Below are 50,112 nucleotides of genomic sequence, written 5' to 3'. Positions count from 1 at the left end.
GGTGTCAAGGCTCGGCCGCGGGCGGCCTCGCACCTCAACCACCGGGGAGTCCGGCGGAGCCGAGCCCAAGGCTTGCCGCCAGACGGGCTGTGCCACCTACCGGAGCCAACTGCGCGCGCGGCAGCGYGGCGCCCGCGCCGGAGGCGCGTCGGCGACAGGTGCGGGCCGAGCGCAGCGAGTGCCTGCGCGCCGTCGTCGACAGGCGACACGCTCGCGCAAGACCACAGGCCCGCCCCGGACGAACCGGGACGGGCCTGCGGGTGGAGCGGGATGGATCAGTCGTTGAGGGCGTAGCCCTCGCCGTGCAGGACCAGGTCGATACCGGCGACCTCGTCCTCCTCCTTGACGCGGAAGCCGATCGTCTTCTCGATCAGCGTGGCGAAGATGAAGGCCATCACGAAGGAGAACGCGATCATCGTGAGCGACGAGAGGAGCTGGGCCATGAACAGCTTGGCCTCGCCACCGAACAGCAGGCTGCCGCCGGTGAGGGCCTCGGCGCCGAAGATGCCGACCCAGAGGCAGCCGATGAAGCCGGCGACCAGGTGCAGGCCGACGACGTCGAGGGTGTCGTCGAAGCCGAGCTTGAACTTCAGGTCGACCGCGAAGCAGCAGATCGCGCCGGTGACCAGGCCGAGCACGAGGGCCCAGACCGGGGTGAGGAAGGCGCAGGCCGGGGTGATCGCGACCAGACCGGCGACGATGCCCGAGGCGGCGCCGACCGCGGTGGCCTTGCCGTCCTTGAGCGCCTCGATGGCGATGTAGCCGAGCAGGGCGGCGGCGGGGGTGATCACGGTGTTGAAGAAGATGAGCGAGGTCTGGCCCTCGTCGGCGCCGTAGACACCGGTGTTGAAGCCGTACCAGCCGAACCACAGGATCGCGGCGCCGATCAGGACGAGCGGGACGTTGTGGGCGACGGTCTCCTCCTTGGAGAAGCCGATCTTGCGCTTGCCGAGGACCAGGGCCAGGGCGAGGGCCGCAGCACCAGCGGACTGGTGGATCACGGTGCCACCGGCCCAGTCGAGGGCGCCGGTGCCGAGGCCGAGGACGTCGTTGGCGAGCCAGCCGTTGGGCGTGCCCTCGGAGTCGACGCCCCAGATCCAGCGGAAGCTCGGGAAGACGACGAAGGCGGTGAACAGCGCGGCGAACAGCATCCAGGGCCAGAAGCGGGCCCGGTCGGCCACCGCGCCCGAGACCAGCGCGACGGTGATGATGCAGAAGGCGACGAGGAAGGCGTGGCCACCGAAGGCGTTGGCGGCCTCACCGGCGCCGACGCCCTCCATCAGGTCGGACATGCCCACGTCGGCGAACGGGTTGCCGAAGAGCTTCCACCCGCCGGTGGAGCCGTCGGTGATGCCCGTGCCACCGATGAGCACGTAGAGCAGGGCCACGACGGCGATGGAGCCGAAGCTCAGCATCATCATCGACACGACGGACTTCTGCTTGACCAGACCGCCGTAGAAGAACGCCAGGCCTGGCGTCATGAACAGGACCAGGGCAGCGCAGATCAGCTGCCACGAGAGATCGACAGACATCCGGTTCCTCACAAGTCTCGGGTAGTGGTGCGGCGGTCTGGCAACGTTGCCTGCCGCGTCTGGACCCGATACTTGCGACGCCTCGTTTCGCCGGGAACCGGCTCACGTTTCGTGCGTGTTACTAGTTCTCCCAGCGTGTGACGTCCCGGTGACGCCGTCTGCGACCCTCCCGCCTCAGCGGCGGGGCTTGGTGAGCACGACCGCGTGCGGCGGCGCCGGCAGGTCGGTGCGGAGGCGGAAGCCGGCCTTCCTGTACATCCGCTGGTTGCGGGCGCTGCCCTCCCCCGTGAAGAGGAGGTACGACGTCGCCTGCTCCGGCGCGACGGCCTGGATGTGGTCGAGGAGGGCCCGGCCCAGGCCGCTGCCCTGCAGGTCGGGGGCGACCATGATCCGCCCGATGTCCCAGGCGTCGCCCTCCATCTTGCCGCGGACGGCGCCGACGAGGCGGCCCGCGCGGCGCACGACCCAGGTGTCCCACTCCTGCATCCACGCGACGATGTCGTCCAGCGACTCGTGCAGGGCGGGGATGTCGAGGGTGTCGTTGTCGAGCGCCTCCTGCACCCAGCAGGCCCGCTGCAGGGTGAGCAGCTCGCCGGCGTCGCCGGGGACGGCGCGCACGATCGGGGTGCCGTCCTCGAGGACGGAGGGGTGCAGCAGGTCCGGCCGCCGCTGCGCCGTACGACGCCGGGCCTGGTCCTCGCGCCACGTGGCGATCCGGCCGTGGTCGCCGCTGAGCAGCACGTCGGGGACCTCGCGACCCTGCCAGGTGCGGGGCTTGGTGTAGACGGGGTACTCCAGCAGCCCGGACGCGCCGTGGGACTCCTCGACGAGGGACTCGGCGTTGCCCATGAAGCCGGGCAGGAGGCGCACGACGGCCTCGGTGACCGCGAGGGCGGCGACCTCGCCGCCGTTGAGCACGTAGTCGCCGAGGCTGAGCTCGCGGACCTCGGCGACCTCGCGGGCGTGGTCGATGACGCGCTGGTCGATGCCCTCGTAGCGCCCGCAGGCGAAGACGATGCGCTCGCGGGTGGCGAGCTCCTCGGCGAGGCGCTGGTCGAAGCGCTCGCCGGAGGGGGTGGTGAACACGATCGTGTCGCCGGCGCCGATGCCGAGGGCCTCGAAGGCCTCGCCGAACGGCTCGGGCTTCATCACCATCCCGGCGCCGCCGCCGTACGGGGTGTCGTCGACGGTGCGGTGCCGGTCGTGGGTCCACGTCCGCAGGTCGTGGACGTGGACGTCGAGCAGGCCGCTGGCCGCCGCCTTGCCGGGCAGCGACAGCTCGAGCGGGCCGAAGAAGTCCGGGAAGATCGTGAGGTAGTCGAGCCTCACTCCCCCTCCTCCTCGGGGAACGGGCTGACCAGGCCGGGCCGGTCGGCGACGACGACGCGACCGCCGGCGACGTCCACCTCGGGCACCAGGGCGGCCACGAAGGGCACCAGCGCCTCGCGCCGGTCGAGGGTCTTGATCCGGAGCAGGTCCTGGGCGCCGTGCACCAGCCCGACGACCTCGCCGAGGTGGGTGCCGTCGACGTCGTGCACGGCGAGGCCGACCAGCTGGTGGTCGTAGAACTCCTCGGGGTCCTCCGGCGACTCGTCGGCGGGCACGGAGGCGCGGAGCACCACCCCGCGGGCGGTCTCGGCGGCGTTGCGGTCCGGCAGCTCCTCGAACGCTGCCAGCAGCACGCCCTGGTGCCAGCGGGTCCGGGCGACGGTGAGGGTGCGGTGCGCGAAGGCGGAGCCGCGGGGCGGCTCGACCTGGAGGACGGCGCCGACGGCGTACCGGCGCTCGGGCTCGTCCGAGCGGACGTCGACCGTCACCTCTCCGCGGATGCCGTGCGGCTTGCCGATGCGACCGACGACGACCTCGATGCTCTCCACCACGAGCCCGAGGTTAGGGCCAGCCGGCCGGGAACGGCGAACGGGCGCCTCCCCCGTGGGGGAGACGCCCGTCCGGACGGTTCGTGCCGTGGCTCAGCGGCGGTCGGTGTCGACGAAGTCGACCCGGGTGCTGCTGTTGCCGGCCAGGGCGCCGATCACGGTGCGGAAGGCGGTGGCCGTGCGGCCGCCGCGACCGATCACCTTGCCGAGGTCGTCGGGGTGCACCCGGACCTCGAGCACCGAGCCGCGCCGCAGCTGCTTGTCGCGGACGACCACGTCGTCGGGGTGGTCGACCACGCCGCGGACGAGGTGCTCCAGTGCGTCGGCGAGCATCTGCTCAGGCCTCCTCGGCGGGAGCCTCGGCGGGGGCCTCCTCGGCGGCGGCCTCGGCCGGCGCCTCCTCGGCCTTCTCGTCAGCCTTGTCCTCGGCCTTGTCGGCCTTCTTCTCGGACTTCTTGGCGGTCACCGCGGCGCCCTTGGGCTCGTTGGCGGCCTCCTTGAGGGCCTCGTTGAAGATCTCGAGCTTGTCGCGCTTCGGCTCCTTGACCTTCAGGGTGCCCTCGGCGCCCTCGATGCCCTTGAACTTCTGCCAGTCACCGGTGATCTTGAGGATCGCCTCGACGGCCGGGGTCGGCTGCGCGCCGACACCGAGCCAGTACTGCGCCCGCTCGGAGACGACGTCGATGAACGACGGCTCCTCCTTGGGGTGGTACTTGCCGATCTCCTCGATCACGGCGCCGTCGCGCTTCTTGCGCGAGTCGACGATCACGATGCGGTACTGCGGGACCCGGACCTTGCCCAGGCGCTTCAGACGGATCTTGACGGCCACGTTTGTGGTGTCTCCTTGAGAACTAGTGTGGGTGAGGCGCGGGCGACCAGGTGGGGAACACCGGGACCCGGGTCTCGATGGGCGCTGCACCCACCGGTTGAGAGGGTCCGGAAGGCGCAGAACTCAGCCGCCAAGTCTGCCAGATCACCCCCGCCCGGCACGAATCCACCCCTCACCCGCCGGCGAGGTGGTCCGCGATGGCGCCCGCGATGGCCCGGTCGGGCCCGTCGAAGGTGGAGTACGCCGGCGAGGTGTTCGCCTCCCAGCAGTACCACCGCCCGTCGGCGCCGAACCGCAGGTCGAGGCCGGCCAGCTCGAGGTCCAGCGCCCGGCACAGTGCCCGGCAGCGGTCCGCGACGGCGTCGGGCAGGTCGACCGGCTCGGCGGCGAACCCGCCGTAGCGGTAGTCGACGGCCTCAGAGCGGATCCGGTGGACGAACAACCGGTCCCCCACGACGTGCACCCGGTGCTCGACCCCGGCGACGAACCGCTGCAGCTGGGTCGGGCACCAGCGCACCGCGGACAGGTCGTCGTCGGGCCCCACGACCCGGACGATGCTGCGGATCCCGCTGACCGACTTGACCACCACCCGGCCGTGCCGGGCGACGAACGCGCGGGCAGCGGCCGGGTCGGTGGTCAGCAGCGTCTCCGGGACCGCGAAGCCGGCGTCGGCGACGGCCCGGGCCTGCCACGGCTTCGAGTGGTTGCTGAGGCCGGCGGAGGGCCGGTTGAGCACCCGCACGTGGGGCGGCGCCAGCTCGGCCCACTCCCGCAGGTCGGTCGCGAGCCGGGCCAGCCGCTCCTGCTCGACCGCGTCGACGGCGTCGCCGAGGTCGTAGGGCCGCAGGTAGGCGCCGGTCACCTCGTCGACCAGGACCGCGTCGCCGTCGACGACGAGCACGGGGTGGCCCCCGCGCCGCTCGACGGCGACGGTCCCACAGTCGGCCTGGTCGACGAGGAGGTACGGCGCCCCGCGGTCCTCGAGCACGCGCCGGACCGCCTCGAGGGGCGTGTCGGTGCGCAACCCGTGCAGGACGATCACGACGCCACCCGCTCCCGCGTGCGGGGGCGGCCCGAGGCGACGTACCGCCGGACCGCGGCGCGGGCCGCGGGGGTCGCCACGAGCGGGGCGGGCAGCACCGCCTCGAGGGCGAGCCCCTCCCCCGGGCCGCCGGGTGTGAGGACGGCCGAGAGCAGCGGAGCGTCGTGCGCGGCGGCCGCCGCGACCAGCCCGCGACGCTCCGCCGGGCCGGGCGCGGGGCCGTCGCCACCGACGACGACCCGTCGGCCGACGACGGTGACGACGACGTGGCTCCCGCTCCCCGACCGCTCGGCGACCGGGAGCCCGGCCGCAGCGGCCCACGCCGTGGTCGGCCGGGTCGGTCCGGCGAGGTCCCCGGGGGTCGGGCGGACGACGCAGCGGTCGCCGAGGCCGGCGAGCCAGTGACCGAGCAGCGCGGTCATCTCCGCGGCGACGTACCCGCGGTGCTCGTCCGCGATCCAGGTGAGCTCGGCGGGTCGGACCCGTGCCAGGAGGCAGACGACCCGCCCCACCCGGTCGACCTCGAACGGCTCGCCGTCCGCGACGCCCCGGCCGGGCGGGTCCCCGGGGCCGGTGGCCCCGGCCGGGAGGACCCAGCCCGGCAGGGACAGGTCGGCCGGGGTGAGCAGGCGGGCGCCCGCCCACCCCGCGACCAGGGCCGCGGCCCCGGGGTCCCGCTGGGAGGCGACGACGAGGATCACGACGGTCCGTCGCCGTTGACGGCCGCCTCGACGACCGGGGTCGAGACGTCGGGCCGGTCCTCGGTGCCGAGGAACGGGCTGCCGAGGCTGCCGACGCGCTTCTCGATGCGCTCGAGCCGCTTGACGACCTCGTCCAGGCCCTCGAGGCCCTTCAGCCCCTCGAGCCGGTCGCGCACCGGGTTGATCAGGTCCTCGAGGTCGATCAGGTCGTCCACCTCGCGGCCGGCGAGCTTGTAGATGTCGATCTCGCGGATCTCCTTGAACCTCTTCTCGAAGACGATGTTGTCGCGCAGGTGCTTGACCAGGTCGTCCTCGAAGTGCCACCGCTTGACCGGGGTCGCCCGCTGCAGCGCGGCGAGCACGTCGATGCGGCCGTAGCCCATCTGCTCGTTCCACGTCCCGTTCGGGTGGCCGGCGACGTTGGCGTAGGGAACCGTCCCCACCTTCGCCGCGGTCTGCTCGATGATCCGGCGGACGCCGACGTTGTTGAGGCTGGAGTTCCGCGAGCGGATCAGCGCGGCGAGGGCAGCGACGTGCGGCGTGGCGGCGGAGGTGCCGTTGAACCGCGGTGTGTAGTCGTTGGCCGTGTAGCCGTTGGCGCCGAGCCGGTCGGTGCTGGGGATCCGCACGCCCGGCGCGACCACCGAGATCTGCGGACCGTAGTTCGACCCCCACCCCTCGCCGTCCGGGCTGGAGGGCGACTTGCGGTTGTCGGCCTGGTCGGAGGCCCCGACCGCGATGACCAGCGGGTTGGTGGCCGGGTAGGTGATGCCGTTGGCGGTGTTGTGGTTGTGCGTGGCCACGCACATCACGAGGCCGGCGTTGAACGCCTCCTGGATGGCCGGGTCGATCACGGCCCGGTCCCAGGCGTTCCACCCGAAGCTCATCGAGATCACGTGGGCGCCCTGCATCCGGGCGTAGCGGATGCCCGCGGCGACCTCGGTGTCGGTCCACCGGGAGAAGGCGATCGGCAGGATCCGGCAACGACCGGCCAGGCCCGCGACGCCGGTGCCGTTGCCGGTGCGGGCCGCGACGATCCCGGCGCACGGGGTGCCGTGGTCGCCCGTCGGCGCTCCGGTGCCGGACATGGTGCCGAGGTTGATCCCGTTGTGCACGAACGCGCCGGCGAGGTCGGGGTGGCCGAGCTCGACGCCCTCGTCGAGGATCGCGACGACCACCGAGGCCGAGCCCATGGTGAGGTCCCAGCCGGTGGTGCCGGGACCGGCGGCGCCGATCTGGCGGAGGTTCCACTGGTCGGCGTACATCGGGTCGTTGGGCACGTGCGCGACCGGGACCCGCATCGGCACCCACTCCAGGCGGACCTCCACGTCGCGCCCGAGGGCCTCGGTGATCCGGTCGGCGAGGTCGTACGCCGGCGTGGCGGCCGGGTCGGCGACGGTGAAGTAGTCGTGGTCGCCCAGCAGCGCGGAGCGGACCTCGTCGCGCTCGAGGCCGAGGGCGACGACCCGGGCGAGGTCCTCGGGGTCGGCGACGTCGGCGTGCAGCAGCACCACGGCGTCGGCGGCCGGGGCCAGCTCCTCCTCGCCGGCACCGAAGTCGGCGGTGTAGACCGGCGCGGCCCACCCGACGGTCCCCTCGGCCTCGGCGCGGGCGATCGCGTCGCCGTCGACCTCGGAGCCGTCGGGGGTGCGGGCGAACACGAAGTCCGGGCCCTCATTGACGGGCTGCTTCGCGTCGGGCTGGACGTCGGCCGCGGCGAGCGGACCGTCGTCGGTCGCAGGCCCCTCGGCGACGAGGCCGAGGGTGGCGAGCACGTCGGCCTGCGCTGCCGCGGCGGCAGCGAACCCGGCGACGGCCGGGCCGGTGCGCGGCGCGAGCAGGACGCGGTCGGGCTTCGGGGTGAGCTCGACGCCGGAGGGGTGCGTCAGGTGGTCGGGGTAGCGGTGCATGGGGGGCTCCTTCTCGAGAGGACCAGCCGGAATGGCCGGTCACTGTGCGGAGCGACGCGCCGGTGCCGTTGATACACCGAGCTGCGCTGGCAGACTCTCCGGCCATGAGCTCCCCCCACGCCCCCGCACCGAAGCGCACGTCCCGCACCGGCATCTGGGTGGCCGTCGGCCTGCTCGTGGCCGCGGTCGTGGTCGCCGTGGCCGCCGGCGTCGTGGTCTGGCGGCTGCTCAGCGGCGAGGTCGTCGTGGTCGCCGCAGACGGGCAGGCGCACCAGGTCGACCTCCCGGCCGACGAGACCTACGGCGTGTTCGTCACCGACGGCCGGCCGGTGACCTGCGAGGCGGTGGCCGGCGACGGGACCGCGATCTCCTTCGGCCCGGTCAACGGGTCCTACGAGGTCAACGAGTGGGAGGCGGACCGGTCCTTCGACACCGCGGACGGCGACCTGGAGGTCACCTGCACGGCCCTCGCGGGCGACGGCGCCGAGGTGCGGCTCGGGCCGCTGCCGAGCATCCCCGGGCTCATCGGGACGATCTTCGGCGGCGCCTGCCTCGGCCTGTTCCTCGGCGCGGCCGGGCTCGCGGTGCTGGTGGTGACGCTGGTGCGGCGCAACCGGCCGCCGCAGCTGCCCCCGCCGCCGTACCAGCCGCCGTACCAGCCTCCGTACCAGGGGTGAGGCGGGAGCTCCGTCAGGCGACGACCCGGCCGCGCAGCACGACGCGGGCCGGCTCGGTGAGCACCGACAGGTCCTCGAGCGGGTTGCGCGGGTAGACGACGAAGTCCGCGGCGTCACCCTCGTCGAGCCCGGGGTTCCAGCCCAGCCACGCGCGGCCGCGCCAGGACGCGGCGCCGAGCACGTACTCGTTCGACAGGCCCATGTCGGCCATCGCACGGATCTCCTCGTGCAGCACGCCGTGGCGGGTCGAGCCGCCGCCGTCGCTGCCGACGTAGAGCGCGACGCCCGCGTCGTGGGCGGCCATCAGCACGTCGCGGCGGCGCTGGAAGAGCGTGTCCATCGTCGCGGAGTACGCCGGGAACTTGACGCGCCCCTGGGCGGAGAACTCCGGGAACTTCGAGGTCTGCAGCACGGTCGGCACGAGCGCGACGCCCTGCGCGACCATCCGCTCGAGGTGGGCCTCGGTGAGGCCGGTGCCGTGCTCGATGCAGTCGATGCCGGCGTCGAGCAGCGGGCCGAGGGAGTCCTCGCCGAAGCAGTGCGCGGTGACCTTGGCGCCCTGGGCGTGCGCGACCTCGATCGCGGCGGTGACGGCGTCCGCGGGGAAGGACGGTGCCAGGTCGCCCTCCTCGCGGGAGATCCAGTCGCCGACGAGCTTCACCCAGCCGTCGCCGGCCCGGGCCTGGGCGTCGACGGCGTCGACGAGGCCGTCGGGCTCGACCTCCTGGCCGTAGTTGCGGATGTAGCGGCGGGTGCGCGCGACGTGGCGGCCGCAGCGGATCAGCCGGGGCAGGTCCTCGCGCTCCTGCACCCAGCGGGTGTCGGCCGGGGAGCCGCAGTCGCGGGTCAGCAGCACGCCGCTGTCGCGGTCGGCGATCGCCTGGCGCTCGACCTCGTCGTCGGGGACCGCTCCCCCGTCCTCGAGGCCGAGGTGGTTGTGGGCGTCGACGAGGCCGGGGACGATCCACCCCTCGGCGGCCGTCTCCGCCCCCGCGGGCCGCTCGTAGGTGACCACCCCGTCGACCACGAAGAGCTCCCGCACCTCGCCGTCGGGCAGGACCGGACCGGAGAACCGCAGCGCACTCACGCGCCGCACGCTACCAACGCCGCTGCGGGCGCGGTCCCCCTCAAAGGTGGGACAGCAGCCAGGTCGGGCTCAGCGTCGTCGCGCCGACGCCGTGCACGCGGGCGTCGAGCGCCCGGTCGGCGGTGACCACGACGGTGCGGTGGCCCCGCCCGACAGCCTTCGCCGCCTCGGCGAGGATCGTGGCGTCGCCGTCCTTCGGGGCGTGCACCGTGCGGACGTGCGCGTCCTTGCCGGCGCGCACCCCGCCCTTGGCCTGGCCCTCGAGGACGAGCACCACGTCGTCGTACGGCACGTCGGCGACGAGCAGCTGCTCGTGCAGGCGGCGGGCGGCCCCGGCGCGGTCCTTCCACCAGCCGTCCGGGCGGGCACCGACGACGTTGGCGCCGTCGACGACGAGCGTGGTCCTCACCGGAGGATCACTTCAGGAACTTGGAGAAGTCCTTGGGCAGCTGCAGGTTCTCGGCGGCGGCCTCGTAGTCGATGTCCTCGCCGATGCCGAACGGGTTCGGCTTCGCCTCGGCGGCCTTCGCCTTCGCGGCCGCGGCCTCCTGGGCGGCCTTGGCCGGGTTGCCCGACTTGCGCGCGCCCTTGCCCTTGCCCTTCTTGGCCTTCTGCTTGGCGGTGGCGCGCTTGCCGCCGCCGGGGCCGCCCATGCCGGGGATGCCCGGCATGCCGGGCATGCCACCGCCGCGGGCCATCTGCATCATCATCTTCCGCGCCTCGAAGAAGCGGTCGACGAGGCCGTTGACGTCGGAGACCGAGCGGCCCGAGCCCTTGGCGATGCGCGCGCGGCGGGAGCCGTCGATGAGCTTCGGGTTGGCGCGCTCGGCCGGCGTCATCGAGCGGATGATCGCCTCGATCCGGTCGATCTCGCGCTCGTCGAAGTTCTCGATCTGGTCGCGGATCTGGCCCATGCCCGGGAGCATCTTGAGGATGCTCGACATCGAGCCCAGCTTCTTCAGCTGCTGCATCTGGGCGAGGAAGTCGTCGAGCGTGAAGTCACCGCCGGTGAGCTTCTCCGCCGCGCGCATCGCCTCCTCCTGGTCGAAAGCCTTCTCGGCCTGCTCGATCAGGGTCAGCACGTCGCCCATGTCCAGGATGCGCGACGCCATGCGGTCGGGGTGGAAGACGTCGAAGTCGGTCATCTTCTCGCCGGAGGAGGCGAACATGACCGGGCGGCCGGTGACGTGGCGGATCGACAGGGCGGCACCACCGCGGGCGTCACCGTCGAGCTTGGTGAGCACGACGCCGTCGTACCCGACGCCGTCGAGGAAGGCCTGCGCCGTGGTGAGCGCGTCCTGGCCGATCATGGCGTCGACGACGAAGAGGACCTCGTCGGGCTGCACGGCGTCGCGGATGCCGGCGGCCTGCGCCATCATCTCCGCGTCCACGCCGAGGCGGCCGGCGGTGTCGACGATGACCACGTCGTGGAGCTTGCGCTTCGCCTCCTCGACCGATGCCTTCGCGACCGAGACCGGGTCGCCGACACCGTTGCCGGGCTCCGGCGCGAAGACCGGGACGCCGACCTTCTCACCGTTGACCTGCAGCTGCTGGACCGCGTTGGGGCGCTGCAGGTCGCAGGCGACCAGGAGCGGGGTCTTGCCCTGCTCCTTGAGCCACAGCGCGAGCTTCGCGGCGAGCGTCGTCTTGCCGGCCCCCTGGAGGCCGGCGAGCATGATGACCGTCGGCCCGGTCTTGGCGTAGCGCAGGCGGCGGGTCTCGCCGCCGAGGATCTCGACGAGCTCCTCGTTGACGATCTTGACGACCTGCTGGGCCGGGTTCAGCGCCTGGCTGACCTCGACGCCGCGGGCGCGCTCCTTGACCGCAGCCACGAACTCCTTGACGACGGGCAGCGCCACGTCGGCCTCGAGCAGGGCGATCCGGATCTCCCGGGCGGTCGCGTCGATGTCGGCCTCGGAGAGCCGGCCCTTGCCGCGCAGGTTCTTGAAGGTCGCGGTCAGGCGGTCGGACAGTGTGGCGAACAAGAGAGTTGCGTCCTCGTCGGAGTCGTCGGTAGGAGTTGAGGTCTCGAACACCGATCGTAACCGGCACGGCCCGCGGGCCGGACGTCTGCGGTGGACGTTCGAGGGTACTGCGCGGGCGCTCGGAGCCCGCGCGGTGGTCGGGAGTGCCATCGGGGGCACCTCGGCCGGGTCGAGGAGGACCTCATGTCGACGACTACTCCTGTACGACGTCCTGATGGCCCGAAGCGCCGGATGACTCCGGCCGGCATCGCGATCTGGGGCGGGATCGCAGTGCTCGGGGCGGTCTGCTGGACGGTGCTCGCCCTCTCCCGCGGGGAGGAGGTGTCGGCGCTCTGGATCCTGTTCGCGGCGCTGGCGTCGTACGCCATCGCCTACCGGTTCTACGCCCGGTTCATCACCCACCGGGTGCTCGGGGCGGACGACACCCGGGCGACCCCGGCGGAGCGCCTCGAGAACGGCCAGGACTTCGACGTCACCGACCGCCGGGTGCTCTTCGGGCACCACTTCGCGGCGATCGCGGGCGCCGGGCCACTGGTCGGTCCGGTGCTGGCCGCCCAGATGGGCTACCTGCCCGGCACGATCTGGATCATCGTCGGGGTGATCCTCGCCGGGGCGGTGCAGGACATGATGGTCCTGTTCTTCTCGATGCGCCGCGACGGCAAGTCGCTGGGCCAGATGGTCCGCGACGAGATCGGGGTCGTGGGCGGCACCGCGGCCCTCGTCGCGGTCTTCGCCATCATGATCATCATCCTGGCGGTGCTCGCCCTGGTCGTGGTCAACGCGCTGGCCGAGTCGCCGTGGGGCGTGTTCTCGATCGGGCTGACCATCCCGATCGCGCTGTTCATGGGCTTCTACCTGCGCTACCTGCGCCCGGGCCGGGTCAGCGAGACCACCGCCATCGGCGTCGCGCTGCTCCTGCTGGCGATCATCGTCGGCGGGTGGATCGACGACACCGGCCTCGGCGACGCGCTCACCCTGTCCCACGAGACGCTGACCGTCTGCCTGATCGTCTACGGCTTCATCGCCTCGGTGCTGCCGGTGTGGATGCTGCTCACCCCGCGCGACTACCTGTCGACGTTCATGAAGGTCGGCGTGATCGTGCTGCTGGCCTTCGGGCTGCTGCTGGCCCGCCCGGTGCTGCAGAACGAGGACATCACCAGCTTCGCCCTCGACGGCGACGGCCCGGTGTTCTCGGGGAAGCTGTTCCCGTTCGTGTTCATCACCATCGCCTGCGGCGCCCTGTCCGGCTTCCACGCGCTGATCTCCTCCGGCACGACGCCGAAGATGATCGCCAAGGAGACCCAGGTCCGGATGATCGGCTACGGCGGCATGCTGATGGAGTCCTTCGTCGCCATCAGCGCCCTGATCGCGGCGTGCGTCATCGACCAGGGCCTCTACTTCGCGATGAACAGCCCCGCCGGCGCGACCGGCGGCGACCCCGGCAGTGCCGCGGAGTTCGTCGGCACGCTCGGCTTCTCGATCACCCCGGACGCGCTGGTGCAGGCCGCCGCCGCGGTCCAGGAGCCGACCCTCATCTCCCGCACCGGTGGCGCCCCGACCCTCGCGGTCGGCATCTCGTCGATCTTCACCGACGCGTTCGGCGGCGGCCTCGCGGCGTTCTGGTACCACTTCGCGATCATGTTCGAGGCGCTGTTCATCCTCACCGCCGTCGACGCCGGCACCCGCGTGGGCCGGTTCATGCTGCAGGACACGATCGGCAACTTCTGGCCCCGCTTCGGTGACACGTCGTGGCGGCCGGCCGCCTGGAGCGCCAGCGCCGTGGTCGTCGCCGCGTGGGGCTACATGCTCTGGGTCGGCGTGACCGACCCGCTCGGCGGGATCAACCAGCTCTTCCCGCTGTTCGGCATCAGCAACCAGCTGCTCGCCGCGATCGCGCTGTGCCTGTGCGTCACCCTCATGCTCAAGCACGGCAAGGCGCGCTGGGTGTGGGTGCCGCTCGTCCCGCTGGTGTGGGACCTGGTGGTCACGATGACCGCCAGCTGGCAGAAGGTGTTCTCCGACGACCCGGCCATCGGCTACTTCGCGCAGGCCGGCCGCTACCGCGACGCCCGCGACGCCGGCGAGGTGCTCGCCCCGGCCCAGGACGCGGGACAGATGGACCAGGTCATCACGAACTCCACGACCAACGGCGTCCTGCAGCTGACGTTCGCGGTGCTCGTCGTCGTCGTGGTGGCCAACGCGGTGGTGGTCTGGGTCAAGGCGCTGCGCGCCGGCGGTCTGCCGACCACCGAGGTCCCGGCGCAGTCGTCCGACCTCGTCGCGCCGTCCGACTTCTTCGCCACGAAGGAGGAGAAGGAGGCCGTGCGCGAGTGGGAGCAGTCGCGGCTCACCGGGAGCCCGAGGTGATGCCGCTGCAGCGCGCGTGGCGCGGCCTGCGCTGGTACGTCCGTGAGCTCACCGGCGAGGGCCGCTGGGACGAGTACGTCGCGCGCTGCGCGGCCGAGGGGCGCCGGCCGATGTCGCGCCGTGACTGGGAGCGGCACCGCGCCGACCAGCGGGAGCACGCCCCGCAGTCGCGCTGCTGCTGATCCTCAGGAGCCGGTGATCGCGGCCCGCACGCCGTGGGCGGCCTCGGCGGCACGGGTGTCCGACAGCGCCCCCGCCGACGCCTCCTGGACGTAGAACACGTCGACGGCCTGCGGGCCGAGGGTGGAGACGTGGGCGGAACGGACGGTCATGTCGAGGGCGGCCAGGGCGGCGCTGACCTGGTAGACCACGCCGATCCGGTCCGCGGCGCGGACCTCCACCACGGTCGCGTGGTCGCTCGCCTCCGGGCGTACGACGACCGTGGGTGCCAGCTCGCCCTCGGCGGCCGGGCGCGGGGCCAGCCGGGCGGCCGGGTCGACGCGGCGTGCGGTGATCGCGTCCAGCTGGTGCCGCAGGGCACCGGCGTCGAGGTACTCGTCGGCGACGTCCCACACGGACACGCCGAGGTCCCCCTGCGACCAGACCCGGGCGGCGCGGACCGGGACCCGGCGCAGGGCGAGGGTCGCGGCGACGTCGGCGAGCAGGCCGACCCGGTCGGGGGCGACGACGGTCACCCGCGCGCCGTCCTCGACCGGCTCCACCGCGATCGACGTGCCGTCGGCGCGGGCGGCCTCCGGCACCGCGATCTCCTCGACCCGGAAGGCCGGCGGCACGGTCCCCCGCTCCAGGGAGCTGCGGGCGCGGCGGGACAGGTCGAGGACCAGCCCGGCGCGCCACGAGGTCCACGCCTTCGGCGAGGCCGCCTTGGCGTCGGCCTCGGTGAGCGCGGTCAGCAGGGCCAGCGCCTCGGGGGTGCGGACGTGCTCGGTCAGGGCGTCGATGGTGGCCGGGTCGTCGGGGTCGCGGGTGGTGGCGAGGTCGGCGAGCAGCAGGTGGCGGCGCACCAGCTGGGCGATGAGGTCGACCTCGTCGGGCGCGAAACCCATCCGCTCGGCGATGGCGCGGGCGATCGGCTCCCCCGCGACGCTGTGCTCGGTCAGGCCGCCCTTGCCGATGTCGTGCAGCAGGGCGGCGACGACGAGGACGTCGGGCCGTGCGACGTCGCGGATCAGCGCCGAGGCCTCCACACAGGTCTCGACGACGTGGCGGTCGACGGTGAAGCGGTGGATCGCCGAGGCATGCGGCAGGAGCCGGATCCGCTCCCACTCGGGCAGGATCCGGGCGAGCGCACCGGTCTCCTCGAGCGTCTCCCAGACCCCGAGCAGGCCGCGACCGGCTGCGAGCAGGCGCACCATCTGCTGCCGGGCCTCGTCGGGCCAGGGCTCCGGCAGCGGCGCGCACTCGCGCACGAGGCGGGCGGCGGTCGGGGGCGCCAGGACGGCGTCACGCACGGCCGCCTCCGCGGCGGCCCGCAGCAGGAGCACCGGGTCGTCGGCGGGTCGGGCGCTCGCCTCCAGGACGACCTCGCCCTTGGAGAGCGCGACGCCGGGGGCGACCCGCTCGAGCTCGGGTCGGCGCGGCCTCGCCGCCGGGGCACGCCGGACGGCGTCGTCCGCACGGCGCCACGCCAGCCGGGACAGGTGGGTCACCCGGCGGCCGAGCTCGCGGACGTGGCGCTGCGCCGCGCCCTCGTCGGACAGCCCGAGGCCCGCCGCCAGCGCCTCCCAGTGCTCCGGCGCGATGCGGTCGGTGGCGCGCCCGGCGGCCTCGTGCAGCACGTCGCGGACGTCGAGCAGCTGGGTGCGGCAGCGCTCCAGGTCGGCGGCAGGGACGTCCACGAGCCACGTCGCAGTCAGTCCCTTGAGCACGGTGGCGTCGCGCAGCCCGCCCTCGGCCTCCTTGAGGTCGGGCATCGACAGGTGGGCCAGCTCGCCGACCCGCTGGTGGCGGGTGCGCACCATCTCGCGCAGCTCCGGCAGGCGCTCGCGGGCCTGGCGCCGCCACTGCGCGAGGATCGTGGTCCGCAGCCGCAGCGTGAGGTTGAAGTCCCCGGCGACGTGGCGCACGTCGAGCAGGCCCGCCCCGACGCGCACGTCCCCCTCGGCGGCGGTGAGCATCTCGGGCAGCGGGCGCACCGAGTGGTCGAGCTTCACCCCGGTGTCCCAGAGCGGGTACCAGACCCGCCCGGCGAGCTCGGCCCACTCGATCCCGTGCGCCTCAGCGACGCCCTCGTCGGAGACCAGGACCAGGTCCAGGTCGGAGAAGGGCGCCATGTCGCCGCGTCCGTAGCCGCCGACCGCCACGAGGGCCGCGCCGGTGTCGGGGCCGCCCGCGTCGTCGTACGCCTTGGCGCAGAGCGCGTCGGCGGCCGCGGTGCGGGCGGCGCGGTCGGCTGCGGTCATGGCGTGGCGGAGGGGTGGCTCAGATCGCCGCGGAGCCGGTGTCGCCGGTGCGCACGCGAACGACGGTCTCGACCGGGGTCACCCAGATCTTCCCGTCGCCGACCTTGCCGGTCTGCGCCGCGCGCGTGATGGTGTCCACGACCTGCTCCACGTCCTCGTCGTCGGCGACGATCTCTATGCGCACCTTCGGCACCATCGCGATGTCGTACTCCGCACCCCGGTAGATCTCGGTGTGGCCCTTCTGCCGTCCGTACCCGCTGACCTCGCTGACGGTCATGCCGTTGACACCGACCGCCTCGAGCGCCTGCCGGACGTCCTCCCACTTGTGCGGCTTCACGACCGCGCTGATCAGCTTCATGGGTGCAGGGTGCCAGTCCGGGGACCGGATCCGGGGCGACGCGCGGCCTCAGAGGGCCGCGGCGTCCTTGTCACCGGTGCGGACCCGGACGACGGTGTCGATCGGGCTGACCCAGACCTTCCCGTCGCCGATCCGCCCGGTGTGGGCCGTCTTGGTGATGATGCCGACGACGTCCTCGGTGTCCACGTCGTCGACGACGATCTCGATGCGGATCTTCGGCACCAGGGCGATGTCGTACTCCGCACCGCGGTAGACCTCGGTGTGGCCCTTCTGCCGCCCGTACCCGCTGACCTCGCTCACCGTCATGCCGGTGACACCGAAGGCCTCGAGCGCCTCGCGGACGTCCTCCCACTTGTGGGGCTTGATGACTGCCGTGACGAGCTTCATGACCCGAACGTTGCTCGGGCTTGGTTTCGGATCCGCAGGAGGCGTGTTTCAGCCGTGTAACGAGTTCCCCACAACCGTTACGTGCCGATGACGGCCCCGCGGGGCGGGGTCCGTCAGCCGAGCAGCGCGTCGACGAAGGCGGCCGGGTCGAAGGGCGCCAGGTCGTCCGGGCCCTCGCCCAGGCCGACGAGCTTGACCGGGACGCCGAGCTGGCGCTGCACGGCGACCACGATGCCGCCCTTGGCGGAGCCGTCGAGCTTGGTGAGCGCGATGCCGGTGACGTCGACGACCTCGGAGAAGACCTTGGCCTGGATCAGGCCGTTCTGGCCGGTGGTGGCGTCGAGGACGAGCAGCACCTCGGTGACCGGGGCCTGCTTCTCGATGACCCGCTTGACCTTGCCGAGCTCGTCCATCAGGCCCTGCTTGTTCTGCAGGCGGCCGGCGGTGTCGACGACCACGGTGTCGACGCCGCGCTCGACGCCCTGCTTGACCGCGTCGAAGGCGACGGAGGCGGGGTCGCCGCCCTCGGGCCCGCGCACGACCTCGACGCCGACCCGCTCGCCCCAGGTGGAGAGCTGGTCGGCCGCGGCGGCGCGGAAGGTGTCGGCGGCGGCGAGCAGCGCGGAGCGCTCGTCGGCGACGAGGATCCGGGCGATCTTGCCGACGGTCGTGGTCTTGCCGGTGCCGTTGACGCCGACGACGAGGACGACGCCGGGGGTCTCCCCCTCACCGCTGACGTTGAGGCTCCGGTCGAGGCTCGGGTCGACGAGCTCGATCAGCTCCTCACGGAGCACGGTGCGGACGTCGGGCGCCTGGCCACCCTCGACGCGCAGCCGGGTGCGGAGCTTCTCGACCAGCTCCTGGGTCGGGGCGACGCCGATGTCGGCGCCGATGAGGAGGTCCTCGATGGCCTCCCAGGTGTCCTCGTCCAGCTTCTCGCGGCTCAGCAGGCCGAGCAGGCCGCGGCCGAGCGCGTTGGAGCCGGCGAGCCGCTGGCGCAGCCGGACCAGGCGCGAGGCCGGCTTCTCCGGCTTCTCGAGGGCAGGTGCCCCGGGCTCGACGACGGGCTCGGCCGGTGCCTCCGGCTCGACCTCGACGGTCGGCGGGGCGGTCGGCGCCTCGACCGTGGGGGTCGGGGTGATCGCCTCGGTGGGCGGTTCCTGCGGCAGGCGGCGCGGGCGGCGCGCCCGCGTGGTGACGAGGCCGGCGATCGCGAGCACGCCGACGACGGCGATGCCGATGACCAGGTAGATCCACTCCATGGGGCCATCCAACCAGCCCGCCCCGGGCAGCCCGGAATCGCGCGGGCCGGTTCCCTACTGCATGCGCAGCAGGTCACGCTCCTCGTCGTCGATGACCGGTGCGGCACCGGCGGCCCTGGCCATCGCGTCGCCGAGCCACGGGACACCCGGGACCTGCTCCCCGCGGTGCGGGTAGGCCACGTAGAGCACCACGGCGGCGGAGACGACCAGGCTGAACAGGACGGCCAGCAGGACGAAGAGCACTCAGGTCCTCCGAGAGGGATCGGGGCGTGTCGGTCGGTCGTCCCCCATCCTGCCTCGCTGCCCCAACCGGGGCCGCATCGGCGCCAGCGCACGCGCCCGGCGTGCGGCAGAGGTCACACGACGAGCGGGGCGACGGCCTCGCGGACCACGTCCGGGACCGGGGTGACCGGGCGGGACGGGTCGGTGTTGTCGACGTAGACGTGCACGAAGCGGCCCTCGGCGCAGGCGACGTCGCCCTCGCCCTGGAAGAGGCCGACGCGGTAGACGACCGAGGACCGGCCGAGCCGCTCGACGGCGAGGCCCATCTCGATCGGGCGGGGGTAGCCCATCTCCGCGAAGTAGCGGCAGGACACCTCGGCGACGACGCCGATGGCGGGCAACGTGCGGATGTCGGTGCCGGTCGCCTCGTGCAGGTGCACGTTGACCGCGGTGTCGATGAGGTCGAAGTAGCGGGCGTTGTTGAGGTGGCCGTAGACGTCGTCGTCGGACCACCGGGTGGTCGCCGTGCGCCAGGCGCGGTACGACGACCGGGTGGGCCGGCTGCGGTCGGGCTCGCTCATGCCGGCTCGGTGTCCCGCAGCCGCTGGCTGATCACGGCCGACACGCCGTCGCCGCGCATGGTGACGCCGTAGAGCGCGTCGCCGACCTCCATCGTGCGCTTCTGGTGGGTGATCACGAGCAGCTGGGAGTTCTCGCGCAGCTCCTCGTAGATCTCCAGCAGGCGCCCCAGGTTGGTGTCGTCGAGGGCCGCTTCGACCTCGTCGAGGATGTAGAACGGCGAGGGACGGGCCTTGAACAGCGCGACCAGGAACGCGACCGCGACCAGCGAGCGCTCGCCGCCGGAGAGCAGGGAGAGCCGCTTGACCTTCTTGCCCGGCGGGCGGGCCTCGACCTCGACGCCGGTGGTGAGCATGTCGGAGGGGTCGGTGAGCACCAGCCGGCCCTCGCCACCCGGGAAGAGGCGGGCGAAGGTCTCGTCGAAGGCCCTGGTGACGTCGGCGTAGGCCTCGGTGAAGACCTGCTCCACGCGGGCGTCGACGTCCTTGACGATGTCGAGGAGGTCCTTGCGGGTCTGGCGCAGGTCCTCGAGCTGCTCGGAGAGGAACTGGTGGCGCTCCTCCATCGCCGAGAACTCCTCCAGCGCCAGCGGGTTGACCTTGCCGAGCATGCTCAGCGCCTTCTCGGCGGTGCGCAGCCGCTTGACCTGCTCCTCGCGGACGAACGGCACCGTGCGCGGCTCCGCCTCGCCACCGTCGCCCTCACCGTCGCCCTCACCCTCCGCTGCCGGGGGCTCGAGGACGGGCACCGGCTGGTCCGGGCCGTAGTCCGCGACGAGGGCCTCGGGCTCGAGGCCCAGCTCCTCGAGCGCCTTGGTCTCGATCTGCTCGATCTTCATCCGCTGCTGGGCGCGGGCCATCTCGTCGCGGTGGACCGAGCTGACCAGCTCCTCGAGCTCCTTGCCGAGGTCGCGCAGGGCCTGCCGCACGCCCATCAGCTCCTGCTCGCGGCCGCGGCGGGAGTCCTCGACGGCCTGGCGACGCTCGGCCGCGAGTGCCACGGAGGCCTCGAGCCGGGCGAGCACGTAGGTGGCGGCGCTGGCGACCGCCTCGCCGGCCCGGCCCTCGGCGAGCAGGCGGGCGCGCCGCTCGGCGGCGCGGGCCCGGGCGACGCGCTCGGCCTCGGCGGCCTTCCGCATCTGGTCGACCCGGCCGTGCAGGGCCCGGGCGCGCTCCTCGGAGGTGCGCAACGCCAGGCGCGCCTCCATCTCGGCCTGCCGGGCGGCGCGGGTGGCCTCGACGAGGCGCTCCTGCTCGGTCGTGTCCGGCTCCTCCTCGCCGCCGTCCTCCTCGGCGGCGGCCAGGCGCTGCTCGAGCTCGGCGAGGCCGACCAGCGCCTGCTCGCGGGCGTTCTCGGCCTGGCTGATCGCCTCGGTGAGGCGCTCGGCCTCGGCACGCGCGGCGCGGGCGAGCGAACCGTGCTGGCCCAGCTCCTCGGCCACGGCGGCGAGGGTGGCGTCGGACTCGTGGAGCTTCGCGAGGGCGACGTCGACGCGCTGCTGCGCCTCGGCGCGCTCCGCCTCCAGCCGGGAGAGGTCGAAGGCGAGGCGCTCCGAGGCGGCGACGGCCTCCGCGAGCGCCTCCGCGGCCTCGTCGACGGCGGCCTGCACCTCGATCAGGCTCTGGGTGGACTGGGAGCCGCCGGAGGCGAAGTGGGCGCCGAGCAGGTCGCCGTCGCGGGTGACCGCGACGACGTCGGGCAGGTCGGCGACGAGGGCCCGCGCGGCGGGCAGGTCGTCGACGACGGCGACCTTGCGCAGCAGGCGGTCCAGGGCGGGGCGCACCTGGGCGGGGCACTCGACGACCTGGCTGGCGTACGTCGTGCCGGGCGGCAGCGCGGGCCAGGCGGCGACGTCCTCGGTCGCTCCCCCGCCGAGCAGGAGCCCGGCCCGGCCCAGGTCGTCGGTCTTGAGGTGGTCGATGGCGGACACGGCTGCGTCGGCGTCGGTGACCGCGACCGCGTCCGCGGCGGCGCCGAGGGCGGCGGCGACCGCGCCCTCGTAGCCGGAGCGGACGGTGACCAGGGCGGCCACGGAGCCGAGCAGGCCGGAGACGGTGTCGGTGGCCGCGAGGAGGGCACCGGCGCCGTCCTTGCGGTTGAGGCCCAGCTCGAGGGCCTCCTTGCGCGCGCTCAGGCCGGCCTTGTCGCGGTCGGCCTGCTGGGCCTCCTCACGGACCTTGGCGAGCCGCTCGTCGAGGTCGTCGAGGGCGGCGACGGCCGCCTCGTGCTCGGCGTCCAGGCCCTCCTCGCCGGCGTCGAGGCCGGCGACCCGGGTCTCCAGGGCGGTGAAGTCGCGCTGCGCCTTCTCGGCGCGGGCGAGGGCGTCCTTGCGCGCGGCCTCGAGGCGGCCCATCTCCTCCTCGGCCGAGGTGGCCCGGGAGCGGAGCGTGTTGACCTGGCCGTGCAGGCGGGCGAGGCCCTCGCGACGGTCGGCAGCCGCGCGCAGCAGCGCGGCGACGCGGCGCTCCTCGGTGGCGGCGGCGTCCTCGGCGTCGCGGCGGTGCTGGACGGCGTCCTCCAGGGCGGTCTGCTGCTCGGCGACCAGGGCGGCGATCTCCGCCTCCTGGGCGGCGACCCGCTCCGCCTCGGCCTCGAGCTCGTCGGGGTCGCGGCCCTGCGACACCTCGGCGTCGGCGACGCCGGCGGCGTTGCGGACCCGCTCGGCGGCCAGGCCCTGGGTGCCGCGGAAGCGCTCGCGCAGCGCGTTGAGCGACGACAGCGTCTCCTGAGCCGCGGACAGCGCGGGCAGGTCCTCGCGCAGTGCGGCCTCGAGACGGGCCTCCTGCTCGCGGGCGGTCGCGATCGAGGCCTCGACCTCGGCGCGACGCGTGAGGAGCACGCTCTCGTCGGCGAGCTCCTGCTCCAGCGCGGTGCGGGCGGTGACCAGGTCGTCGGCGAGCAGGCGGGCCCGGGCGTCGCGGACGTCGGCCTGGACGGTGGCGGCACGGCGGGCGACCTCGGCCTGCCGGCCGAGCGGCTTGAGCTGGCGGCGGATCTCGCTCAGCAGGTCGTTGAGCCGGTTGAGGTTGCCCTCGGTCGAGTCCAGCTTCCGCAGCGCCTTCTCCTTGCGCTTGCGGTGCTTGAGGACGCCGGCGGCCTCCTCGATGAACCCGCGCCGGTCCTCCGGCGTCGCGTGCAGGATCGTGTCCAGCTGGCCCTGGCCGACGATGACGTGCATCTCGCGGCCGATGCCGGAGTCGCTGAGCAGCTCCTGGACGTCGAGCAGGCGGCAGGGAGTGCCGTTGATGGCGTACTCCGACCCGCCGGTGCGGAACATGGTCCGGCTGATCGTGACCTCGGAGTACTCGATCGGCAGGGCGCCGTCGGAGTTGTCGATCGTCAGCACCACCTCGGCGCGGCCGAGCGGCGGACGGCCCGAGGTGCCGGCGAAGATGACGTCGTCCATCTTGCCGCCGCGCAGGCTCTTGGCGCTGGCCTCGCCCATAACCCAGGCGAGCGCGTCGACGACGTTGGACTTGCCCGATCCGTTGGGCCCGACGATGCAGGTGATCCCGGGCTCGAGCTGGAGGGTGGTCGCGGACGCGAAGGACTTGAACCCCTTGAGGGTCAGGCTCTTCAGATACACGCAGGCTCCTTGCTCGGTTCCGTCGGGACCGGACGCAACGGGGCGATCCTGTCAGGTCCACAGGGGGCGTCCGTCGCGGGGGAAGCTCGGCCGTCTCAGGCTACCCCGCGTCCGGGCCCGGAGCGTGCATCCGTGTGTCGTCGTCGAGGTGGGCGATGTGCCCGAGCTGGCGCCACACGAGCAGCAGGGTGAGGCCGGAGCCGACGAAGGCGAACCAGAACGGTGCGACCACTCCCCCGTGCTGGGCGACCTGGCCACCGAGGGCGCTGCCGACGACGACCCCGCCGAAGATGGCGATGCTGTAGACCGACCCCACCCGGCCCTGGAGCTCGGCAGGCACCGCGCGCTGTCGCACCGCCTGCGACAGGGTGCCCCACACGAAGGCGTAGACGCCGAAGCCGGCCATGATCAGCACCGCGACCCATGCCACCCGGGTGACCGCGAAGCCCAGGTGCATCAGGACCTCCAGGGTCAGGCAGGCCCGCATCAGCGCGGCGAGCGGGACGTGGCGCTCGAGCCAGCCGAAGGCGAAGGTGCCGACCAGCCCTCCGGCCGCGGCGGCCGAGGTCAGCAGGCCGTAGCCGACCGGGCCCATGTGGAGCACGTCGAGGGAGTAGAGGACGAGGATCGACCAGGCGGCCGCCCAGGTGATGTTGAAGGTGACGATGACCAGCGCGAGGGTGCGCACCGGCGGGTGGTGCAGCAGCCAGCGGATCCCGTCGCCGATGTCGCGCAGCACGTGGGTGTCGACCTTGCCGCGCACCGGACCGGGCGGCAGGGAGATCCGGGTGACCAGGACGACCGCCAGCAGCCCGCACACCGCCTGGGCGCCGAACGGGACGGCGGCGCCGACCGCGAAGAGCGCCGCACCCACGGGCGCACCGGCGAGCTGGTTGAGGGTGATGAACCCCGCCTGCAGGCGGGCGTTGGCGATGCCGAGGTCCCGCTTGTCGACCAGCATCGGCAAGAACGTGCGGTAGGCGGTGTCGGCGAACACCTCCGCCGTGCCGAGCAGGAACATCGCGACCAGCACCACCGCGATGTCGACGACGCCGGTGACCACGGAGGCGACCAGCAGGCCGAGGACGACCAGGCGCAGCGAGTTCGCCACCACGACCATCTGCTTGCGGTCGACGCGGTCGGCGATCGCCCCGGCGAGCAGGCCGAACAGCAGCCACGGCAGACCGGTGAGCAGCATCGCCATCGACACCAGGCCCGGCGACCGGGTCTGGGACGCGACCAGCAGGGGGCCGGCGGCGAGGGCGATGCCGTCGCCGAGGTTGCTCACCCAGGTCGAGGCGAGCAGCCGGCGGAAGTCTGGACCGAGGCGCGGCGGCGCCACGGCGTCGAGCACGCGGCTCACGAGAGGCACTCCCCCGAGGACGGACGAACCACCCGTCGCGCGCTCAGCGGGGGTGGTTCGTGGTGTGGTTCACCTGGTGCGACGGCGTCGCCGTCACAGGAGTCGACGACTCAGGCGGGCTGCATCTCCGAGGCGTCGCCCGTCAGGATCTCGGCAGCACGGGCCGACATCAGCTTGTCGTTCTCCTCCGACAGGCGGAGGACGAGGGACTCCAGCTCAGCGACCCGGTTGCGCAGACGAGCGTTCTCGACGGCGAGACGGGGGTCGCGGAGGTCGCTGTTCAGGTGACCGATCAGCGCCTTGGCCATGAAGTTGAGCCTTCCGGTTCGAGAGGGGGCAGCCCGTTGGGGGCCGTCTCCAAGAGTCCCACCTCAGCGGCTCTGGGTCAAACTGCTGGAGGGGCGTCCGGACAGGTGTTCAGGAGGTGCTCCGGCGCCGGCGCGGGACCGGCTGGCAGCGCGGGCAGAAGTACGACGAGCGGTTCATGAACGGCACCCGCCGGATGGCCGTCCCGCACCGGTCGCAGGGCTCGTCCTCGCGGCCGTAGGCGTGCAGCGAGCGGTCGAAGTAGCCGGACTCGCCGTTGACGTTGACGTAGAGCGCGTCGAAGGACGTCCCGCCCTGGGCGAGCGCCTCGTTCATCACGTCGCGGGCGTGGCCGAGCAGCGCGAGGGCCTGCGCCCGGGTCAGCCGGTCGCCCGGCCGCTCCCCGTGCAGTCCGGTGCGCCACAGCGCCTCGTCGGCGTAGATGTTGCCGACGCCCGAGACGAGGGTCTGGTCGAGCAGCAGGCGCTTCACGGCCGAGCTCCGCTTGCGCAGCCGGGCGACGAAGGCGGCGTCGTCGAACTCCGGGTCGAGCGGGTCGCGGGCGATGTGGGCGATCTCGGGCGGCAGGTCCGCGCCGCCGACCGACACCGACAGGCCGCCGAACATCCGCTGGTCGACGAAGCGCAGCTCGCGACCGTGCTCGGTGCCGGCGAGGGCGAGGCGCACCCGCAGGTGCCGCTCGGGCGGGGCGTCGACCGGCTGCACGAGCAGCTGGCCGCTCATGCCGAGGTGCCCGAGGATGGCGTCGCCGTTGTCGAGCGGCAGCCAGAGGTACTTGCCGCGGCGGCGGGCGCCCTCGATGCGGCGGCCGGTCAGCGCGGCGGCGAAGCCGGAGGCGCCGCTGGGGTGCCGACGCACCGGGCGGTCGTGGAGGACCTCGACGAGGGTGATCGTGGCGCCGGTGACGTGGCGCTCGAGGCCGGCGCGGACGACCTCGGCCTCGGGGAGCTCGGGCAACGCGGCTCCGGGGTCAGCTGCCGGCGGACAGCGGCTTGCCGTCGGAGTCGAGGCCCAGGGAGGCGGCGATCTCGCCGTACGCCGTCTCGGCGGCGCCCTGCTCGGCCTCCTTCTTCGACCGGCCGTGGCCGTTGCCGTAGAGCTTGTCGCCGACGCGCACCTGGGCGGTGAAGGTCTTCATGTGGTCGGGGCCGTCGTCCTCGATGACGTACTCCGGGACACCCAGGCCCTGGTCGGCGGAGAGCTCCTGCAGGGAGGTCTTCCAGTCGAGACCGGCGCCGAGCGCCGAGGCGGCCTCGATCAGCGGGTCGAAGAGGCGGTGCACGACGGCCGCGGAGACCTCGATGCCGCCGCTGAGGTGGATCGCGCCGATCACGGCCTCGACCGTGTCGGACAGGATCGACGCCTTGTCCCGGCCGCCGGTGGCCTCCTCGCCGCGGCCCAGCTTGATGTGGGCGCCGAGACCGATCTGGCGGGCGACGCCGGCGAGGGCGCGGGCGTTGACGACGGCCGCGCGCAGCTTGGCCAGCCGGCCCTCGGAGAGGTCCGGGTGGCTCAGGTAGAGGGTCTCGGTGACGACGACGCCGAGCACCGAGTCACCGAGGAACTCCAGCCTCTCGTTGGTCGGAAGACCACCGTTCTCGTAGGCGTAGGAGCGGTGCGTCAGGGCGCGCTCGAGCAGCTCGGGGTCCAGCGTGGGGTCCCCGAGCGCTCGGCGCAGCTCGTCGTAGGCGGTGATGCTTCCGACCCTGACGTGAGGTGGTGCCGGGTCAGAGGACCTGGCGGCGGTCGGCGCGCGCGCCGTACTGGCCGCAGGTGCCGCAGGCACGGTGCGGCAGGTGCTTGGCGCCGCAGGCCGGGTTGGCGCAGGTCACCAGCGACGGGGCGACAGCCTTCCACTGCGAGCGACGGTGACGCGTGTTGCTGCGCGACATCTTCCGCTTCGGAACAGCCACTGTCTTCTCCTTGGTTCGGGGAGCGCTCGGGACGAGCGCTTCGTCAGTCCGTGGGGTCTTGGTCGAGCTCGGCCAGCTTCGCCCACCGCGGGTCGATCGCAGCCTCGTGCGTGTGGTCCGGGTCGTCCGCGAGCCGCACACCGCACTCGGTGCACAACCCGGGACAGTCGTCCTGGCACAAGGGCTGGAACGGCAGTGCGAGCACCACCGCGTCCCGCAGCAGCGGCTCCAGGTCGACCAGGTCGTCCTGCAGCATGCTGACCTCGTCGTCCTCCTCGGCTCCCTCGGCGTCACGGATGTCGTCGTAGACGAACAGCTCCTGGAACGTCACCTCGAGGTCTTCTCGGATCGGTTCCAGGCACCGCACGCACTCACCCTCCAGCGCGGCCGAGGCCGAACCGGTGACGAGCACGCCTTCCATGACCGCCTCCAGGCGCAGGTCGAGCTCGACCGGCGCGCCCTCGGGGACGGAGAGGACTTCGATGCCCAGATCTGCCGGGGCCGGCACTGTCCGCGACACCTGACGCTGGGACCCCGGGCGGCGTCCGAGCTCGCGAGTATCGAGCACGAGCGGCGCTCTCGGGTCCAGGCCGTTCAGGGGATCACTTCCAGGTCCGGGCACAACAGATCGGAGCAATCGTAGTGGCGCGCCTGTGACGGTTCCAAATCACTCACCGGGTCACTCCCCCGTCCTGGCGGCCAGCCGCGCCGTCAGGCGGGCGTGCACGGTGGGCGGGACCAGGCCGGAGATGTCACCGCCGAGGGAGGCGACCTCCTTGACCAGGCTGGACGACACGTAGCCGAGGCTGGCCGTCGTGGGGACGAAGACGGTCTCGACGCCGGTCAGGTGGGCGTTCATCTGCGCCATCGGCAGCTCGTACTCGTAGTCGTTGCCGCCGCGCAGGCCCTTGACGATGGCCTGGGCACCGATCTCCCTGCAGAAGTCGACGATCAGGCCGGTGAAGCCCATCACCGTGACGTTCGGCAGGTCGGCGCACGCCTCGCGCAGCATCTCCAGCCGCTCCTCGGGGTCGAAGAGCCGCGACTTCGAGATGTTGGTCCCGGTGGCCACGACCAGCTCGTCGAAGAGCGCCGAGGCCCGCCGGAAGATGTCGACGTGGCCGTTGGTCACCGGGTCGAAGGAGCCGGGGCACACCGCGCGCGTCATGGGGCGAGGCTATCGGTCGCCGTGTCGACGCTCTCCCCGGCCGCCTCGGCCAGCCACAGGTGGGTCTCGCCGTACTTCTTCAGCCGCCGCTTGCCGGGCAGCGGCTCGAGGCCGTCGGGCCAGGCCGGCTCCGGGCTGCGCCGCGAGCGCTCGACGACGACCAGGGCGCCGTCGGCGAGCCAGCCGTGCGCGACGAGGGCAGCGAGGTCCGCCGCGACGGCGTCGTCGGCGAGCGGGTACGGCGGGTCCGCGAAGACGATGTCGTACGGCGACCGGGCGGGCTCGGCGAGCACGCTCGCCACCGACCTGGCCACGACCTCGGCGACGTCGCAGCCGACGCTGCGGGCGTTGGCGCGGACCAGGTCGGCCGTGCGCCGGTCCGCCTCGACCAGGGTCACGGCCGCCACGCCGCGCGACCACGCCTCGAGCCCGATGGCGCCGGAGCCGGCGTACAGGTCGAGGAAGCGCAGGTCGTGCAGGGAGCCCGCCCACGCCTCGACGGCGGAGAACAGCGCCTCGCGCACGCGGTCGCTGGTCGGGCGGGTCTGCTCGCCCTTCGGGGTCTGCAGGCGGCGCCCGCCTGCGACCCCGGCGATGATCCGGGTCACCCGGGCCTCCTCAGGACTTGTCCACGAAGCCGGCCAGCTGGGACCGCTCGAGCTCGGTGACGGCGGCGGCGAGGCCGGGCGCCTGGGCCAGGTCGGGGCTCGCGTCGAGCAGGCCCTCGGCGGCCGCGCGCGCCTCGACGATGGTGTCCTCGTCGCGCAGCACGCGGAGGTTCTCCAGGCTGGAGCGGCGACCGGCCTGCGAGGCGCCGAGGACGTCGCCCTCACGGCGCATCTCGAGGTCGACGCGACTGAGCGCGAAGCCGTSGGTGGTGCTGGCGACGGCCTCCAGCCGCTCGCGGGCCGGCGACTCGGCGTCGGTGTGCGTGACGAGCAGGCACAGGCCGGGCAGGCCGCCACGGCCGACGCGGCCGCGCAGCTGATGGAGCTGGGAGACGCCGAACCGGTCGGCGTCGAGGATCACCATCGCGGTGGCGTTGGCGACGTCGACGCCGACCTCGATGACGGTGGTGGACACGAGGACGTCGACCTCGCCGGCCGCGAAGGCCCGCATGGTCGCGTCCTTCTCGTCGGCCGGGAGCCGGCCGTGGAGCCGGGCGATGCGCAGGCCCTCGAGCGGTCCGCTGCCGAGGCGCTCGACGACCTCCTCGACCGCGGCGGCCTTGCCGGGCGGCAGGACCGCGGTGCCGGCGGTGTCGCCCTCGTCGTCCGCGAGCCGGTCGACGGCGTCGACCTGGCCGGCCTCCGCCTCGTCGCCGGAGATCCGGGGGCACACGACGTAGACCTGGTGCCCCTTGCCGACCTCCTCGCGCACCCGCTCCCACACCCGGCTGATCCAGCCGGGGTGGTCGGCGAGCGGGACCACGTTGCTCTGGATGGGCGCGCGCCCGGCAGGCAGCTCGGTCAGCGTCGAGGTCTCGAGGTCGCCGAAGACCGTCATCGCGACGGTGCGCGGGATCGGGGTCGCGGTCATCACCAGCAGGTGCGGCGGCGTGGCGGCCTTGTCGGTGAGGGCCGCGCGCTGCTCGACGCCGAAGCGGTGCTGCTCGTCGACGACGACCAGCCCGAGGTCGGCGAAGGAGACCTGGTCCTCCAGCAGGGCGTGGGTGCCGATGACGATCCCGGCCTCGCCGCTGGCGATCCGGGACAGCGGGGCCGTGCGCTGGGTCTTGCCCATCGAGCCGGTGAGCAGCTCGACGCGGGTCCCCTCCCCCGAGCCGAAGATCGTGCCACCCTCGGCGAGGTCGCCGAGCATGCCGACGATCGAGCGGTGGTGCTGCTGGGCGAGGACCTCGGTGGGTGCGAGCAGCGCGGCCTGCCCGCCGGAGTCGACGACGCGCAGCATCGCGCGCAGCGCGACCAGCGTCTTGCCGGAGCCGACCTCGCCCTGGAGCAGCCGGTTCATCGGGTGCGGCTGGGCGAGGTCCTGCTCGATCTCCTTGCCGACGGCCGCCTGGCCGGCGGTGAGCTCGAACGGCAGCAGCAGGGCGCCGTCGCCGCCGTCGCGGGCCGTCGCGCCCCGCGCCCGCACGGCGCGGCGACGCCGACCGAGCACGAGCTGGGTGACCAGGGCCTCCTCGAAGCGGAACCGGTGGTGCGCCCGGGCGACCTGCTCGCGGGTCTCGGGGCGGTGGACCCACTCGTAGGCGGTCTCGATGTCGATGACGTCGTACTCGTCACGGAGGGGGGCGGGCAGCACCTCCTCGACGCCCTCGACCACGGAGCGGGCGAACTTCACCGCCCGGGCGACGTCCCAGGTCTGCAGCCCCTTGGTGAGCGGGTAGATCGGGTAGAGCTCGCCGAACTCCAGCACCTCCTGCACGGCACTGTCCTCGCCCTCGTCGCCCATGCCGAAGATGCTCAGCTGGGGGTTCGTGAGCTGCCACTGGTCGCGGAAGCGGTCGGCCTTGCCCAGGAACACACCGCGGTTGCCCACGGCGACCCGCGACGCGTGCCACTCGGCCGTGCGGCGGTTGGAGCCGAAGAAGGTCATCCGCAGGCTCGGGCCGCCGGTGCGCAGCATCGCCTCCACGCGGAAGGCCGTGCGGCCGGTACGACGGTCCTGGTGGGACCGGATCACGCAGTCCTCGATCTCGCCCACCACGCACAGCAGCTGGCCGATGCGCAGGTCGGACACCCGGGTCAGCGACCCGGTCTCGAGGTAGCGCCGCGGGAAGTGGTGCAGCAGGTCGCCGACCGTCTGCAGGCCGAGCCCGTCGGCGAACCTCTTGCGCTGCGCGGGCTTCGCGGCACCGAGGACCGCGGTCAGCGGGGAGTCGAGCGTGATCGCCACGGGTGGGTGTCTCCTGCGGTTCGGGTCATTCGACGGACAGCAGCAGCGGGTAGCGCTGCTGGCCTCCGTCGTACACCACGACGTCGACATGGGGGTGGTGCTCCTCGACCCACGCCGCGGCCTGGTCGGCCAGCCCGGCACCGTCGACGCCAGCCACGATCGTGACCAGCTCSCCGCCCGCGGCCAGCAGGCGGTCGAGGACGATGAGGGCGACCGCGCCGAGGTCGTCGCCGACCACCGCGAAGTCGCCTGCGATGACACCCAGCGCGTCGCCGGGCTCGCACGGGCCGGCCATGGTCATCGCCTGCTTCGCGGCGACCGTGACGGCGCCGTGGCGCACGTGGCGGGCCGTCGCGGTCATCTCCGTGACGTCCTGGTCGAAGCCGCGGCCGGGCTCGTGGACGGCCAGCGCGGCCAGGCCCTGCACCTGGGCGTGGGTCGGGATCACCGAGACCCGCATCCCGCGGGCGCCGTGGTCGGCCTCGGCCGTGCTGGCGGCGGCGTGGGCGGCGCGGACGGTCGGCTCGTCGTTCGGGAGCACGACGACCTCGCGCGCCCCGCAACCGGTGATCGCCTCGAGCAGCTCGCCCGTGGACGGGCGGCGCCCCGGACCACCCTGGACGACGACCGCGCCGGCCTCCTCGAAGAGCGACGCGAGGCCGGGGCCGGCGGCGACGGCGACCACCCGGCGCCCGGCGAGCGACGCCGGTGCGGGCGCGTCGTCGTCGCGCCCGTGCCCGTGGCCGTGGCCGTGGCCGTGCTCCTGGCCCGCGCGGGCGACCTGCTCGGCGAAGTGGGTGACCCGGATCCGGTGCGGCCGGCCGTGGTCGAGCCCGGCCTCGATCGCCGCGCCGACGTCGTCGGTGTGCACGTGGACGTTCCACAGGCCCTCGCCGCCGACGACGACGACCGAGTCGCCGAGCTGGCCGAGGCGGGTGCGCAGCAGGGCCGCGGTGTCGCCGGTGTCCCCCGTGCCTTTCGTGCCTCCCGTGCCCGTCGTGTCGAGGAGGTACATGACCTCGTACGCCGGGCCGTCCTCGCAGAGGTCGCCGCCGGCCGTCGCAACCTGCGGGACCGGGATCACGTGGCTGCCGAGCGGGGCGGTGACCGGGATCGGCCGGCGTCCGGTCAGGACGTTCTCCGCCGCGTCCAGGATCACCGAGAGCCCGCGACCGCCGGCGTCGATGACGCCGGCCTGGGCGAGCACCTCGAGCTGCTCGGGGGTGTGGCCCAGCGCCTCGCGCGCGGCCGCGGCCGCGGTGGTGAAGACGTCGGCGGTGCGCGCACCGGGCCGGGCAGCACACTCGAGCGCGGCGTCCGCCGCGGCCCGGAGCACGGTCAGCATCGTGCCCTCGACCGGCTCCCCCACCGCGGCGTAGCTGGCGTCGGCGGCCATCCGCAGCGCGTCGGCGACCACGGCGGCGTACGCCTCCTCGGCGTCGGCGGTGGCGATCCGGCGGGCGGAAGCACCGATCATCTCGCTGAGGATCACCCCGGAGTTGCCGCGGGCGCCGAGGAGCGCGCCCCGGCCCAGCGCGTGCAGCACGTCGGCCCGGTCGGCGTCGGGCGCGGCCTGCGCCTCCCGCACGGCGTCCCGGGCGGCGACGAGGGTGAGGTACATGTTCGTGCCGGTGTCCCCGTCGGGCACCGGGAAGATGTTGAGCGCGTCGATCTCCTCGCGGGCCTCGGCCAGCGCGTCGACGGCGATGTCGACGAAGCGGACGACGGTCTCCAGGGTGACGCCCTGGTCCTGCTGCCCCCCGCCGGGCACCCCGGTCGTCGTCACTCCCTCCACCGGGGTCACGATAGTGGTCGGGCCTCGGCCTCCGTCGATTTCGGTCGCCGGACCTTCCTCGGCTATCCTCATCAGGTTGCCTGAAGCGCCGTCCGCGCGCGGGCCGACCGACTTAAGCAAGCTGACGCGATCTCAGGAGTTACCCATGGCCGCCGTGTGCGACATCTGCGACAAGAAGCCGATCTTCGGCAACAACCGGCCGTGGTCGCGCAAGATCACCAAGCGCCGCTTCGACCCCAACATCCAGCGGGTGCGCGCCGTCGTCAACGGCACCCCGAAGCGGCTCAACGTGTGCACCGGCTGCATCAAGGCCGGCAAGGTCTCGCGCTGACCTCAGTCTTCTGCTGACCCGTCGCCCCTCAGGGGCGACGGGTCAGTGCTTTTTCCAGCGTTCCTCAGCGCTGCAGCAGCAGGACCAGCCCGCGCCCCGGCTCGGCCCGGGCGTCGGTCGCGCGCAGGGTCGCGGGCAGCTGGTCGCGCACCGTGCGGGCCTGCTCCAGGGAGCCCAGCTGCAGCAGCGCCGCCCCCTCGGGGTGCAGGTGCCGGTCGATGGTCCACACGCACTCGCGCGCCAGCCCCAGCCCGTCGGGGCCGCCGTCGATCGCCAGGACCGGGTCGGCCGGGAAGCAGACCAGCTGCTCGCTGCGCACCCACGGCGGGTCCGCCATGATCAGCGGGTAGACCTCGTGGCCCGGCAGCGTGCTGATCGCGGTGTTGCGTACCTCGACCTGGTCGGCCAGGCCGGCCGCGCGGGCGTTGAGCGTGGCGTAGCCGCAGGCGATGGGGTCGACGTCGACGCACACCAGTCGGCGGTCGGTGTCGTGCACCGTGAGCAGCCCGATGTGCCCGGCGCCGCTGCACAGCTCGAGCACGGGACCGTCGGGGACGTCCTCGAGGAGCTCGCGCGCCCAGTACGACTGCAACGTCGTCCAGGTGCGCGGCTCGAGGACGCGCTCGTCGTAGGTGATGGTCAGCGGGCCGAAGGACAGCGTCCGGAGGGCGAGCGCGAGCTGGGCGTGGTCCATGACCGCCCGTTACCCGTGCGGCGGCGGGGCAGCCCTCAGAAGTGCGACCACCCGGTCGGGCCGTCGTACGACGCCCCGTCGACCGTGACCCGCGGGTCGCCCTCGACCGGGGCCGGTCCGACCGATCCGATGCGGGCCCAGCCCTCGGGCAGCGCGGTGCCGGCCGGGAAGGTGGCGAGCAGGGAGTGGTCGTCCCCGCCGCCGAGGATGAACGTCATCGGGTCGGCACCGAGGGCCTGCCCGACCGCGAGGAGCGGCTCGGGGACCTCGAAGGAGGCCGTGGTGACGTCGATGGAGACGCCGGAGTCCTCGGCGAGGTGCAGCGCTTCGGCGAGCAGGCCGTCGGAGATGTCGATCATCGACGTCGCGCCCGCCTCCGCCGCGACCTGGCCGGCGTCGTAGGGCGGCTCGGGGCGGCGGTAGGCCTCGACCAGCACCCGGGGCGAGCGGAAGCCCCGCCCGAGGACGGCGAGCCCGCCGGCCGCCCAGCCCTGGCGGCCGCAGATCGCGAGCACGTCGCCGGGGGCCGCACCGGACCGGAGGACGGGCGAGACGGTGCACGCCCCGATCGCGGTGACCGAGACGACGACCTGGTCCGCGCGGCTGACGTCGCCGCCGACGAGTCCGGCGCCGACCTTGGCGCACTCCTCGGCGAAGCCGCGGGTGAAGTCGAGGGCCCAGCCGGCCGGGAGGTCCGCCGGTCCGGCGAGGGCGACCGTCATCCACTGCGCGCGCCCGCCCATCGCGTTGATGTCCGAGAGGTTCTGCGCGGCGGCGCGGGCGCCCACGTCGGCAGCCTCGGCCCAGTCGCGCCGGAAGTGGCGGCCTTCGACCATCACGTCGGTGGAGACGACGACGTGGCCCTTGCGCACCCGCATCACCGCCGCGTCGTCGCCGGGGCCGACCAGCACGTCCTCGCCGGGCGCCGTCGCGGCGACGAGCTCGCCGATCCGTCCGATGAGGCCGAACTCGCCGAGCTCGGCGAGGGTCGCGTCGCGGTCGGTGCCCGAAGTCATGTCCCCATCCCACCAGACGGTGGCGGCCGGGCTGCACCGCACTCGCTGGTTGCCCTCGCTGGTTGCCCTCGCTGGTTGTCGGTGTCGCGCCGGATCGCGGTAGGTTGAGGCGTTCCCACCCGACCATCCAACGAAGGGGGCGTGACCCATGGTGGTTCAGGCCTACATCCTCATCCAGACCGACGTCGGCAAGGCTGCGGAGGTCGCGCGCGAGGTCGGCAACATCAAGGGCGTCACCCTGGCCGAGGATGTCACCGGCCCCTACGACGTGATCGTCCGCGCCGAGGCCCGCAACGTCGACGAGCTCGGCAAGCTGGTCGTCTCGAAGGTGCAGAACCTCGAGGGCATCACCCGCACCCTGACCTGCCCGGTCGTCCACATCTGACCGTGCCACGCCCTGCGGCGGCGCTCCTGTCGCTGCTGGCGCTCTCCCCCGCGCTCGCCGCGTGCGGCGGTCCCGTGGAGGTCGACGTCCCGTCGATGACCGACGCCGACCGCGCCACCTGTGACGCGTTCACCGCGGACCTGCCGGACACCCTGGCCGAGCAGGAGCGGGTGGAGATCGACCCCGCGGACGCACCCGCCGCGGCGTTCGGCGACCCGGCGGTCGTCGTACGGTGCGGCGTGGCGGAGCCGGAGGACTTCGACCTCGCCTCCTCGTGCGAGCTGGCCAACGGCGTCGGCTGGTTCATCCCCGTCGAGCAGTACGACGACCAGGGGCTCGACCTCACCATCACCGCGGCCGGCTACCGGCCGCGGGTCGAGGTCGTGGTGCCGGCGGACTACCGGCCCAGCGGGGGCGCGGCCGTGATGTCCGCGCTGGCGCCGCTGGTCGAGGAGCACCTCACGCTCGTCGAGGCCTGCGACTAGCCTCTCGGCGCGAGCTCCGGCACGGCGTCAGCGAAGGCCGGTGCCCCGGTTGAGCGCCAGCGTCAGCAGGCGGTCGACGAGCTCGCCGTAGGGCACGCCCGTCGCGGCCCACATCTGCGGGAACATCGACAGCGGCGTGAACCCGGGCATGGTGTTGAGCTCGTTGACCACGAGCGAGCCGTCGGGCATGAGGAAGAAGTCGACGCGGGCCAGGCCCTCGCAGCCGGCGACGCGGAACGCCTGCGCCGCGAGGTCCTGCATCCGCAGCCGGGTGTCCTCGTCGAGGACGGCCGGCACGTCGAGCTGGGTGGCCTCCTCGGGGAGGTACTTGGCCTCGAAGTCGTAGAACTCGTGGTCGCCGGTGATCCGGATCTCTGCGGGGACGCTGACCTCGACGGACCCGTCGAGGTCCTCCAGGACGCCGCACTCGATCTCGCGGGCGCCCTCGGCGGAGACCTCGATGATCACCTTCGGGTCGTGCTGGAGCGCGCCCTCGACCGCGTCCGCGAGCTCCTCGCGGGCGTGCACCTTGGCGATGCCGATGCTGGAGCCGCCGCGGGCGGGCTTGACGAACAGCGGGTAGCCGAGCTCCTCGCAGCGCGCCTGGACCGCGACCTGCTGGTCGGCCCACTCCCGCGCGGTGGTCGTGGTGCCGGGCATGACCGGCAGGCCGGCCGCCTGCAGCGCGACCTTCATGAACGCCTTGTCCATGCACAGCGCCGAGGCGAGCACGCCGGAGCCGACGTAGCGCACGTCGCTCATCTCGAGCAGGCCCTGGATGGTGCCGTCCTCACCCCAGGGGCCGTGCAGCAGCGGGAAGACCACGTCGACCTCCCCGAGCGCCCGCGGCGGCGCGGACGCCTCGCTGACGACCAGCTCCGCGCCGGCGGTCGTGCGCGACAGCGACACGGCGGCCCGGTCACCGTCGACCGAGGGCAGCTGCCCGGGGCCGGTGATCCGGTGCCGGGAGGGGTCGTCGGCCTCCAGCACCCAGCGGCCGTCGGTGGCGATGCCGATCGGGATCACGTCGTACTTGTCACGGTCGATCGCCTGCAGCACGCTGCCCGCGGTGACGCAGGAGATGGCGTGCTCGCTGGAGCGGCCGCCGAAGACGACGGCGACGCGGACACGGCGGCCAGTGGGTGCGTTCATCGCGGATGACCCTACCTTTGGGGCATGTCCCCCTCCACGCTGCGCCCCGCCACCGTCGCCGTGACCGCCGGTCGTCCGCCGCACGAGCCCGACCAGCCGCTCAACGTGCCGATCACGATGACGTCGACCTATGTCGCGACGGGCGAGCTGGAGTACGCGCGCTTCGGGAACCCGACGTGGAGCGCGTTCGAGGAGGCGCTCGGCGCCCTCGAGGGCGGTCGTGCGCTGGCCTTCGCCTCCGGCATGGCAGCCGTCACCACGTTGCTGGACCTGGTCGGGCAGGGCAGCAGCGTGATCGCGCCCCGGCACGCCTACAACGGCACCATCGCCGCCCTCGCCGACGCGGAGTCCCGCGGCCGGTTGCGCGCCAACCTGGTCGACATCACCGACACCGCAGCGGTCGTGCAGGCGATGCAGGACGACGAGGACTGCGCCTTCCTGTGGCTGGAGTCGCCGACGAACCCGGCGCTCGAGGTCTGCGACGTCACGGCGCTGGCCGCGGCCGCCCACGAGCTCGGCATCCGCGTCGTGGTCGACAACACCTTCGCCACTCCCCTGCTGCAGAAGCCGCTGGCCGACGGCGCGGACATCGTCGTGCACTCGGCGACGAAGTACATCGCCGGCCACAGCGACGTGCTGATGGGCGCGATCGTGGTGGACGACGACGAGGTGCACGACGCGCTCAAGGCCCGCCGCGGCCTCGCCGGCTCGACGCCGGGCCCCTTCGAGGTGTGGCTCGCGCTACGCGGCTTGCGCACCCTGCACGTGCGCCTGGAGCGGGCGCAGGCCAACGCGGCCGAGCTGGCCCGGCGCCTGGCGGAGCACCCGGCCGTCGCCGAGGTCCGCTACCCCGGCTTCGGCGCCATCGTCGCGCCGGTGCTCGCCGGCGGCGCCGACGCCGGCGACTTCCTGGTCCGGGCGACCTCGCTGTGGGTCCACGCGACCTCGCTCGGCGGCGTCGAGTCCACCTTCGAGCGGCGCCGCCGGTGGAAGATGGAGGCGCCGACGATCCCCGACGGCCTGGTCCGGCTGTCCGTCGGCATCGAGGACGTCGAGGACCTCTGGGACGACCTCGTGCAGGCGCTGGACCGGATCGACGCCTGAGCGTCAGTCCACGAGCCCGTGCTCGTGGGCGAAGACCACGATCTGCACGCGGTCGCGCAGGTCCAGCTTGCGCAGGATCGCGCCGACGTGGGTCTTCACCGTCGACTCGCTGAGGAACACCTGGCCGGCGATCTCCTGGTTCGACAGCCCGCGGGCGACGGCGGCGAACACCTCGCGCTCCTTCTCCGTCAGGGCGAGGTACGACGACGGCGGCTGCACCGGCGCCCGGAACTGCGCGTCCAGCAGGGTCGACAGGTCGGCCGGCGCGAGCACGGCGTTGCCCGCGTGCACGGTGCGGATGGCGTCGCGCAGCATCAGCGGGGTGGTGCCCTTGAGCAGGAACCCGCTGGCGCCGTACCGGATCGCCGTGGCGGCGCGGTCGTCGAGGTTGAAGGTCGTCAGCACGACGACGCGGACCGGCCGCTCACGGCGGGCCGCGCGGTCGGGCAGGAAGATCTGCCGGGTCGCCTCGACGCCGTCCATCTCCGGCATGCGGATGTCCATCAGGACCACGTCGGGCTGGAGCTCGTCGACGAGGCGGACGGCCTCGATGCCGTCGGCGGCACCGCCGACGACCTCCATCCCCTCCTGGGCGTCGATGATGACGCGCACGCCCTCGCGGAAGAGCTCCTGGTCGTCCACCAGGAGCACCCGGATCGGCTCGCCGGGACCGGTCATCGCGCCCTCACCGGGACCCAGGCGGTGGCGGTGAAGCTCGGCGGGTCGGCGCGGCGGCGCACGTCGAGGTGGCCACCGACGGCCTCGAGCCGGCGGCGCATGCCGTCGAGCCCCTGGCCGGTGCCGTCGGCCGGCGGAGCGTCGTCGGGCACGGCGTTGCGGACCTCCATCCGCAGGTCCCCCTCCCAGTGTCGTTCGACGTGGACCGGCCGGTCGCGCCGGCCGTGCTTGATCGCGTTGGTCAGCATCTCCTGCAGCACCCGGAACGCGACGACCTCGAGCTCGGGCGGCAGCGGCTGGGCGGTGCCCACCTCGCTGACGACCACCTCGTGGCCGCCCGCGCGCACGCCGTCGACGAGGCTGTCGAGGTCCGCCTGCCGCGGCGCCGCCGCCTGCTGCCCGGCGGTGGAGGCGAGCACCTGCCGGACGTCCTCGAGCGAGGAGCGCGCGGACGTCGCGATGGTGGCCAGCGTGGCCTTGAGCCGGGCCGGGTCGCTGTCGTCGAGGTACTGCGCCGACTCGGCCTGGGCGAGGATCACCGCCAGCGAGTGGCCGACCACGTCGTGCACGTCGCGCGCGAGCTGGGCCTGGCCCTCGCGCAGGCGGGCGATCTCCTCGGCCTGGTCGCGCTCGGCCTCGGCGGCGACCTGCGAGCGCCTCGAGGCCTGCATCCGGACCGCGAAGCGCACGGCGAGGCCGATGCACCACGGCAGCACCAGGAAGGCGATGCCGAGCAGGCCGGCCGTGACCCGCCACTCGTAGGGACCGCGGTCGTAGGCGTCGGCGGCGAGCTGTTCCGCGCCGAGCACGCGCAGCGCCTCGAAGAAGGCTTCCGGAGTGAGCCACACGACCGCGACCGCCGCGCTGACCGGGATCGACACGGCGCTGAGCCACACCGTGGGGAGGCGCCCCCACCGGGCGCAGCCGAAGGCGACGACCGCGAACAGCGCCTCGACCAGCAGCGGGTCGGTGCCGGTGACCACCTGCATCCCGCCGGCGAACCACGCGACGGCCAGCGCGGCACCGGGCAGCAGGCGGGTCAGCCCGACGGCGAGGGCGACGCAGATCACCAGCACGACCGGCGCCCAGGGCGACTCGTCGAAGAGCCGGCGGCCGACCTCGACCATGCCGAGGAACAGCACGGCCAGCCCGGCGAGCATGTCGGGCAGCCAGCGTCGTACGTCGACCAACGCCGGACCTCCTCGCGCTCTCGGTGGGGTGTGCGCCCGCAAGTCTTGCGCACTCATCTCCCGAGCGCGGCGCGGACCAGCTCGGCGAGGAGCTGCGGGTACGACATCCCGGCGGCCTCGAACATCCGCGGGGCCTGGGAGTGGGCGGTCATCCCGGGCATGGTGTTGACCTCGTTGAGCACCGGGCCGTCCTCGGTGAGGAAGAAGTCCACACGGGCGACACCGGCACAACCGAGCGCCTCGAACACCCGGACCGCCGCGTCCTCCAGCGCCTTGGCGTCACGCTCCTCGAGCGCGGCGGGGACCCGGAAGTCGGCGTGCCCGCCGTACTTGGCGTCGTAGTCGAAGAGGCCGTCGGCCACGATCTCCAGCGCGGGCGGCACGAGCAGGCTTCCGTCGGCCCGGCGCAGCACCGCCACGTCGACCTCCCGGCCGACGACGACGTCCTCGACCAGCGCCCGGTCGTCGAGCGCGAGGGCGACCTCGAGCGCGGGCCCGAGGTCCTCGGGTCGCTCGGCCAGGCTGACGCCCTGGCTGGAGCCGGCCGCGACCGGCTTGACCACGACGGGCCGGGTCCACTGCAGGTGCCCGGCCGTGGCACGGGTGACGAGGACACCCGGCGCGGTGGCGATGCCGATGGCGTCGGCGACGAGCTTGGTGGCCCACTTGTCCATCGCCAGGGCGCCGGGCCGGACGCCGGACCCGACGTAGGGCAGCCCGGCGAGCTCGCACAGCGCGGCGAGGGCGCCGTCCTCGCCGCGCGGGCCGTGCACGGCGGGGAAGACGACGTCGCAGCCGCGCAGCACCTGGGCCGCGCCGCTGAGGCCGATCGGCCGGCCGCCGCGGTCGCGCCACGTGCCGTCGCGGCCGATCGTCAGCGGCACCACCTCGAACTCGTCCGCGGGCAGCGCCGCGGCGACGGACGCAGCCGAGGCGAGGGAGACCTCGTGCTCGCAGCTCTGGCCGCCGCCGATGACGGCCACCCTCGTCCTGCTCGTCCTGGTGCTCATGCCGAGCACCCCGCCAGCTCCGGCAGGCGGCGCGCGGCGAGCACGCGGCGCGGCACCCGGGCGCCGATGCCGGTGACCAGCTCGTGCTCGATCGTGCCCGACCACGCGGCCCACTCCGCGACGGTCGGCTCCCCCGCGCCGCCGGGCCCGAACACCGTCACCGGTGCCCCGGGGCCGACGCCCGGCACGCCGTCCGCACCGAGGTCGACGACGGCCTGGTCCATCGAGATCCGCCCGACGAGCGGGCGACGCACTCCCCCGACCAGCACCTCGGCGCGGCCGGACGCGACGCGCGGCAGGCCGTCGGCGTACCCGAGGGGCACGAGGCCGAGGTACGTCGTGCGGCTGGTCCGGTGCGCGTGGCCGTAGCCGACGGGCGTTCCGGCGCGGACCCGGCGCACCTGCACCAGCGGCGCGGTGAGCGTCATCGCCGGCGCCAGCGGCGTGGTGCGGGAAGGGTCGATGCCGACGAGGCCGGCTCCCACGCGGCTCATCGTGTGGTGGCTGCGCGGGTCGGTGAGCGTCGCCGCCGTCGCCGCGAGGTGGCGCTGGCGCGGGCGCAGCCCGGTGGACCGGGCGACCTCGAGGGCCCAGGCGAAGCGGGTGCGGGCGCGGGCGTTGCACGGGTCCGCGGGGTCGTCCGCGCAGCCGAGGTGGCCCATCACGCCGGCGACCTCGATGCGGCCGTACTGCTCGCCGCGCCGTGCGGCACGGCACAGTGCCGCCCACGCGGACGGCTCCGCGCCGTCGCGGGCCATGCCGGCGTCGACGTGCAGGTGGACCCGCAGCCGCGTGGCGGTGCGGCCGGCGGCGTCGACGGGGTTGAGCCAGCTCAGCACCGGCGCCGCGANCGCCGCGCCGTGCGGCACGGCACAGTGCCGCCCAGGCGGCCACCGACACCGCGCTGAGGTGCTCGAGGCTCGGGACGGCGACGTCGACGCGCAGCCGCGCGGCGGTGGCGAAGTCGGCGTCGACGGGGTTGAGCCAGCTCAGCACCGGCGCCGCGATGCCGGCCTCCCGCAGGGAGACGGCCTCAGCGAGGCTGGTGACGCCCAGCCGGGTCGCACCGTTGGCGAGGGCGGTGCGGGCGACGTCGACCGCACCGTGGCCGAACCCGTCGGCCTTCACCACGGCCATCAGCTCGCCGGTGGCGCGCTCGGCCAGGAGGCGGGTGTTGCGGGCGACCGCGTCGAGGTCAACCGTCAGCTCGGACGTGCTCATGCCGCCACCGCCAGCGCGACCGGCCCGTAGACCGAGGCCGGGGCGCCGGTGACGAGCGCCCAGTAGCGGTCGCCCCAGCTCCAGTGCCACCACTCGGTCGGGTAGTTCACGAGCCCCTGCGAGCCGAGCACGCGAGCGAGCAACGTGCGGTGTTCCCGGGCGTCCTGGCCGATCCCCGCGGCGGAGAACCAGCAGCGACCGTCGCTCTGCTCGGGCGTCGCGTCGATCGGCGTGCCCAGGTCGAGCTCGTCGCCGCACACGTCGACGAGGGTCAGGTCGACGGCCGCCCCGGCCACGTGGGGGGCCACGTCCACCGGCGACACGAACCGGCTGGTGAGCCGCTCCAGCACGTCGTCCCCGGCGTCGGGGTGCAGCGCCCGCAGCTCGGCGGAGTACGACGCGATGATCACGCGCTGCTGCTCGACGGGCCGGTGCCCCTCCACCACGCGCAACCGCACGCCGCGCGGCAGCAGGCGGTCGGCGGCCACGAGGCGGTCGGCGAGGCCGCTGCGGACCAGGGCTCCGGCGGGTGAGATGTCGTGCGGCAGCCGGACCAGCGGCTCGCCGCACTCCTCGACGGGCACGGCACGGACCCGGGGGTCGGACAGGAGGATCGTCATGCCGGCAACGCTAGGAACCAGCGCCCCTGCCCGGCCTCCACCTGAGGTGCCGACCGGCTGTCCTCAGGTACCGCGCAGCGGACCGACCTGTCGACAGACCAGCCAGCTCCGGCCGGTCCGGGGCTGTCGGCCATCGCGGGAATCGTGAACGCCGGAGCGGAGGGAGCGACGAAGGAGCGACCGGAGCGCAGGGGGCACGACTTGCCGCGCGCCGACTGGCTTGCCGCCAGGCGGACGGCACCACCTACGCGAGGCAACTGCGCGCGCGGCAGCGTGGCGCGAGGGACGAGCGACGCGCTCGCGCCATCAGTTCAGGACAGCTCGGCCTTGGTGTCGCGGTTGATGAACGCCTTCATCAGCTGGGCGGTGGTGAGCCGGCCCTGCACGACCTCGTCGACGGCGTCGACGATGGGGGCGTCGACACCGGCCTGGGCGGCGAGGGCCCGCAGCGAGGAGCAGGACTTGGCACCCTCGGCGACCTGGCGGGTGGAGGCGTAGATCTCCTCGACGCTCATGCCCTGGCCGAGCTTCTCGCCGAAGGTGCGGTTGCGCGAGAGCGGCGAGGAGCACGTGGCGACGAGGTCGCCGAGGCCGGCCAGGCCCATGAGGGTGAGCGGGTTGGCACCCTGGTTCATCGCGAGCCGCGCGGTCTCGGCGAGGCCGCGGGTGATGAGCGAGGCCGTGGTGTTGTCGCCGAAGCCGAGGCCGACGGCCATGCCGACGCAGAGCGCGACGACGTTCTTGTAGGCGCCGCCGAACTCGCAGCCGAGGACGTCGACGCTCGTGTACGGGCGGAACGCGGGGGTGTGCACCCGCTGCTGCAGCGCGGTCGCGACGGACTCGTCGGCGCAGGCGACGACCGAGGCGGCCGGCTCGCGGCGGGCGATCTCGCGGGCGAGGTTGGGGCCGCTGACGACGGCGATCCGGTTGTCGGGCACGTCGCCGACCTCGGCGATCACCTGCGACATCCGCTTGAGGCTGCCGAGCTCGACGCCCTTCATCAAGGACACCAGCACGGCGTCCTTCTCGACGTACGGCAGGAAGGTCGGCAGGTTGTCGCGCAGCGACTGCGACGGCACGGCGAGCACGACGACGTCGGCGCCCGCCAGGGCGCGCTCGGGGTCGGTGGTGGAGCTGATGGTGCGCGGCAGCTCGATGCCCGGCAGGTAGTCGGTGTTCTCGTGCCCGTCGTTGATGGCGGTCGCGACGTCCTCGCGGCGCGCCCAGACGGTGACGTCGTTGCCGGCGTCGGCGAGCACGATGGAGAAAGCCGTCCCCCAGGAGCCGGCGCCGAGCACCGCGACCTTGTTGCCCATGCTCACGCCTTCTTCTGCTGCTTCTGCTTCTTGAACCGGTCGCCGCGGACGGCCATGTCGTAGCGCTCGGCAGGTGCCTGCTCTCCGCGGACGAGCTCGAGCTGGTGGGTGATCGCGTCCATGATCCGCTCCGTCGCCTCGTTGACGACGGCGGTCGTGCGCTCCTTCGCCCTGAGGTCCTCGAGCTCCACGGGCGGGCCCACGCGCATCACGATCTTCTTGCGGGGCACCGGGTGCGGGTTCTTCGTGTACGGCGCCAGCAGCTCCTGCGCGCCCCACTGGCCGACGGGGATGACCGGGCAGCCGGTCTCGAGGGCGATCCTGGCCGCGCCCGACTTGCCCTTCATCGGCCACAGGTCGGGGTCGCGGGTGATCGTCGCCTCGGGGTAGATCACGACGCACTGGCCGTTGCGGACCGCCTCGACGGCGGCGGCGTACGCACCGACGGCGTCCCGGGTCTCCCGCTTCACCGGGATCTGCCCCGCACCGCGCAGGAAGAAGCCGAGGGCCTTGTTGTCGAAGAGGCCCGACTTGGCGAGGTACCGCGGCTTGTGGCCGTGGTCGTAGACCAGGTGCGCCGCGGTGAGCGGGTCGACGTGCGAGATGTGGTTGAGCGCGATGATGAAGCCTCCCGAGACCGGGATGTGCTCACCGCCGATCCACTCGCGCTTCGTCGTGGCCTTGAGCAGGGGCTTGATGATGGGGACGGCGATGTTGAAGGCCCACCCCCGCTTCTCCTGCAGCTTTCTCACCGTCACGAGGATGCAGGCTACCCGCTGGCCACCCCGGTGACGGCGCCCCTCGGTCGCGGGACGGGAATCGGCTGGGAGGATGGGCCCGTGGTCGCACGTCCGGGTTCCTTCGCCGTGGTCCTCCCGGTGAAGTCCCCGGGGACCGGCAAGTCGCGCCTGTCCGCGCTCCCCGACGACGCCCGGCGCCGCCTGGCGGCGGCCTTCGCCGTCGACGCCGTGGCCGCGTGCCGGGCGACCCCGGAGGTCGGCCTCGTGGTCGTGGTGAGCGACGACGACGCCTTCGCCGCGTCGCTGGCCGGCGACGTGGTGGTGGCGAGCGCCGACCCGGGCGAGGGCCTGAACGGCGCCCTGCGCCACGGTGCGCGGGTCGCCCGGGAGGTCGCGCCCGGGCTGCGGCCCGCGGCCCTGCTCGCCGACGTCCCCGCCCTCTCCCCCGGCGACCTGTCGACCGCGCTCCAGCACGCGCTGGCGCAGGACGTGCCGTGCTTCGTGGTCGATGCCGATGGCACCGGCACGACGCTCTACACCGCGCCCCCGGCGCTCTTCGACCCGCGCTTCGGCGAGGGGTCGGCGCGGGCCCACCACGACGCGGGGGCCCGACCGGTGCCCGGTGACCTGGTCACCCTGCGTCGCGACGTCGACGACCTCGACGGCCTCGCCGCCGCGGTGGCGCTCGGTGTCGGCACCGCGACAGCAGCCGCCTTGCCCTGATTCCCCCGCACCTGTGGGGAAATGCCGACCGGGCCGCCCCCCGTGAGGAGGACGGCCCGGTCGATGCGCTCGAAGCCGCGGACTACTTCTTCTTCGCGGTCTTCTTGGCCGGCGCCTTCTTGGCGGGGGCCTTCTTGGCGGGGGCCTTCTTGGCCGGAGCCTTCTTCGCGGGCGCCTTCTTGGCCGGAGCCTTCTTCGCGGGCGCCTTCTTGGCCGGAGCCGCCTTCTTGGCGGTCGTCGCCTTCTTGGCGGGGGCGGCCTTCTTCGTGGCCGTCGTGGTCTTCTTGGCCGCGGTCTTCTTGGCCGGAGCGGCCTTCTTCGCAGCGGCAGCAGCCTTCTTGGCCGGGGCGGCGGCCTTCTTGGCGGCGGTGGTCGCAGCCTTCTTGGCCGGAGCGGCAGCCTTCTTGGCGGGCTTCGGCAGGGCGGGGAGCTTCTTCGCGCCCGACACGACGTTCTTGAGGTCGGCGCCGGCGCTGAACTTCGGAACGGCCTTCTTCTTGGTCTTCACGCGCTCGCCGGTCTGCGGGTTGCGGACCCAACGGGCGTTGCGCACGGCCTTCTCGAAGGAACCGAAGCCCGTGATGGCGACCTTCTCGCCCTTCGCCACCTGACGGGTGATGGTGTCCAGCACCGCGTCGAGCGCGTGGGCCGCGTCCTTGCGGCTGCCGTCGAACCGGTCAGCCAGCGCATCGATCAACTGAGACTTGTTCACTACCTGTCCTTTCGAAACGCTCCGCCGTGGGGCGTTCCTTGGGCTTGCGGCCGAGCCCTCGCCCAGCCGTCCTTGCAGGGAACGCTAGGCATTACCGGACTCCCCCACAATCACCACGCCGCGCGTAATCGCCTTTTTTTCCGAGAATTGGCCCTATTCAGGCCATTTCCGGTCATTTCAGGGCGTCGAGCCGGGCCACAACGCGTCGAGCGCGAATCGTTCGCCGATGGAGAAGTCGTACTGCACGAGCCGCATGTCATCGAGCAGACGGCCCGTCCTGGCGTCGATCTGGCCCTCCTCGACGGGCTCCCCGGAGCCGCCGAGGAGGCGTCCCTGCTGGATCGCGCTGACGTGCCGGTGCACCTCGCGGAGCAGTGCGAGGTACGGCGGGACGGGGGCATCCGCGACGTCGTGCAGCAACGGCAGGAAGAAGGCGGGGCTCGTCACCGGCAGTGCCCGCGGCACGTTCTGGCCGGGCTGGTTGCTCCAGATGAAGAAGGGCGTGCGGTGCAGGGCCGTTCCCCCGTTGGCCTCCTTCACCGACGATCCGTAGATGCCGGGCAGGTGGTCGCCGTAGAACAGCACGATCGTCTTCTCCGGGCTGTCCTCGAGCTCGGCCAGGAAGTCGGCCAGTGCCTCGTCGGTGTGCTCCAACCCCCGTGCGTACTGGCCGATCCGGTCCTTCTCGCCGCCGCCGACACCACTGACCGGGACCGGGTCCTCGTAGTTCCCGTCGACGGGGATGTGGTTCTGCATCGTCACGAGGTTCACCAGCAAGGGCTTGTCGTGCCCGTCGATCTGCGCGAGCACCTCGTCGAACGCCGCGGCGTCCGAGATGTAGGGGTTGTCGTCGATCGTGCCGGTGCTGCGGATCGTCGTGTCGTGCACGAAGTCCTCGAAGCCGAAGCGCTCGTAGACCTGCTCCCGCTTGTACATCCCCACCCGGTAGGGGTGCACGGCGATCGCGTCGTGGCCGCGCGAGCGGAACCACCCGACGGCCGACGGGTAGTCGTCCTGCTCCGGCACGAGCATCTGGTACGGCGAGAGCATCTGCGGGCGGAAGAGGCCCAGGGACTGGCCGGTCAGCACCTCGAACTCCATGTTGGCGGTGCCGCCGCCGTACATCTGCGCGAGCATGTCGCCCGACGTCGTCTCCCGCATCACCGTACGGGTGCGGGGAATCGGGTCCCGCCCGAGCTCGAACCCCTCGAGGCTCGTGGGGTCGCTGAAGGACTCGCTGAGCACGAGCACGACGTTGACGTCGTCGAGGCTGCCGGTGCGCCCGGCGTTCACGCGCTCGGCCAGCGCCGTGTAGCGATCGGCGACGTCGGCCATCGTCGCGGCGTCGTACCCGCGGGGCTGCTTCATGGCGTCGATCGGCATGTTGAAGAGGAAGCCGCCCACGAAGCCGTTGGAGCGGTAGTTGGTCTTCTGGTTCCAGTAGCGCCAGTCGTTGCCGCGCAGCTCGTAGAGCCCGCGCCAGATGTTGCCGGGCTGGTTGAACTGCGCAGCCTGCGCGAGGAGCAGGACGGTCAGGAGCCCCACGCCGAGACGGGTCCCGAGCACGACGAGGAGGTGCCGGCGTGGCAGCGCCCGCAACCGCGGGCGGGGGTGGCGTCGCTCGATGCGGGTCACCAGCCAGGCCGCACCGACGAGGACCACGACGACCAGGAGGCCCGCGCCCACGAGCGCCGCCGGCGAGACCATCGAGGCGAGGAAGCCGGGCTCGCTGAGGAAGTCGCGGTCGCTGGGGTAGATCGGCTCCTCGCGGTACTGCATCTTCACGATGTTCGCGATCGCGAGCACGACGGTCGTGGTCAAGACGGCGGCGATCGCCCACGACAGCCGTCCGAGGACCGCCCAGAGGAAGCCGATGACCACCCACAGCACGAGGGTGTCGAGCCAGAACGCGCCGCTGTCGAGGAAGAGGTCCTTGAACCACCGCGGCATGAAGATGCCCAGGGTGCCGATCTCCAGCACCAGTGCCGAGAGCGCGGCCGCCTGCAGGCTGCCGAGCAGGCCGCGGCGCAGGACGGCGCCGAGCGACGGGGAGGACGGGTTGTCGACGACGACCTCGTCCGGGCTCCCGGGGTCCTCCGCCGCCCTCTCCTGGGGGGTGACGAAAGAGGGCACGAGGTGAACTCTAGATGTTCACCTCGTGCCCTCGCGTCAGGGTTTCCCCCGGTCCGTAGCGGGATCAGGCTCCCTGCGTGACCGGCTTCCAGCTCGGCCGACCAGCCTCGTACGCCGCGATGTCGTCGGCGTGGCCCAGGGTGATCCCGATGTCGTCGAGGCCCTCGAGCAGGCGCCAGCGGGTGTAGTCGTCGATCTGGAAGGTGTCCTCGATCGCGTCCGCGCCCTCGCCGGCACGCACGGTGCGGCTCTCCAGGTCGACGCTGACCTCGGCGCCCGGGTTGGCCTCGAGGTACTCCCAGAGCCGCTCGACGACCTTCTCGTCGACCTGCGCGGCGAGCAGCCCGGCCTTGCCGGAGTTGCCGCGGAAGATGTCGGCGAAGCGCGCCGAGAGGACGACCTTGAAGCCGTAGTTCTGCAGCGCCCAGACGGCGTGCTCGCGCGAGGAGCCGGTGCCGAAGTCGGGGCCGGCCACGAGGACCGAGCCGTTGGCGTACGGCTCCTTGTTGAGCACGAACTCCGGGTCGTTGCGCCAGGCCGCGAACAGCCCGTCCTCGAAGCCGGTGCGGGTCACGCGCTTGAGGTAGACGGCCGGGATGATCTGGTCGGTGTCGACGTTGCTGCGTCGCAGCGGGACGCCGACGCCGGTGTGGGTGGTGAACTTCTCCATCGGGATCCCTTTCAGACCGTGGCCGGCACGAGGTCGGCGGGCGAGGACAGCGTGCCGCGGATCGCGGTCGCGGCGGCGACCGGCACGGACACCAGGTGCGTGCGACCGCCCTTGCCCTGCCGGCCCTCGAAGTTGCGGTTGGACGTCGACGCGCTCCGCTCCTGCGGGGCGAGCTGGTCGGGGTTCATGCCCAGGCACATCGAGCAGCCCGCACCACGCCACTCGGCGCCGGCCTCGATGAAGACCTTGTCGAGGCCCTCCTCGATCGCCTGGTTGCGCACGCGAACCGAGCCCGGGACGACGAGCAGGCGCGTGCCCTCGGCGACCTTGTGGCCCTTGATGATGTCGGCGGCGAGGCGCAGGTCCTCGATCCGGCCGTTGGTGCAGGAGCCGACGAAGACCGTGTCGACCTTGATCTCGCGCATCGGCTGGCCGGCCTCGAGGCCCATGTACTCCAGCGCACGCTCGGCCGCGATGCGGTCGGAAGGGTCCTCGAAGTACGTGGGGTTCGGGACGGCGCCGCCCAGCGGCACGCCCTGGCCGGGGTTTGTGCCCCAGGTGACGAAAGGCGTCACGTCGGCCGCCTCGATCACGATCTCCTTGTCGAAGGTCGCGTCGGGGTCGGTCGCCAGGGTGCGCCAGTGCGCGACGGCCGCATCCCACTCGGCACCCTTCGGGGCCTCGGGCTTGTCCTTGATGTAGGCGAAGGTGGTGTCGTCCGGCGCGATCATGCCCGCCTTGGCGCCCCACTCGATCGACATGTTGCAGACCGTCATCCGGCCCTCCATCGAGAGCTCCTCGATGGCCTGTCCGCGGTACTCGACGATGTAGCCCTGGCCGCCGCCGGTGCCGGTCTGCGCGACCAGGTAGAGGATCAGGTCCTTGGCGGTGACGCCTGCCGGCAGGCTGCCGTTGACGGTCACGGCCATGGTCTTCGGCCGGGCCTGCGGCAGGGTCTGCGTGGCCAGGACGTGCTCGACCTCCGACGTACCGATGCCGAAGGCGATCGCGCCGAACGCGCCGTGCGTGCTGGTGTGCGAGTCACCGCACACGATGGTCATGCCGGGCTGGGTCAGGCCGAGCTGCGGGCCGACGACGTGCACGATGCCCTGCTCGACGTCGCCGAGCGGGTGCAGCCGGACGCCGAACTCCGCGGCGTTCTTGCGCAGCGTGTCGACCTGGGTCTTGCTCACCGGGTCGGCGATCGGCTTGTCCCAGTCGACCGTCGGGACGTTGTGGTCCTCGGTCGCCAGGGTCAGGTCCGGGCGACGCACCTTGCGACCGGCCAGGCGCAGGCCGTCGAACGCCTGCGGGCTGGTCACCTCGTGGATGAGGTGGAGGTCGATGTAGAGGAGGTCCGGCTCTCCCGGGGTCGACCGGACGACGTGCTCGTCCCACACCTTCTCCGCCAGGGTCCTGCCCATGACTCGCTCCTCCTCGTTCGGGTCGTTCCCGGCACCTCTGCCGGGAACCGTGAGCAAGCCTACGCTTGCATCCCAAGATCCGAGACGGCAGTATTGCCATATGGACAACTCGAGCGGCGTCGGAGTTCTCGACAAGGCGGCCCTGGTGCTGACGGCACTGGAGTCCGGCCCGGCCACCCTGGCAGGCCTCGTAGCGGGCACCGGCCTGGCCCGTCCCACGGCCCACCGCCTCGCGGTGGCCCTCGAGCACCACCGGCTC

51 protein-coding genes and 2 pseudogenes are annotated in these 50,112 nt (G+C 73.2%); 9 read left to right on the top strand and 44 right to left on the bottom strand.

The window, feature by feature from the left end:
• Positions 1-275 precede the first annotated feature (275 nt).
• From L615_RS10265 to L615_RS10230, 9 genes and pseudogenes are all read right to left on the bottom strand, one after another.
• A complete protein-coding gene (locus tag L615_RS10265) occupies positions 276-1,532 on the bottom strand; it encodes an ammonium transporter (RefSeq protein WP_028657248.1) in 1,257 nt (418 codons plus the stop codon).
• Between the two features lie 174 nt (positions 1,533-1,706).
• Complete coding sequence (locus L615_RS24180; RefSeq protein WP_261376631.1) at positions 1,707-2,093, bottom strand: GNAT family N-acetyltransferase; 387 nt, start codon at positions 2,091-2,093, stop codon at positions 1,707-1,709.
• A gap of 93 nt (positions 2,094-2,186) precedes the next feature.
• Positions 2,187-2,861, bottom strand: a pseudogene (trmD, locus tag L615_RS24175) (tRNA (guanosine(37)-N1)-methyltransferase TrmD); the annotation flags it as partial.
• The gene (gene rimM, locus L615_RS10255; RefSeq protein WP_198020309.1) at positions 2,858-3,409 is read right to left on the bottom strand and encodes a ribosome maturation factor RimM; all 552 of its coding nucleotides are present in this window, start codon (positions 3,407-3,409) and stop codon (positions 2,858-2,860) included. The pseudogene trmD and the gene rimM, both read right to left, overlap by 4 nt.
• A gap of 93 nt (positions 3,410-3,502) precedes the next feature.
• Positions 3,503-3,742 (bottom strand): RNA-binding protein, encoded by a 240-nt coding sequence (locus L615_RS10250; protein ID WP_028657245.1) that lies wholly within the window; start codon positions 3,740-3,742, stop codon positions 3,503-3,505.
• Between the two features lie 4 nt (positions 3,743-3,746).
• Positions 3,747-4,238 (bottom strand): 30S ribosomal protein S16, encoded by a 492-nt coding sequence (gene rpsP, locus L615_RS10245; RefSeq protein ID WP_145725001.1) that lies wholly within the window; start codon positions 4,236-4,238, stop codon positions 3,747-3,749.
• A gap of 172 nt (positions 4,239-4,410) precedes the next feature.
• On the bottom strand, positions 4,411-5,280 hold the full coding sequence (locus tag L615_RS10240) for a RimK family alpha-L-glutamate ligase (protein WP_145725000.1): 870 nt from the start codon (positions 5,278-5,280) through the stop codon (positions 4,411-4,413).
• Complete coding sequence (locus L615_RS10235; RefSeq protein ID WP_051486286.1) at positions 5,277-5,981, bottom strand: hypothetical protein; 705 nt, start codon at positions 5,979-5,981, stop codon at positions 5,277-5,279. Before L615_RS10235 ends, L615_RS10240 begins: the two co-directional genes overlap by 4 nt.
• Positions 5,978-7,891 carry a S8 family serine peptidase gene (locus tag L615_RS10230; protein WP_145724999.1) on the bottom strand — a complete coding sequence of 638 codons (1,914 nt, stop codon included), beginning with the start codon at positions 7,889-7,891 and terminating at the stop codon, positions 5,978-5,980. Before L615_RS10230 ends, L615_RS10235 begins: the two co-directional genes overlap by 4 nt.
• Positions 7,892-7,995: 104 nt before the next feature.
• Between L615_RS10230 and L615_RS10225 the strand changes: the two genes are divergently transcribed.
• Positions 7,996-8,568, top strand: coding sequence for a hypothetical protein (locus L615_RS10225; protein WP_028657242.1), 573 nt, complete (start codon positions 7,996-7,998; stop codon positions 8,566-8,568).
• A 13-nt stretch (positions 8,569-8,581) separates the two neighbouring features.
• Here the strand turns inward: L615_RS10225 and L615_RS10220 are convergent, their stop codons facing one another.
• Genes L615_RS10220 through ffh form a run of 3 tightly spaced genes read right to left on the bottom strand, consistent with a single transcriptional unit; the run spans position 8,582 to position 11,640 of the window.
• Positions 8,582-9,655 (bottom strand): amidohydrolase family protein, encoded by a 1,074-nt coding sequence (locus tag L615_RS10220; RefSeq protein WP_145724998.1) that lies wholly within the window; start codon positions 9,653-9,655, stop codon positions 8,582-8,584.
• 40 nt (positions 9,656-9,695) lie between these two features.
• On the bottom strand, positions 9,696-10,064 hold the full coding sequence (locus tag L615_RS10215; protein ID WP_028657240.1) for an NYN domain-containing protein: 369 nt from the start codon (positions 10,062-10,064) through the stop codon (positions 9,696-9,698).
• 7 nt (positions 10,065-10,071) lie between these two features.
• Positions 10,072-11,640 (bottom strand): signal recognition particle protein, encoded by a 1,569-nt coding sequence (gene ffh / locus L615_RS10210; RefSeq protein WP_028655962.1) that lies wholly within the window; start codon positions 11,638-11,640, stop codon positions 10,072-10,074.
• Positions 11,641-11,823: 183 nt separating this feature from the next.
• Here ffh and L615_RS10205 point away from each other — a divergent pair, with 183 nt between their 5' ends.
• The gene (locus tag L615_RS10205) at positions 11,824-14,007 is read left to right on the top strand and encodes a carbon starvation CstA family protein (protein ID WP_186449815.1); all 2,184 of its coding nucleotides are present in this window, start codon (positions 11,824-11,826) and stop codon (positions 14,005-14,007) included.
• Positions 14,007-14,189 (top strand): YbdD/YjiX family protein, encoded by a 183-nt coding sequence (locus L615_RS10200; protein ID WP_036517994.1) that lies wholly within the window; start codon positions 14,007-14,009, stop codon positions 14,187-14,189. The genes L615_RS10205 and L615_RS10200 overlap by 1 nt, the downstream gene beginning before the upstream one ends.
• A gap of 3 nt (positions 14,190-14,192) precedes the next feature.
• Here L615_RS10200 and L615_RS10195 read toward each other — a convergent pair whose 3' ends face one another.
• From L615_RS10195 to L615_RS10115, 17 genes are all read right to left on the bottom strand, one after another.
• Entirely contained in the window at positions 14,193-16,430 is a 2,238-nt protein-coding gene (locus tag L615_RS10195; RefSeq protein WP_145724997.1) for a [protein-PII] uridylyltransferase, read from the bottom strand.
• Positions 16,431-16,449: 19 nt separating this feature from the next.
• Positions 16,450-16,788, bottom strand: a complete 339-nt coding sequence (locus tag L615_RS10190; protein ID WP_028655960.1) for a P-II family nitrogen regulator — start codon at positions 16,786-16,788, stop codon at positions 16,450-16,452.
• 48 nt (positions 16,789-16,836) lie between these two features.
• Positions 16,837-17,175: a P-II family nitrogen regulator gene (locus L615_RS10185; protein ID WP_028655959.1), complete on the bottom strand. Its 339-nt coding sequence runs from the start codon at positions 17,173-17,175 to the stop codon at positions 16,837-16,839.
• Positions 17,176-17,288: 113 nt separating this feature from the next.
• Positions 17,289-18,437, bottom strand: coding sequence for a signal recognition particle-docking protein FtsY (ftsY, locus tag L615_RS10180; protein WP_028655958.1), 1,149 nt, complete (start codon positions 18,435-18,437; stop codon positions 17,289-17,291).
• Positions 18,438-18,491: 54 nt separating this feature from the next.
• Entirely contained in the window at positions 18,492-18,680 is a 189-nt protein-coding gene (locus L615_RS10175) for a hypothetical protein (protein WP_028655957.1), read from the bottom strand.
• Between the two features lie 113 nt (positions 18,681-18,793).
• Positions 18,794-19,240 carry a thioesterase family protein gene (locus L615_RS10170; RefSeq protein WP_028655956.1) on the bottom strand — a complete coding sequence of 149 codons (447 nt, stop codon included), beginning with the start codon at positions 19,238-19,240 and terminating at the stop codon, positions 18,794-18,796.
• Positions 19,237-22,824 carry a chromosome segregation protein SMC gene (gene smc, locus L615_RS10165; RefSeq protein WP_145724996.1) on the bottom strand — a complete coding sequence of 1,196 codons (3,588 nt, stop codon included), beginning with the start codon at positions 22,822-22,824 and terminating at the stop codon, positions 19,237-19,239. Before smc ends, L615_RS10170 begins: the two co-directional genes overlap by 4 nt.
• 100 nt (positions 22,825-22,924) lie before the next feature.
• The gene (locus L615_RS10160; RefSeq protein ID WP_145724995.1) at positions 22,925-24,187 is read right to left on the bottom strand and encodes an MFS transporter; all 1,263 of its coding nucleotides are present in this window, start codon (positions 24,185-24,187) and stop codon (positions 22,925-22,927) included.
• Between the two features lie 110 nt (positions 24,188-24,297).
• Positions 24,298-24,495, bottom strand: a complete 198-nt coding sequence (locus tag L615_RS10155) for a hypothetical protein (RefSeq protein WP_028655954.1) — start codon at positions 24,493-24,495, stop codon at positions 24,298-24,300.
• 109 nt (positions 24,496-24,604) lie between these two features.
• Positions 24,605-25,471, bottom strand: a complete 867-nt coding sequence (gene mutM, locus L615_RS10150; RefSeq protein ID WP_145724994.1) for a bifunctional DNA-formamidopyrimidine glycosylase/DNA-(apurinic or apyrimidinic site) lyase — start codon at positions 25,469-25,471, stop codon at positions 24,605-24,607.
• A 13-nt stretch (positions 25,472-25,484) separates the two neighbouring features.
• Positions 25,485-26,210, bottom strand: coding sequence for a ribonuclease III (rnc, locus tag L615_RS10145; RefSeq protein ID WP_145725003.1), 726 nt, complete (start codon positions 26,208-26,210; stop codon positions 25,485-25,487).
• Between the two features lie 31 nt (positions 26,211-26,241).
• Entirely contained in the window at positions 26,242-26,427 is a 186-nt protein-coding gene (gene rpmF, locus L615_RS10140; protein ID WP_028655951.1) for a 50S ribosomal protein L32, read from the bottom strand.
• Between the two features lie 43 nt (positions 26,428-26,470).
• Positions 26,471-27,025: a DUF177 domain-containing protein gene (locus tag L615_RS10135; protein ID WP_186449816.1), complete on the bottom strand. Its 555-nt coding sequence runs from the start codon at positions 27,023-27,025 to the stop codon at positions 26,471-26,473.
• An 81-nt stretch (positions 27,026-27,106) separates the two neighbouring features.
• Positions 27,107-27,595, bottom strand: a complete 489-nt coding sequence (gene coaD / locus L615_RS10130; protein WP_145724992.1) for a pantetheine-phosphate adenylyltransferase — start codon at positions 27,593-27,595, stop codon at positions 27,107-27,109.
• Positions 27,592-28,203 (bottom strand): 16S rRNA (guanine(966)-N(2))-methyltransferase RsmD, encoded by a 612-nt coding sequence (rsmD, locus tag L615_RS10125; protein ID WP_036517970.1) that lies wholly within the window; start codon positions 28,201-28,203, stop codon positions 27,592-27,594. The genes coaD and rsmD overlap by 4 nt, the downstream gene beginning before the upstream one ends.
• Before the next feature lie 10 nt (positions 28,204-28,213).
• The gene (locus L615_RS10120; RefSeq protein ID WP_261376629.1) at positions 28,214-30,454 is read right to left on the bottom strand and encodes an ATP-dependent DNA helicase RecG; all 2,241 of its coding nucleotides are present in this window, start codon (positions 30,452-30,454) and stop codon (positions 28,214-28,216) included.
• A gap of 25 nt (positions 30,455-30,479) precedes the next feature.
• Positions 30,480-32,249, bottom strand: coding sequence for a DAK2 domain-containing protein (locus tag L615_RS10115; protein WP_232221784.1), 1,770 nt, complete (start codon positions 32,247-32,249; stop codon positions 30,480-30,482).
• A 145-nt stretch (positions 32,250-32,394) separates the two neighbouring features.
• Here L615_RS10115 and rpmB point away from each other — a divergent pair, with 145 nt between their 5' ends.
• Positions 32,395-32,580, top strand: coding sequence for a 50S ribosomal protein L28 (gene rpmB / locus L615_RS10110; RefSeq protein ID WP_028655946.1), 186 nt, complete (start codon positions 32,395-32,397; stop codon positions 32,578-32,580).
• A gap of 64 nt (positions 32,581-32,644) precedes the next feature.
• Here the strand turns inward: rpmB and L615_RS10105 are convergent, their stop codons facing one another.
• Both L615_RS10105 and L615_RS10100 read right to left on the bottom strand, forming a co-directional pair.
• Complete coding sequence (locus L615_RS10105; RefSeq protein WP_145724990.1) at positions 32,645-33,274, bottom strand: methyltransferase; 630 nt, start codon at positions 33,272-33,274, stop codon at positions 32,645-32,647.
• Between the two features lie 35 nt (positions 33,275-33,309).
• Positions 33,310-34,290 carry a thiamine-phosphate kinase gene (locus L615_RS10100; protein WP_145724989.1) on the bottom strand — a complete coding sequence of 327 codons (981 nt, stop codon included), beginning with the start codon at positions 34,288-34,290 and terminating at the stop codon, positions 33,310-33,312.
• Between the two features lie 151 nt (positions 34,291-34,441).
• Between L615_RS10100 and L615_RS10095 the strand changes: the two genes are divergently transcribed.
• Both L615_RS10095 and L615_RS10090 read left to right on the top strand, forming a co-directional pair.
• Complete coding sequence (locus L615_RS10095) at positions 34,442-34,675, top strand: Lrp/AsnC family transcriptional regulator (RefSeq protein ID WP_198020224.1); 234 nt, start codon at positions 34,442-34,444, stop codon at positions 34,673-34,675.
• Positions 34,676-34,677: 2 nt separating this feature from the next.
• Complete coding sequence (locus L615_RS10090) at positions 34,678-35,160, top strand: DUF3515 family protein (protein WP_051485842.1); 483 nt, start codon at positions 34,678-34,680, stop codon at positions 35,158-35,160.
• Positions 35,161-35,187: 27 nt separating this feature from the next.
• On the opposite strand, the gene L615_RS10085 is transcribed toward L615_RS10090, so the two are convergent.
• Positions 35,188-36,312, bottom strand: a complete 1,125-nt coding sequence (locus L615_RS10085; protein ID WP_028655942.1) for a D-alanine--D-alanine ligase family protein — start codon at positions 36,310-36,312, stop codon at positions 35,188-35,190.
• Between the two features lie 24 nt (positions 36,313-36,336).
• On the opposite strand from L615_RS10085, the gene L615_RS10080 reads away from it, so the two are divergent.
• Positions 36,337-37,416, top strand: a complete 1,080-nt coding sequence (locus tag L615_RS10080; protein ID WP_028655941.1) for a PLP-dependent aspartate aminotransferase family protein — start codon at positions 36,337-36,339, stop codon at positions 37,414-37,416.
• A gap of 3 nt (positions 37,417-37,419) precedes the next feature.
• On the opposite strand, the gene L615_RS10075 is transcribed toward L615_RS10080, so the two are convergent.
• The 8 genes and pseudogenes from L615_RS10075 to L615_RS10045 form a co-directional block, all read right to left on the bottom strand.
• Positions 37,420-38,094, bottom strand: a complete 675-nt coding sequence (locus L615_RS10075; RefSeq protein WP_028655940.1) for a response regulator transcription factor — start codon at positions 38,092-38,094, stop codon at positions 37,420-37,422.
• Complete coding sequence (locus L615_RS10070) at positions 38,091-39,284, bottom strand: sensor histidine kinase (RefSeq protein WP_186449814.1); 1,194 nt, start codon at positions 39,282-39,284, stop codon at positions 38,091-38,093. Before L615_RS10070 ends, L615_RS10075 begins: the two co-directional genes overlap by 4 nt.
• A 53-nt stretch (positions 39,285-39,337) precedes the next feature.
• Positions 39,338-40,294, bottom strand: coding sequence for a D-alanine--D-alanine ligase (locus L615_RS10065; RefSeq protein ID WP_028655938.1), 957 nt, complete (start codon positions 40,292-40,294; stop codon positions 39,338-39,340).
• Positions 40,291-41,133 carry an alanine racemase gene (gene alr, locus L615_RS10060; RefSeq protein WP_261376628.1) on the bottom strand — a complete coding sequence of 281 codons (843 nt, stop codon included), beginning with the start codon at positions 41,131-41,133 and terminating at the stop codon, positions 40,291-40,293. The genes L615_RS10065 and alr overlap by 4 nt, the downstream gene beginning before the upstream one ends.
• A 130-nt stretch (positions 41,134-41,263) precedes the next feature.
• Positions 41,264-41,515, bottom strand: a pseudogene (locus tag L615_RS23795) (alanine racemase); the annotation flags it as partial.
• Positions 41,512-42,135 carry a M15 family metallopeptidase gene (locus L615_RS10055; RefSeq protein WP_145724987.1) on the bottom strand — a complete coding sequence of 208 codons (624 nt, stop codon included), beginning with the start codon at positions 42,133-42,135 and terminating at the stop codon, positions 41,512-41,514. The pseudogene L615_RS23795 and the gene L615_RS10055, both read right to left, overlap by 4 nt.
• A gap of 311 nt (positions 42,136-42,446) precedes the next feature.
• Entirely contained in the window at positions 42,447-43,451 is a 1,005-nt protein-coding gene (locus tag L615_RS10050; RefSeq protein WP_051485841.1) for an NAD(P)H-dependent glycerol-3-phosphate dehydrogenase, read from the bottom strand.
• Between the two features lie 2 nt (positions 43,452-43,453).
• Positions 43,454-44,203 (bottom strand): 1-acyl-sn-glycerol-3-phosphate acyltransferase, encoded by a 750-nt coding sequence (locus tag L615_RS10045; RefSeq protein ID WP_232221783.1) that lies wholly within the window; start codon positions 44,201-44,203, stop codon positions 43,454-43,456.
• 87 nt (positions 44,204-44,290) lie between these two features.
• Between L615_RS10045 and cofC the strand changes: the two genes are divergently transcribed.
• A complete protein-coding gene (gene cofC / locus L615_RS10040; protein WP_028655934.1) occupies positions 44,291-44,914 on the top strand; it encodes a 2-phospho-L-lactate guanylyltransferase in 624 nt (207 codons plus the stop codon).
• 82 nt (positions 44,915-44,996) lie between these two features.
• On the opposite strand, the gene L615_RS10035 is transcribed toward cofC, so the two are convergent.
• The 4 genes from L615_RS10035 to leuC all read right to left on the bottom strand — a co-directional run bounded on the left by L615_RS10035 (position 44,997) and on the right by leuC (position 49,853).
• Complete coding sequence (locus L615_RS10035; protein ID WP_145724986.1) at positions 44,997-45,626, bottom strand: HU family DNA-binding protein; 630 nt, start codon at positions 45,624-45,626, stop codon at positions 44,997-44,999.
• A gap of 177 nt (positions 45,627-45,803) precedes the next feature.
• A complete protein-coding gene (locus L615_RS10030; RefSeq protein ID WP_145724985.1) occupies positions 45,804-47,759 on the bottom strand; it encodes an LTA synthase family protein in 1,956 nt (651 codons plus the stop codon).
• Positions 47,760-47,823: 64 nt separating this feature from the next.
• Positions 47,824-48,429, bottom strand: a complete 606-nt coding sequence (gene leuD, locus L615_RS10025) for a 3-isopropylmalate dehydratase small subunit (protein WP_028655931.1) — start codon at positions 48,427-48,429, stop codon at positions 47,824-47,826.
• Positions 48,430-48,440: 11 nt separating this feature from the next.
• Positions 48,441-49,853 (bottom strand): 3-isopropylmalate dehydratase large subunit, encoded by a 1,413-nt coding sequence (gene leuC / locus L615_RS10020; protein ID WP_145724984.1) that lies wholly within the window; start codon positions 49,851-49,853, stop codon positions 48,441-48,443.
• A 100-nt stretch (positions 49,854-49,953) separates the two neighbouring features.
• On the opposite strand from leuC, the gene L615_RS24170 reads away from it, so the two are divergent.
• A partial coding sequence (locus L615_RS24170) for a helix-turn-helix domain-containing protein (RefSeq protein ID WP_261376630.1) occupies positions 49,954-50,112 on the top strand: 159 nt, incomplete at its 3' end.

Source organism: Nocardioides sp. J9 (assembly GCF_007829375.1).
Taxonomy (GTDB): domain Bacteria; phylum Actinomycetota; class Actinomycetes; order Propionibacteriales; family Nocardioidaceae; genus Nocardioides.
This window is presented reverse-complemented; position numbering and strand designations above follow the sequence as displayed.

Excerpts from the sequence above, each read along its gene's own strand:
- leuC (WP_145724984.1), bottom strand. The coding sequence starts at position 49,853 with ATGGGCAGGACCCTGGCGGAGAAGGTGTGGGACGAGCACGTCGTCCGG.
- L615_RS10080 (WP_028655941.1), top strand. The coding sequence starts at position 36,337 with ATGTCCCCCTCCACGCTGCGCCCCGCCACCGTCGCCGTGACCGCCGGT.
- L615_RS10055 (WP_145724987.1), bottom strand. The coding sequence starts at position 42,135 with ATGACGATCCTCCTGTCCGACCCCCGGGTCCGTGCCGTGCCCGTCGAG.
- L615_RS10190 (WP_028655960.1), bottom strand. The coding sequence starts at position 16,788 with ATGAAGCTGATCAGCGCGGTCGTGAAGCCGCACAAGTGGGAGGACGTC.
- leuD (WP_028655931.1), bottom strand. The coding sequence starts at position 48,429 with ATGGAGAAGTTCACCACCCACACCGGCGTCGGCGTCCCGCTGCGACGC.
- L615_RS10105 (WP_145724990.1), bottom strand. The coding sequence starts at position 33,274 with ATGGACCACGCCCAGCTCGCGCTCGCCCTCCGGACGCTGTCCTTCGGC.
- L615_RS10065 (WP_028655938.1), bottom strand. The coding sequence starts at position 40,294 with ATGAGCACCAGGACGAGCAGGACGAGGGTGGCCGTCATCGGCGGCGGC.
- L615_RS10265 (WP_028657248.1), bottom strand. The coding sequence starts at position 1,532 with ATGTCTGTCGATCTCTCGTGGCAGCTGATCTGCGCTGCCCTGGTCCTG.
- L615_RS10170 (WP_028655956.1), bottom strand. The coding sequence starts at position 19,240 with ATGAGCGAGCCCGACCGCAGCCGGCCCACCCGGTCGTCGTACCGCGCC.
- L615_RS10200 (WP_036517994.1), top strand. The coding sequence starts at position 14,007 with ATGCCGCTGCAGCGCGCGTGGCGCGGCCTGCGCTGGTACGTCCGTGAG.
- L615_RS10100 (WP_145724989.1), bottom strand. The coding sequence starts at position 34,290 with ATGACTTCGGGCACCGACCGCGACGCGACCCTCGCCGAGCTCGGCGAG.
- L615_RS10195 (WP_145724997.1), bottom strand. The coding sequence starts at position 16,430 with ATGACCGCAGCCGACCGCGCCGCCCGCACCGCGGCCGCCGACGCGCTC.
- coaD (WP_145724992.1), bottom strand. The coding sequence starts at position 27,595 with ATGACGCGCGCGGTGTGCCCCGGCTCCTTCGACCCGGTGACCAACGGC.
- L615_RS10075 (WP_028655940.1), bottom strand. The coding sequence starts at position 38,094 with ATGACCGGTCCCGGCGAGCCGATCCGGGTGCTCCTGGTGGACGACCAG.
- ftsY (WP_028655958.1), bottom strand. The coding sequence starts at position 18,437 with ATGGAGTGGATCTACCTGGTCATCGGCATCGCCGTCGTCGGCGTGCTC.
- L615_RS10205 (WP_186449815.1), top strand. The coding sequence starts at position 11,824 with ATGTCGACGACTACTCCTGTACGACGTCCTGATGGCCCGAAGCGCCGG.
- L615_RS10250 (WP_028657245.1), bottom strand. The coding sequence starts at position 3,742 with ATGCTCGCCGACGCACTGGAGCACCTCGTCCGCGGCGTGGTCGACCAC.
- L615_RS10155 (WP_028655954.1), bottom strand. The coding sequence starts at position 24,495 with ATGGCCAAGGCGCTGATCGGTCACCTGAACAGCGACCTCCGCGACCCC.
- L615_RS10050 (WP_051485841.1), bottom strand. The coding sequence starts at position 43,451 with ATGGGCAACAAGGTCGCGGTGCTCGGCGCCGGCTCCTGGGGGACGGCT.
- L615_RS10230 (WP_145724999.1), bottom strand. The coding sequence starts at position 7,891 with ATGCACCGCTACCCCGACCACCTGACGCACCCCTCCGGCGTCGAGCTC.
- rpmB (WP_028655946.1), top strand. The coding sequence starts at position 32,395 with ATGGCCGCCGTGTGCGACATCTGCGACAAGAAGCCGATCTTCGGCAAC.
- L615_RS10185 (WP_028655959.1), bottom strand. The coding sequence starts at position 17,175 with ATGAAGCTCGTCACGGCAGTCATCAAGCCCCACAAGTGGGAGGACGTC.
- L615_RS10225 (WP_028657242.1), top strand. The coding sequence starts at position 7,996 with ATGAGCTCCCCCCACGCCCCCGCACCGAAGCGCACGTCCCGCACCGGC.
- L615_RS10085 (WP_028655942.1), bottom strand. The coding sequence starts at position 36,312 with ATGAACGCACCCACTGGCCGCCGTGTCCGCGTCGCCGTCGTCTTCGGC.